The sequence below is a fragment of the Streptomyces sp. AK02-01A genome (assembly GCF_033795305.1).
Classification (GTDB): Bacteria; Actinomycetota; Actinomycetes; order Streptomycetales; family Streptomycetaceae; genus Streptomyces.
In genome coordinates this window covers 226,673-284,343 of sequence record NZ_JARBAE010000003.1, presented here as the reverse complement: position 1 = coordinate 284,343, position 57,671 = coordinate 226,673, and the positions used below count along the sequence as shown (strand labels likewise).

Genomic DNA, 57,671 nt, shown 5'->3' with positions numbered 1-57,671 from the left:
AGAAATCCGATGTGACGAAGGCGCGGCTGCTGGAGGCCGCGACCCAGGAGTTCGCGGCGTACGGCATCGCCGGGGCACGAGTGGACCGCATCGCCGCCTCCGCATCGGTCAACAAGAATCTGATCTACGTCTACTTCGGCAACAAGGAGCGGCTCTTCGACACGGTCTACGCGGCCGCCATCGAAGAGCTGCTGTCAGCGGCGCCGTTCGACGCGCAGGACCTGCCCGGTTACGCCGGCGCGCTCTTCGACTTCTATCGCGCGCATCCGCATCTGCTGCGTCTGGCGCGTTGGCACGGCCTGGAGCGGCCCGCCGCGGACGCGCTGCCCGTCGCCCAGGAGTCGACCTCGGCCAAGCTCCGCGAACTGGCCGCCGCGCAGGCCGACGGTCTGGTGGACGCCGGTATGCCGGCTCACGCGCTGCTGACCCTGGTGCTGGTCCTCTCCAGTGCCTGGAGCGACGGCTCCCCGGAGGGCCGTACGCCCGACGAGGACGCCGCGCTGGTCAGCCTCCGGCGGCATTCCGTCGTCGTGTCGGTCGGCCGCCTCACCCGGCCTCCCAGGCCGCAGGACGGCGCCCCGGCCCTGCCGGACGGCGACGCCGCCCGGCAGACCGTGAGGACAGCGCGGAATTGACGGCGTCGCGGAATTTCTGACTGACCGGTCAGTCCGCCGCGAGATCCGGACGGATGCCGGGCCGCGGTCCGACCGGCCGGCCATCTCCGCGAACGCTTCCGCCCGTACGCGACAAGTACCGGGTGAGGCCGCTGTTCACGCGGCTACGGATGGGAGGTCCGGTGGAAACGGACGACGAGCTTCTCACCCGCTCGGTGCGGGACACGGGCGCGTTCGAGCCGCTGGTGGCACGGCATTCGACGGCGCTGCACGGCTATCTCGCACGCCGGGCGCCGCAGGCGGCGGACGATCTTCTGGCCGAGGTGTGGCTGCGGGCGTACACGGCGCGCGGGACCTACGACTCCGGCCGGGGCGCCGCGCGGACATGGCTCTTCGGCGTGGCCAGGAACGTACTCGCCGCGCACTGGCGCAGGCACTCGCAGGACCAGCGCGCGTCCCAGGCCGACGAGGAGACCAATGACCCCTGGCAGGCGGTCGACCGGCGGCTGGACGCCGCTGCGGTCGCACCGCTGATCCGCCGCACGCTGGCCGAACTCCCGCATGTGGAGCGGGAGTTGCTGCTGCTCGTGGCCTGGGAACAGCTCACTCCGACGGAAGCCGCCGCCGTGGTCGGCATACCACCGGGCACCGCCCGCTCCCGGCTCCACCGGGCCCGTACGCGACTGCGCGCGGCACTCGGCACACCGCACACGACTCCCATGGCAGGAGACCTCGCATGACCGGCACTCGGCACGACAGGGCCGCCCTCCTCGACTTCGACGGCGCGGACCGGCTGCGGGCCGCGGCCGAGACCGCTCCGCCCAGCCCCGCCGCGGTCGGTGCCGCGCTGGCAGCGGTACGCGCCGCCGCCGCGCGGGAGGACGGCGTGGTGGTCGTCGCCCACCGGCCGGTCCATCGCACCCGGCGGTTCCTGGTCTCGGCCGCGACGGTCGCCGCCGTCGCCGTCGGCGCTGCCGTCTATCCCACCCTGGGCTTCGGAGGACGGGCCCCGACGACCGCGGACGCGGCGAGCTTTCTCCACGAGGTCGCGGACAGCGCCGCCGACAGGCCCGCTTCCCAGGCCCCGTACTGGAAAGTGACCGCTTCCTCCGCCATACCGTTCACCGGGAAGCGGACGGTGTCCCGCGTGTCGTGGCTGAGCAGGACCGGCATGGTCACCCGGACGGGCGACGGCCCGGCCTTTGACTTCCCCGCCGGAAAGGGCAAGGACGCGCTGATGTCGTGGGACGTGGTCGGCAAGGCGGTGACCTGGGACGATCTGAGGACTCTGCCCACCGATCCCGCGGCGCTCCAGGCGCGGCTCCTCGGCGGGGCCACCGGTCCCGTCGCCCAGGACGCGCTCTTCAACGGCATCGACGCGCTGCTGTCCCGGGCGCCGGCCGGCCCGCGACTGCGTGCCGCGCTGTACGAGGTCCTCGCCGGGATCCCCGGAGTGCGCCTGGCCGGAGAGGTCAAGGACAGCACCGGACGCGACGGCACGGCGGTCGAGCTGGACAACGGCGACCGGCGCAGCCGTCTGGTCATCTCTCCCGCGACCACCCAGCTCCTGGAGACCGAGGTGCTCGTCCGGGGCGGCGAGAAGGACGGCGACCTCGTCAGCCGCACCACATATCTCTCGGCGGAACCCGCCTGGGACGCTCCTCGTGGCCGCAGGCCCACGCCCGAGATCCCTGGCGGCTCCTCGGGCTTCCCCAGGCTCCCAAAGGGCATCGCGACCCCGAAGAGTCTCGCGCCACCGAGGTCCGAGGACTGAGGTCCCGTCCGGCTGCCGCCGCCCCGGCCCGTACCCGCGCGGGAACCGTCGGCGCGGGTACGGGCCGTGCCGTCGCTCTCGCCGCTTTTCCGGCGGCGGGGCGCGGTGGTGGTACCGGGGCCTGTCGCGAACGTCCCGCCTGGCCCGCGACCGGGCGGACGGCGCTACTTGCGCGACACGGCCTACTTCTGCGAGAAGGCGGCGTTCCAGCCGGTGAGTTCCGCCGGGCGGTTGGTGATGATGCCGTCGACGCCCATCGCCTCCAGCGCCTTCCAGCGCGCCGGGGTGTCGACCGTCCACACCATCAGTGCGACGCCGGCGGCGTGCAGATCGGCGACGGCACCGGGCCGCTTGCTCAGGGCTTCGTCCGACGGGTTGTACGAGGCGAGGTGCAGCTCTTTCGCCGTGGCCACCGGGTCGGCGTCCAGATCACTGCGGAGCAGTCCCAGAGGCAGTTCCGGAGCGAGCTCATAGGTGTACTTCAGGGCGTTCACTTCGAAGCTCTGCACGAATACGCGCCCAGTCATCTGGTGATCACGGATGGTCTTGACGATCGTCGCGACCTCGGCCCGGGTGTGCGCGCTCTTGATCTCCAGCAACAGGTCGCCGCCACGGGTGCGCAGATCGTCCAACTGCGCCGCCAGGGTCGGGACATGTGTCCCGGCGTAGGAGGGCGCGAACCAGGAACCGGCGTCGAGTGCGTTGAGCTGGGCGGAGGTGAGGCCGCGGACGGCGCCGGTGCCGTTGGTCGTCCGGTCCACCGTGCTGTCGTGCATGACATGAGGAACGCCGTCCTTGCTCGGCTGGACGTCGTTCTCGATGTACTCCGCCCCTCCTCTGCGGGCCACCTCGTCGGAGACCAGTGTGTTCTCCGGTGCCGCGGACGCGGCGCCGCGGTGTCCGATGACGGTGAGCGGGGAACCCGCGGGCCTGATCCAGTCCCGCGCCGGGAGTTCGGTGACCAACAGATCGTCGAACGACACGGTCGCACCGTTGACCAGGAGTGCCTCCACACCCGCGGCGGAGCGGGCGACACCGCTGGTACGCAGGGCCTCCCGGCCGTCGAAGAACCAGCGCGCCATCGAGCCGTGCACCTCCGCGGCGATCCGTATGTCCCGGCCGGTCCCGGCCGCCGAGGGCGCGGCGGCGGTGTCGGTGACATTCCAGGTGTTGGCCGTCGTCCGCTGCGCGAACTCAAGTCCGTTGGCGGCCGTGGTGCCGGTGCGCATGGTGGCGATCGACCAGGGCACGGCACCGCCCGCGGGTACGTCCAGACCCATGGCGGCCCAACGGGCCGCGTCGGCGGCGGACTCGAAGCGGGCGGTCACCTCGATGCGGTAGTCGGCGAGGTGTTCACCGAAGGTGATACGGCTCTGCTGAGAGGAGCTGGTTGACGCTCCGTACAGACGGCCGTTCTTCACCTGCCAATTCCCCTCCACCGCGCGGAAGCCCGCGGGCAGCGCGCTTCCGGAGAAGTCGGCGGAGAGGACGATCCGCTCGGCGGCGGCGGTGGCCGCGTCGGCGTCGGCGTCGGCCGGGGCGGTGGCGAACACGGAGAAGGAGACGATGACGGAGCTGGCGAGCAGCGCTGCACGCGCGCGAAACAGTGGTCGGCCCATGAGGAAAAGGTATGAGCGCGGCGACAACGCGCACGAACGCGGAAGGGAACGCCAACGGACGGTCAGAAGACCGTTGGCTCCGTTCCGGCGCGCGGCACGAAGACGGGCCGGCCGGACACAGGTCCTCCGAGCGTCAGAACCTGAGATACACGTTCTTGGTCTGGGTGTACTCCTGTAGTTCCTCGATGCCTTCCTCCCGGCCGATGCCCGAATCGCGCACGCCTCCGAATGGCGTGCCGGGCACATGGGCGGAGCTCCAGTTGACCCAGAGATAGCCGGTCCGCAGATCGCGTGCCGCTGCCATGGCGGTCCGCAGTTCCTTCGTCCAGACGCTGGCCGTCAGTCCGACGGGCAGCGCGTTCGCCTCCGCGATGGCCTCGTCGTAACTGTCGAACGGCGACGCGACGAGTACCGGGCCGAAGATCTCCTCCGTGAACAGCGGGCCGGTGGAGCCCGAGGGAGCGGAGAACAGCGTGGGCCGTACGTAATATCCCGGCCCGTCCGGGATCTCGCCGCCCGCGACGAGATCCAGCGCGGGATCGGACAGGCCCGCCGTGATGTAGCCGGTCACCTTGCGGTACTGATTCTCGGAGGCCAGCGGCCCCATGTCGGTGTCCGGCCGTGTCGGGTCGCCGACCCGCATCCGGTCCATCCGCCGGCCCACCTCCGTGACCACCTGGTCGTAGACGGAGCGGTGGATCAGCAGCCGTGAGGTCGATCCGCAGGACTGTCCCTGCCAGGTGAAGTTCATCCCGTTCATCGCGCCCTCGACCGCGTCGTCCAGGTCGGCGTCGGCGAAGACGATCAGCGGGTTCTTCCCGCCGAGTTCCAGGGTGATCGTCTTGACCGCGACGGCGGCGGCCTGGGCCTGGATCCTGCGGGCGACCGGTTCGGAGCCGGTCAGAGCGACGCGCGGCACGTCCGGATGCGTCACCAGGCGCTCTCCGACCACGCTGCCGAGGCCGCTGACGATGTTCAGCACGCCGGGGGGCACGACACCGGCGGCCAGCTCGCCGAGGCGCAGCGCCGACAGAGAGGTCGCCTCGGCCGGTTTCAGGACCACCGCGTTTCCGGCCAGCAAGGGCGCCGCGATACGCGCGGCGCGAACATCAGCGGATGGTTGAAGGCCACGATCCGACCGACCACACCGAACGGGTCGCGCAGGGTGAAGTCGGCGGAATTCGGTCCGGCCGTCGGAATGGTCTCGCCTCGCAGTTGCAGCGCGAGGCCGGCGAAGTACCGCAACTGCTGGACGGCGATGCGGAAGTCGTTGCGCATCACCGCGATCGGACTGCCGTTGTCGACCGTGTCGATCCAGGCCAGTTCCTCGCCGTGCGTCTCGATCGCGTCGGCGAGAGCTCTCAGTACCTGGGCACGGTCGGTGATCGATGTGGCCGCCCAGCCCGGCGCCGCCTCCCGCGCCGCGGTCACGGCGTCATCCACATCGGACGGACCGCCCAGTGGGATGCGGGTGACGACCGTCTCGTCGGCCGGGTTCACCACGTCGAGTGTCTCGGCCGAGGCCGCGTCCTTCAGTTTCCCGCCGATCAGCATCCGCCAGTGCCGGTCGACGATCTCGCGGACGTCCGGGACGGCGGCCGACCCGGGCGGTGTGTCCTGGCGGACGGACTCACTGAGTGATCCAGCGTTCATGGGTCCACGTCCTCTCCGGCCGGCGGGTCCTCTCCGGTGTGTCCGGCGCCGAAGCCCCTGTCCCGTACCGGGACGCCGGTGAGGATGGGGCCGGCTGAGGGCCGCCGCGTGTTCGGCGATGCCGTGGACGGTCGCGTCGGTGCCTGCGGCACGAGGGACGCGGACACGAGGACGGCGCCTTCGGGCGCGGCCGTCTTTCCGTGATCCGGCCGCTCGCACTCCAGGCTATGCCAACGCACCGGACAGCCGCGTTCCCGTGTGCCGCCACGGCGACGCTCCGGAGGCGTCACCGTGGCGGCACACGGGCGTCGGACCGGGCTCGCCGCGCCCTTGTGCCCGGTGTGTGATGGTGCCGGTCTCAGTGCGCGATGGTGTCGATCAGCTCGCGGGCGCCCTGGCGCAGCAGCGCGAGGGCGACGGAGGCACCGAGGTCGGCGGGGCTGAGCAGACCGGCCCACTCGTGGGCGTTGAGCACGGTCTTGCCGTCCGGTGTGAAGACGCAGGCGCGCAGCGAGAGATCGCCGTTGCGCCGGGCCTTGGCGTAGCCGGCGATGGGTGAGTTGCAGTGGCCCTGGAGGACATGGAGGAACATCCGTTCCGCGGTCGTCTCGCGGTAGGTGTCCGGGTCTCCGAGCTCGCTGACGACATCGATGAGCGTGGTGTCGTCCTCGCGGCACTGCAGGGCGAGGACTCCCGCGCCGATCGGCGGGCACATCGTCTCCGGCGAGAGGATCTCGGTGATGACGTCGGCGCGGCCGATGCGCTCAAGACCGGCGACGGCCAGAAGGATGGCGTCGGCCTCACCCGCGGCGAGTTTCTCCAGCCGGCGGTTGGCGTTGCCGCGGAACGGCACGCATTCGAGGTGCGGATGGGAGGCGGCGAGCTGTGCGACGCGGCGTACGGAGGAGGTGCCGATCCTGGTCCCGGCCGGGAGCTCGTCGAGCGTGCGGCCGCCGGGATGGACAAGGGCGTCACGGATGTCGTCACGTTTGAGGAACGCCGCGAACGTCGTGCCGGCGGGCAGCGGGCGGTCCGCCGGGACGTCCTTGACGCAGTGCACCGCGAGGTCCGCCTCGCCCGCCAGGAGCGCGGCGTCGACCTCCTTGGTGAAGGCTCCCTTGCCCTCGACCTGGGAGAGGTCGCCCATCCACTTGTCGCCGGTGGTCTTGACCGGGATGACCTCGGTCGCGGTGCCGGGATGGAGCGCGGCCAGTTCGGCGCGGACGCGCTCCACCTGGGCCAGGGCCATGGGCGAGTCGCGGGAGACGATACGAATGAGTTCAGGGGCGGGCATGCGGTCCACGATAGACCGTCGGATCCGCGCTCCGACGACCAGCCCGGAGGCCATCTCAGCGGTACGACGAGCACATTGGGACCTTCGGGCGCGTGTGCGAGAACGGGGCGCGCGAAGGTGATCGGACATGCCGACCGGTACGCGTGGCGCGCCGACCGGCGGAGACCTGGCGGTTCGGAGAAGATCATCACAAAAGGACGAGCGACGAGGCGATGTCATGCGCGCAGTTGTGCTGGAACAGTTCGGCGGCTCTCTGACCCTGAGTGAGATCAAGAAACCCGTCGCCGGTGCGGGCGAGGTGCTGGTGCGGGTGGCGGCCAGTGGAGTGAATCCGCTGGACACCAAGATCCGCGCCGGGCAGGCGGATCACGCGAGAACCCACCTTCCGGCCGTGCTCGGCATGGATCTGGCGGGTGTGGTCGAGGACACCGGCCCGGATGTCAGGGACTTCGCTCCGGGTGACGAGGTGTACGGACTGACCGGCGGCGTCGGGGACCTCCAGGGTTCCCTCGCCGAGTACGCGGCGGTGGACGCCCGGCTGCTGGCGCACAAGCCGTCGTCCCTGGACATGCGCGAGGCCGCCGCTCTGCCTCTTGTCGTCATCACCGCCTGGGAGGGCCTGGTCGACCGGGCGCGGGTGCAGGCCGGTCAGCAGGTGCTGGTACACGGCGGCGCCGGGGGCATCGGGCAGATGGCCGTACAGCTCGCCCGCGCACGAGGTGCGGACGTGTTCGCGACCGGGTCCGCCCGGAGCCTGGAGACCATCGAAGGCTTCGGCGCGACCGCGATCGACTACACCACCACGGCGGTCGACGACTATGTCTCCCGGTACACCGGAGGCGAGGGCTTCGACATCGTGTTCGACACCGTCGGCGGCTCGACCCTGGAGGCGTCCTTCACGGCGGCCCGTACCTACACCGGTCATGTGCTCAGCTCCCTTGGATGGGGCACGCACAGCCTCGCTCCGCTCTCCTTCCGAGGGGCCACGTACTCCGGAGTCTTCACACTGCTGCCCATGCTGACCGGCCGTGGACGGGATCACCACGGAGACATCCTGCGCGAAGCGGCCGGCCTCGCGGACGGTGGGGCACTCACACCAGTGGTCGATCCGCGGCGCTTCAGCCTCACCAATGTCGCCGACGCCCATGAGGTGGTGGCGAACCGGACCGCCAGGGGCAAGGTCGTCGTCGACATCAATCCCTGAGACGCGTCCGTGGACCGTCCCGCCACCTTGCGCGTGGCCGGTCCGGCCGGAGGTGGATCAGACCATGTTCTCGGGCCGCACCACGCGGTCGAAACGCTCGGCGTCGATATAGCCGCTGGCAAGAGCCGCCTCGCGCAGTGTGGTGCCCTCCCGGTCCGCCTTGTGCGCGATGGCGGAGGCCCGGTCGTAGCCGAGCACCGGAGAGAGCGCGGTGACGAGCATCAGGGAGCGGCCGACGTACTCGGCGATCCGGTCCCGGTCGAGCTCGACTCCCTCGACGCAGTATTCGCGCAGCTTCGTACAGGCGTCGCCGAGAATCCGCGCCGAGTGCAGGAAGTCACTGATGATGATCGGGCGCATCGCGTTGAGCTCGAAATTTCCCTGGGAGCCGGCGAAGGCAACCGCCGAGTCCTCCGAGAGCACCTGGATGCACACCATCACCATGGCCTCGCACTGTGTCGGGTTGACCTTGCCGGGCATGATCGAGCTGCCCGGTTCGTTCGCCGGGAGAGTCAGCTCACCGATCCCGCAACGAGGTCCCGAGGCGAGCCACCGGATGTCGTTGGCGATCTTCATCAGTGATACGGCCAGTCCGCGCAGCCCGGCCGAGGCGGCGACCATGGCGTCGAGGCCGCCCTGGGCGGCGAACTTGTTGGGCGCCGTACGGAACGGCTGCCCGGTCAGCTTCGCGATCTCCGCGGCCACGGCCGCGCCGAAGCCGTCCGGAGCGTTGATGCCCGTGCCGACGGCCGTGCCGCCCACGGCCAGTTCATGGAGTCCGGGCAGAGTGGCCCTGACCCGGTCGAGGGCGTCGCCGAGCTGCTGAGCGTACCCGGACCACTCCTGACCGACCGTCAGCGGTACGGCGTCCTCCAGGTGGGTGCGGCCGATCTTGACGACGTCGTGCCAGGACCGGGCCTTGGTGTCGATCGCGGCGCGGAGCCGCTCCACGTGCGGCACCAGCCGGCCGTCGAGCTCCTGGACCGCCGCGACATGCATCGCCGTGGGGAAGGTGTCGTTGGAGGACTGGCCCATGTTGACGTGGTCATTGGGATGGACCGGAGTCTTGGAGCCGAGCTCACCGCCGACCAGTTGGACGGCCCGGTTGCTGATCACCTCGTTGGTGTTCATGTTCGACTGTGTGCCGGAGCCGGTCTGCCACACGTAGAGCGGGAAGTGCTCGTCGAGTTGTCCCGAGGTGACCTCGTCGGCGACTCGGGCGATCAGACCGGCCTTCCACTCGGGCAGCCGTCCCGCCCGCCCGTTCACGAGCGCGGCGGCCTTCTTGACATAGCCGTACGCGTGATAGACAGCGGACGGCATCCGGTCGTCACCGATGGAGAAGTGGATGAGTGACCGCTGGGTCTGAGCCCCCCAGTAGCGGTCGGCGGGCACCTCGATCGCGCCCATGGAGTCGGTCTCACGGCGACGGCCGGTCGCCGTCAGTCCGACGGGCACATCGAGGATTCGCGGCGGAGTCTCCGGGCCGGCCGCGCCGCGCCCGGCGGCCATCACGTTCCTCCGTCCGGATAGACCGGCTGCCACATCGCGTCCAGCACGGCCTGTACGGGGTCGTCGACCGGCTTCGGGGCCACTCCGTCGGCCATGGCGGCCCGGACCACCGCGACCGCCACCGCGGCCGAGGAGGCCCGCAGGTCGGCGACGGGTGGCAGCAGCGAGGCCCCGGGCTCGCTGACATCGACCTGGCCCGCGACCGCTTCGGCCGCCGCCAGCAGCATGCCGTCGGTGACCTTGCTCGCGCGCGAGACGATGGTGCCCAGGCCCAGCCCCGGATAGAGCAGGGCGTTGTTGGCCTGGCCGATGATGTGCGTCACGCCCTCGTACTCGACAGGGCCGACGGGGATGCCGGTGGTCACCAGCGCCTTGCCGTGCGACCAGGCGATCACATCCGCCGGCATCGCCTCGATACGTGAGTCCGGATTGGACAGCGGGAAGATGACCGGGCGTTCGGCCGACGCGGACATCGCCTCGACGACCTCGCGGGTGAAGGCGCCGTGCACGGTGGACGTGCCGATCAGGATGGTCGGGCGGGCATGGGAGACGGTGTCCAGCAGCGTGATGTCCGAACGGCGGTCGGGAGCCCAGCCGGAGACCTCCGACGCCTCGCGGGCGTACGGCTGCTGGAAATCGCGCAGCCCGGTCATGTCGTCGGTGAGCAGGCCCTGTTTGTCGACGAGCCACACCTGGCCGGTGGCCTCCTCGCGGGTGGCGCCGTCGCGCACCATCGCGTCACGGAGCTGGTCGGCGATGCCCACTCCGGCGGTTCCGGCGCCGAAGATCACCACTCGCTGCTCCCGCATCGGTACGCCCGTGACGCGCAGCGCCGAGAAGACGCCCGCGATGCTGATCGCACCGGTGCCCTGGAGGTCGTCGTTGAAGACACGCAGACGTCCGCCGTACTGCTCCAGGATCCGGCGGGCATTGCCCGGTCCGAAGTCCTCGAAGTGCAGCAGCGCATGGGGAAACAGCCGGGAGGCCGTCTCCAAGTAGGTCTTGATGAAGGCGTCGTACTCGTCTCCGCGCCGGCGGGAATGCCGGTTGCCGAGATAGAGCGGGTCATTGAGCAGCGACTCGTTGTCGGTGCCGACATCGAGTGACACCGGGATCGTCCGGGAGGGATCCACTCCCGCGGCGGCGGTGTACACCGCGAGTTTGCCCACCGCGATCTCGATGCCGCCCACGCCCCAGTCACCGATCCCGAGGATCTCCTCGGCGTCCGTCACCACGATCAGATCGACGTCGTCCGCGCCCAGACCGAGCCCCGCGAACGACGCCTCCACGTCCTCGGGATGGTCGATGGAGAGATACACACCGCGCGGGCGGCGGTACTCATGGCTGTACTGCTCGATGGCCTCGCCGACCGTCGGGTCGTAGACCACCGGCAGCAACTCGCTGAGATGGTCGAGGAGAACCTTGTAATACAGGGTCTCGTTGTGATCGTGGAGCTGCTCCAGATAGACGTTCTTGGCCAGGTTGTCGGGCTGCTCCTCCAACTGGCGGTAAGCGCGCTCGGTCTGCTGGTCCAGATTCAGGACCGCCGAGGGCAGCCGCCCGGTGATCCCCAGCTCCCGGCGCTGCTCCCGGGTGAACGCCACTCCGTGATCAAGCGCGGGATTGTCCAGAACGTCCTGCTGGCGTGGGTTCTCGCCCATGGCATCTCCATTGGAGTAGGCGCGTCCGTCCCCCCGGTACTCGGGCGCCACACTGGATCACTCGGCCGTACCTCACCGGCAAGTCTAGGCAGCCGGAGGGGACATCGCATTCGCGAGACGCCGGCCCGCCGTGACACCGGCCGGTGGATGGACGGAGCAGCATGCACCAGGACACCGCCGTCGACGGTGGCGCGAAGTGTCATCGATCAGACACACAACGTGACTTCACCGCGTCCGCCGCGCGGCGCGGACGTACGGTGAAGCGGCCGGTCAGCCCTTGCGCCACTTCTGGTTCGACGACCCCTTGCACGTCCACAACTGCAACGCGGTTCCGCTGGCGGTGCCCTTGTCGAGGACGTCGACACACTTGTCGGCCGCGCGGTTCACCAGATCACCGGCGGCGGCCAGATAGAACTGCTGCCCGGGGCCGCCGTTGCAGGTGGCGAGCTGGATGGCGGCGCCGCTCTGAGTGGAGCCGCCCGCCACATTCATGCACATACCGAGGGACCGCACAGTGCCGTCGGAGCGGAAGGACCACTTCTGGTTGTCCTGCGGGGAACAGGTCCAGATCTGCAGCCTGGTGCCCGATCTGCCCACGCCGTTCTGGGAGTCGGTGACATCGATGCAGCGGCCGGACGCGGCGCCCACCAGCGGCACTCCGGGAGCGGAGACATTGAGGGACTGATCCCGCGTCTGGTCCACCGGCGCGTCCCGCGCGGGCTTGCCGCTCCCTGCGGTGCCGCCGGCGGCGGTGGACCCCGGGGACAGTGTCTGCTTCTGTCCCTGGTCCGTGGCGCCGGAGGCCGGTGCGGTGTCCGGGCTCTGTCCGGCCACCGCACCGGACCCGGGCGCCGGCGCCCGGCCGCCCGGGGCCACCGGGACGAACGGGCCGCCGGCCCATGGCGCGGGAGCGGAGTCCCGCTCCCGGCCCGGAGCGGCCGGGCCGTCCGGTTTCCCGGACGGTGCCGGCGAGACGGCGGTGTTGGCCCGGCCGTCCGGTGACGCGACGGCGACCGCGCTGCTCGGCTCCGCCGGATCCGAGGTCAGGTCGATGCTCGCGAGCAGAGGCAGTGTCATGACGCCGGCGCCGGTCAGGGCGGCGGCGGCGGCCGTCGTGGCCCAGACCCGCGTCCCCGGCAGCAGACCGCGCCGCGGGACCGTGGGCCGCCGCGCGAAGGTCTCGGCGAATGGCGCCGCTTCCGGGTCGCCGGACCGTCCGGAGTTCGGTGTGTGGGACAAGGACGGCACGTCGGCTCCAGAAGGATCTGATCGGTCGAAGCGGGTGGTGCCCCGAGGATCTCCGTCGCCACCGGTGCCACTCCACGCACATTGGGAAAACGGTTGGTTAACACGGTCTCCACATGCTTCCGGTTCGTCATGATCAGGCCATAGATGCACAGTTGGGAGCGGTGTCCGGCCGGAAACACAACACATGACCGGCGCCTATTCTCCTCTCGTCCGTACGTCACTTCTCGATGGAATCCGGGGGCTGAGGCCGTGAGCCGCATCGACCGCGACCGCGTTGACGAAGTCCCGCCGGCGGCCACCGCGCCGCCCTCCGCCGACCGCGCTCTCGCCCTTCTTCTCGCCGAGCGGGACGGCCTGCGGCGCTATGTCGCGGGGCTGATGGGCCGGGACGCCCACGGCGCCGAGGACATCGTCCAGGAGACCCTGCTGCGTGCGTGGCAGCTCACCGCACGGCTGGACTGGCATGAACGGCCCATCAGGATGTGGCTGTTCCGCGTGGCCCGCAATCTTGTGATCGACACGCGGCGCAAGGACCGGGCGGTGCCGGTGGGGATCTCGGCGGCGGACTTCGCCTCGGCGGCTCCCGCGCATGTGCCCGACCACGCCGAGCGGATCGGTGACCGGTGTCTGCTGGTCGCCGCGCTGCGCACCCTCGACCCGCCTCAGCGGGAGGCCGTCGCCCGCGTCCATCTGCTCGGACAGCCGGGCGAGGATGTCGCCCGGCTGCTCGGCGTGCCGAGAGGCACGGTCAAATCGCGTACGCACCACGGCGTACGGGCGCTCCGGACGAAGCTGGCGGAATTCTCCGGAAGCCCGGTCGGGGCCGAGGCCGGAGGCGGGATCGGATCCGGAAGCGAGGTCGCCGCATGAGCGCGCCGGGTGGAGGGCTGACCCAGTGGCTGGGACTCGCCGGGATCCTGATCCTGCTGATCGCGCTGACTCACTGGCTGGTCCGCCGGCAGGGCGGCTGGCGAGTCCTGCGGCGCCGCGTCGGGCGCCAAGTGCGGCTCACCGTCGAGGCGTTCACCGCGCCCGTGCGGGCGCAGCTCCGCTACCGGCGGCGGTTGCGGCTGCTCACCCGTCTGCTACGGGACCGGTCCGGCTGGCCGGACGCGGAGCGGGCCGTACGTCGTGCGGCCGGGCTGCGTCCCGGATTCCGGCCGTACGGAGCGCTGCTCGGGCCGGATCTGGTCGGCGTGCTGGTCGCGGGAGTCGCGGAGAGCGGCCGGGCCGAGCTGCCGGATCCATGGACGGCGGACGAGGCGGAGCCCCGTCTGTGGTGGATCGCCCGTGCCGACCTGGCGGGTCCCGCCCTGCCGTCTTCCGGGCCGGACGGGCCGGACGGTTTGACCGGGCCGGACGCCGGTCCTGAGCCGGACGCCGCGCCGGGAACCGTGGCGCCGCTGCTGTGCTGCGTCGGGACTGACGGACGGCACGCCGTATTTCTGGACCTGCTCGCGGGCCCCACCACGGTGTCCGTCTTCGGAGTCTCCAGGACGGCCCGCGCGGTACTGCAATCGCTGGCGGCGCAGCTCGACGCGCGCCTTCCGGCGGGCTCCGTCGAGGTCACGTCCGGTGTGCACCAGCACCACACCGGCCGTACGACCGCCGATGTGCTGGCCGCGCCCGGCGGAATGTTCGCCGTGTGCGCCGAGCCGCCTCGGACACGGCTGCCGGACGGACTGCGGCTGCTCTGCCTGGGCGCGGGCCGTGACCGGGCGCGGCTGCTGGAGGCCGGTCCGGACGGGCTGCTGGACATACACGGAGCCGCGCCTTCGCTGCGCGTCGACTCCCTTCCGCTGGCGCGGGCGGTGGTGCGGGCCCTGCGCGGCCTGCCGCCGTATCCGGTGGACGGCGACGGCGCGGCGCCCGGACAGGCCGGTCTTCCGGCGGCCGGTGCCGCTCCCGCCGTCCATGGCGCCGCGTCGGACGTGCCGGACGAACTCGGTGAAGGCGCCTCCTCGGCCGGTGCGGCAGGCGTCTCCGCCATGGCGGAGGCCACTGCCGTCGCGGGCCGGAGCTCCGCGCCGACCGGAGCGCCGTCGGACGACGACGATCTCGCCGAACCCGTGGAGTCCGGCACCGCCGGAGTCTCGGCCGCCGCCGCGCAGGCGCCTTAAGGCCCGCCCGCGCCTCAGGGACTGTCCGGCGGGCCGGTGTGCCGGCAGGACCGCGAGCGGCACGGCTCGAATCACCGCTCCGTCCGCCGCCACGGGGCATGCGGCGGCAACGATCAGCGCACCAAGGGGAGACGTGAACCTCACCATCACCACCGTCGACAGCGCGGACGGCGTTCGACGCGATCATCTGCTGCGGCTGCCGCCACAGGCCACGATCGGCGACATCGCCGACGCCGTGGCGGGTCCGGGCCGGGCGCTCTACCAGGGCGCCGACCGCCTCGACCCGGCGACCGCCGCGGCCGGTGCCGGTCTGCGGAGCGGAGCCCTGCTCGGGATCGGCGGCCCGGCCGCCGGGACGGATCTGGTACGGCTGCCGGCCGGCGGAGCGGAACCGGTCCTGGCCGAGCTGCATGTGGTGTCGGGACCGGGTGCGGGACGGACCTGGCGGCTCGGACAGGGCAGCTACGAGATCGGTTCCGATCCGCTGTGCGCGATCCGGCCGTCCGGCGCCACCGTGCCGGACGGGGCCGCGGACGGCGTGCCGGAGCGCGGCCTGTGGGTGACGGTCCGCGCGGACGGTTCCGCGTACTGGCACCGTACGGCCGAGGAGCCCGGTGACGCGGTGCGCGGCAGGACCGTCCAGCCTCCGCCGGACGACGCCGTCACCGCGGCCGGCCGGGTCCCGCGTCCCGAGCCGGTCCCCACCGCCTCGGCCGCGGTGGCGGTGAGCCCGGGTGGCACCCCGTGGCCCGCCGGGGAGGACCTGACCGTCGGTCCCGCGCTGCTGCGGCTCACCGGCCCGGTCGAGCCGGACGCGGCGGTCACGGTGTCGGCCGACGGATTCGGTCTCGACTACAACCGGCCGCCGCGTATCGCACCGCACCTCGACGGTGACCGGGTACGGCTGCCGCAGCCGCCGTCCGCGTCCGCCAAGCGTCCGTTCCCTGCGCTGATGATGGTGCTGCCGATCGTGCTCGGCCTCGTCATGGTGTGGGTCTTCAATTCGTACTACTTCCTGGTCTTCATCCTGTTCAGCCCGCTGATGCTGGTGTCCAACTGGGTGACCGGCCGCCGCTCGGGCCGGAAACTGCACGAGGAGGCCGAACGCCGCTACACCCAGCGGCGCACCGCGCTGGAGAAGGAGATCCGGGAGGCGGTCGCGCGGGAACGGCGGATCAGGGATATCACCGGCCCCGACCCGGCCGCCGCCGCGCTGACCGCCACCGGTCCGGGCGGCCGGCTCTGGGAGCGGCGCAGACATGACCCGGACCATCTGGTCCTGCGGCTGGGCACCGCCGATCAGCCGTCGCTGAAGGAACTGGAGGATCCGGCCAGGGAGGAGAACCACCGTACGGTCAGGTGGAACATCCCCGATGTCCCGGTCGGCGTGGACATACCGGCACACGGCGTGGTCGGCGTGGCCGGCGCGGGCCCGGACGTACGGGCGCTGGCACGCTGGCTGGTGATCCAGTCGGCCGTCCTGCACAGTCCGCGCGACCTGAGGATCGTCGTGCTGACCGAGCAGGACCGGGCGGCCGGCTGGGACTGGGTCCGCTGGCTGCCGCATCTGCGTCCGGCCGGGACGGGCGGTTCCGCCGCCGCGCCCGCGGTCCTGCTCGGGAACGACAACACATCCACCAACGCCCGGGTCTCCGAACTGGTCTCAGGGATCCAGTCCCGCCGCCGCGCGATGGGCAACACGAGCCGGCCGGAGATACCCGGTCCCGACATCCTGGTGATCGCCGACGGCGCGCGGCGGCTGCGGGACGTGCCGGGCATGGTCCAGATCCTCACCGAGGGACCCGGCGTTCGCGTCTTCAGTGTGTGTCTGGACGACCAGGAGCGGCTGCTGCCCGAGGAGTGCACCGGTGTGGTGCTCGCCGACGGCGGACGGCTCACCGTGAAGCGTCCCGGTATGCCCGACATTCCGGCGGTCCGCGCGGACCAGGTGCGGGCCGACTGGTGCGAACAGCTCGCCCGCGCGCTGGCGCCCGTACGCGACGTCAGCCCGGAGCACGACGCCGGACTGCCGCAGCGGGTGCGGCTGCTGGAACTGCTGGACCAGGAACCGCCGGACGCCGGTGCCCTGTTGGAGAACTGGCGGCGGCGGCCCGCCGCCACGTCCTTCGTGCTCGGCACCGGCTTCGACGGGCCGCTCGTACTGGACCTGGTGCAGGACGGCCCGCACGGGCTGGTCGCCGGCACCACCGGATCCGGCAAGTCGGAGCTGCTCCAGACGTTCGTCATCTCGCTCGCCGCCGTGAACCGGCCCGACGAGCTGACCTTCGTCCTGATCGACTACAAGGGCGGCAGCGCCTTCAAGGAGTGTGCCGAACTCCCGCACACCCTGGGCATGGTGACCGATCTGGACGCCCATCTGGTGGAGCGGGCGCTGGCGTCCCTGAGCGCCGAACTGCGCCGGCGTGAGCGCGTGCTGGCCTCGGCCGACGCCAAGGACCATGTCGAATACCGCGCCAAGCGCGCGGCCGACCCCGCGCTCGCACCGCTGCCCCGGCTGCTGCTGGTGATCGACGAGTTCGCCACGCTGGTGCGCGAGGTGCCCGACTTCGTGCCCGGTCTGATCAGCATCGCGCAGCGCGGCCGCTCGCTGGGCATCCATCTGATCCTCGCCACCCAGCGTCCGGCCGGCGTCGTGACCGGCGACATCCGCGCCAACACCAATCTGCGGATCGCGCTGCGGGTCACCGACCAGACGGAGAGCCACGATGTCGTCGACACCAAGGAGGCCGTCGACATCTCACCGCGCACTCCGGGACGGGCCGTGGTGAAACGGGGGCCGCGCCTGGCCGAACCCTTCCAGACCGCCTGGGTCGGCGCCGAGCGTCCGGCGCGTACGCCGGAGGAGGAGACCGCCGCCGTGTCCGGTGCCCGCGCCGAGGTGCGGTCCGCCGAACTCTCCTGGGAGGCTCTCGGACGGCCCGCCGAGCTGCCCGAGACGGCCGCCGTCACCGTAGGGGCCCCGGTCGCGCCCGCTCCCACCGATCTCCAGGCCCTGGTCATGGCCGTCCGGGAGGCGGCGGACGGTCTGGAGGACTTCGCCGAGCAGAGCAGCCCCTGGCTGCCGCCGCTGGATCAGGAAGTGCTGCTCGACGACCTGGAGCCGCTCTCGGCGAACCGTCCGCTGCTGATTCCGTACGCCCTGGAGGACGTACCGGAACTGCAGCAGCGCCGGCTGGCCGTCGCCGATCTCTCTTCGTTCGGTCATCTCTATGTGATCGGCGCGCCGCGGTCCGGCCGCACGCAGTTGCTCCGTACCCTCGCCGGCTCCGCCGCGCGTGTCGCGAGCTGCGCGGATGTGCATATGTACGGGATCGACGCGGGCGGTGGCGGACTGGCGGCGCTGACCGCGCTGCCGCACTGCGGCAGTGTGGTCTCCCGGCACGACATCGAGCGGCTCGGCCGGCTGCTGCGCCGGCTCACCTTGGAGTTGACACACCGTCAGGATCTGGCCGGTGAGCGGAGCGCGACCGGGATCACGGAGCTGCGCCGACTGCTGCCCAAGGCCGAACGCCCGCCGCACATCATGCTGTTCATCGACGGCTGGGACGCGCTCTCGGCGGTGCTCGACGACCACGACCACGGACAACTCGTGCAGGAGGTGACCCGGCTGATCCGCGAGGGCGCGGCGGCCGGCATCCATGTGGTCGCCACCTCGGAGCGCGCGCTGCTCGGCGGGCGGCTGGCGGCGCACAACGATCACAAGCTGCTGCTGAGACAGGGCGACCGCAGCGACTACCAGGCGGCGGGCCTGAAGCTGGGCAGAATCCCGGCGGCGATACCGGCCGGGCGCGGCTGGCACGTGCTCACCGGCACCGAGACCCAGGTGGCGCTGCTCGCTCCGGGCGGAGGCACCGAACAGGTCGAGGCCCTGCGGACGATCGGCCGCGAGGCCCGGAAGCGGGACAGCCGGGTGGCCGAGGAGCTGCGGCCGTTCCGGGTGGAGTCGCTGCCCCGGTCGGTGGAGTTCGCGGAGGCCTACGACAAGGTGCCCGAGGAGTCCCGGCGCCCGATGTGGGGGCTGCTGGGTCTCGGCGGCGACGACGCCGGTCCCGTGGGCGTCGATCTCGCCGCCTCCTCCTCGGTCTTCGCCGTCCTCGGCCCCGCCGGGTCCGGGCGGAGCAACGCTCTGGCCGCGCTCGCGGTCTCGCTGCTGGCGGGCGACACCTCGCTGGTGGTGCTGACGCCACGGGAGTCACCGCTGCGGGCGCTGGCGCGGCACGCGCGGGCGCGGGTGCTGACCGAGTCGGATCCGTCGGCGGAGGCGGTACGCGAGGCGCTCGACGCGCTGCCGGGCCCGCGGGTCGTCCTGATCGACGACGCCGACCTGCTGATGACGCCCGCCGCCGACAAGGTGTTGCGGGAGATCGCGCTGTCCGGCCGGGACCAGGGTCTGGGCATGGTGTTCGCGGCGTCGGCGGACGGTCTCCAGTCGGGGCTGAGCGGCTGGACGACGGCCGCCCGGCGGGCACGCCGAGGACTGCTGCTGGCGCCGAAGAACATGGCCGAGGGCGATCTGACGGGGCTGCGGCTGTCGCCCAGCGTCGTACGGTCGATGACCCAGCCGGGCCGGGCCTGGACGGCGGGTCCCGGCGGCACGGCGATGGCCGTACAGGTGCCGCTGACGGTGCTGCGCGCCGCGCCGTGACGCGCTGACACGGCGCTGACACGGCGGAGGAGGGTGCGGGACCTGACGGTCCCGCACCCTCTCTCCGTGATCGGCGCGATCAGCCCTGGTTCAGGCTGTTCTTGATGCCCTCGTCGAAGTCGATCGCGTTCTTCATGATGCCGTTGAACATCTCGGAGAAGTCGTTGATGCCTTTGACGGCGGCGGTGAGGCTGGTGTCGAAGTTGTTGTACGTGGTCCTGATGACCTCGCTGGACTGCTGGAAGACCATGCCGTCGTCGACCAGGAGGTTGACCCTGTTGTGGAGGTTGACCAGCATCGGCACGATCTGCTCGTGAGCGGCCAGCAGCAGGCCGGCGACGTCCTCGATCTTGTCGTACTGGAGATTGATTCCGTTGTAGGCCATGTCGTCCTTCGCTTCGGTTGTGAGGTTCGGTTGTCAGGCTTCGCTTCGGTTGTCGGGCTTGGCGTCACTCCGGGTCGGGATCGCCGCCCACCACCGACCATTCCGGCGGGTTCTGCCCGTCGGCGGGGCGCGGGCCGCGGGTGTACTCGGTGTGTTCACCGTCGCTGTTGGTGACCGTCATGGTGCCGCTGCCGTCGGCGTTGAGATGAGTCTCCGAGCGGACCGTGCTGCCGTCCGGGTACGCGGTGTCGGTGACATAGCTGTCGCCGTTGTCGCTGTAGGTCGTGGTGGAGGTGTACGTCTTGCCGTCGTAGGTGACGGTCGACTCCTCCTTGACCACATGGTTGTTCTCGTCGAGCGTCAGATGCGTGTGCACGCTGCCGCGTTCGGTGGTGATGGTCTGGTCGAGCGGCGGAGTCGGTCCCGGATCCGTCGCGGAGCAGAAGTCCGGCATCGAGCCGTCGGGGCCGGGCACGCACTGGTCGAGGTGGGCCTGCCGGTAGTCCCACTGTTCCTTCTGCCGGAAGTAGTTCCCGAGACCCAGGTTGCTGCCGGTGATGCCCATGCCCTGGGCCAGTTCGGAGTCGAAGGAGAGAAACGCCTCACCGACGGAGCCGAAGGCGTTCGACAGCTCCATGAGTCCGTCGTAGGCCCTGCTGAGCGTGTTCTTGGCCTCGGCGCGCAGTCCCGAGACGGCGTCGGCGACCTCCACGCTGCCCAGGATCAGGGCCGCGTCGCCGCCCACGGCCAGTTCGGTGAAGAGGCTGCTGTCGAGGATCGGGCCGATGTCCCCGGCCAGTCGCTGCATATCGCGCTTCGCGTCGTTGAGGACGTCGTAGTCGATCTTGAGCCTGTCCGGCACGGTATGCCTCCCTGGCGCCATCACTACCCCGGTCGGCAGGACCACGTGCGGGGCGGGGTTCCGGTTCACGGCGGTTCCTGGCACCGGCCGCCGGGCTTCTGCCGCCGTGGCCGGGCTGCCGGCGCGAGGTGCGCGATCCGCGGAGGAAACCCGGTCGCGCCGTGAACCGCGGCCCGCGCTGCCACGTGGTCTCTCGGGAGCACTCGGGGTACGGAGGGGAAGGCCGTCATGCCACGTCCGACCGACTGGAACGCGATCGGCCTCTCGGGAGACCCCACACCGGGCGAGCCCGACCAGATCACCCGGCTGGCCGACCTGTTCACCGAACTCGGCGGAACGGCCCGGCGGATCTGGACCGCCATCGAGGCGGTGATGAGCAACGCCAACGACAGCGTGTTCGTCGGCGAGGCGGCGGACGCGCTGCGAGGCAAGGTCGACAACCGGCTGCGCGGCCATGTCGAGGACGTGGCCTGGGCGTTCGAGACCTCGGCGGCGGCGCTCCGCGAATGGGCCACGACGGTCACCGAGCACCAGCAGCGGGCCGATTCCGCTCTCGCGTCCGGACGCGGACTCGCGGAGGACGACCCCACGCGGGAGCAGTTCGCGACGACCGCGCGGGAAGCCGGCGAGAGCCAGGCGGAACAAGGCAGGAGCGTGGCCGGGCGGATCTCCGCCGTCTCCCACATCTCGCTGCCCATCTCCGCGTGCAAGGTCTTCTGGGAGGCCTTCCAGTGGCTCGCGATCATTCTGATCATCCCGGCGCTCATCCTCGGCGGACCGATCGCGCTGCTGGCCCTCGGTGTCAATCTGACGCTGTTCATCAAGACCGTCGTGGACTTCGCGCGCGGTGACGCGACATTCCTGGACCTGTTCCTGGCCGGGCTCGGTCTGATCGCGCCGACCACGAAGGGCCTGCCGATCTTCCAGATCATCAAGGCGGGCACCAAGGCGTTCACGCAGGGCCTGGCGAACTTCGGACGCGGCGCTCTGGTGCTGCTCCGTAATCTCTTCACCGGTGGCGGCTTCCGCTTCGCCCAGATCCTGCCGGGCATGCGGGACCTTCTGGTCCTGGGCACCGGCTGGGTCAGGCAGGGCGGCCTGTGGGTGATGAAGGGCGTTCAGCACATGCCCCAGCTCGCCGGGATGGTCGTCCAGCGCGGCGGGCTCATCGCCATCCAGGGCGTCAAGGCCATCCCCGGGCTCGTCCGCGCCCTGCCGCCGGCCCTCGGCAGGGGCGCGATGATCGCGTGGCAGGGCGGCCGGGCCGGGCTCGGCGCGACCTGGAACTTCGCCAGGGCCGAACTCGGCGACGGCAAATGGCTGCGCCTGCTGCTTCCGGTGGACGCCCGGGAGATCGGCCGGTTCGGCCTGGCGAAGGCCCTGAAGATCGGCTTCTTCGAGCGCGGGGTCCTGGGCCAGTACAGGTACGGAGCGGCGCTGACGGGCGCGACCGGCCGCGCCATCGGCGCCGCTCCGATCCCGACCGGCGCGGTGGACGGCCTGGTCGACCTCCCGCGCTTCGAGCTGGCGCAGGTACGGCTCGGCGACTGGGCCGGGCAGTGGGCGGGACTGCGGCCCTTCGAGGCCGCGAACGGGCCGCTCCATACGACGCTTCAGCCTCCGGCCCTCCATCTTGGGCCGGTGGGCCGGCTCGGCGCCGGAGTCGGCGACCGCGCCGGACTGGGCTTCCACGCGTCGCGCCAGTTGGACGCCCTGGTGGACATGCCCGCCGCCCAGCTCGGCGCGGTGCGGACCGGCGGCTGGGCGAACCCGGCGGGCCGGATGGACGCCGTGCTCGGGGTCAGCGGGAGCGGCGCGCCTCAGGTCGTGCACGCGTCCGGTCTCTATCTTCCCGCCTCGGCGGGCGCACCGTCCGCCGTCGGCCACGCCGCCGTGGGTACGCCACCGCCGGGCGCCGCGCACGCCGGAGCGGCGGGAGTCCAGGCCCCGTCGGCCGGAACGGTCACGGTCGACCTCCTCGGCCTGACGCGGTCCGGGACGGCCCCGGTCCCCGTGCACACCGCTCTCACCACCACCGCGCTCACGCCGCCCGGCGTCTCCGCGACACCGCAGCTCCTGACGCCCCCGGCGCCGGGCGGAGCCACCGGCGTCGGGCACACCGCGCTGACCGCCGTGCAGGCACCGCCGGCCGGCGCGCATCCGGCTCTCACCGGCGCGGGAGCGCCGCCGGCCGGCACGGTGGGCACCGCCGACCTGCTGGCCCCGCCGCCCGGCGGCACGGTGCCGGGAACCGCTCACCCGGCGGTCCAGGCACCGCACGTCCAGACGTCCGCGGGCGGGAGTTTCTCGGCGCTCGATCTTGTCGCGGGCGGCCGGGCACGTCCGGATGTCACGGTGACCGGCGGCGGCGCACTGGCCGACCGCACCACCAGCGCTCTGACGGCCCGTCAGATACGGCTGCACCTGGACGAGTTCGTACGCTCGCCGGGACCCGCACTGCCCAGCACTCCTTCTCCCGCCGTCTCTTCCGTCCAGACCACTCCCCCGCGTCCGGGCGCGGCCGGAGGCGTCCCTGCCACCGGAGCCGCCACCGACCGTCTCGGTTCCGCCTTCGACCTGGTGGACTCGGGCCGGGCCGGCCGGCCTCCCGGCGGCGGAGACCACGCCCTGGCCGGCGCGCCGGGCGGTCACGGCACGGTGGTGACGCCCGGCGACGGTCTCTCCGCACTCGACAAGGGCAAGGGCAGGGCCCATGCCGGAGTGCCCGCCAGGACCGGTGCCCCGCTCGTGCCGGACACGCCGCCCGGCACCATCGGTGTCCCTGGCGAGACCGGCGTTCCCGGAATCCCCGGCATCCCCGGCGGGACCGGACCGTCCGGTGCGCCCGGACAGCCCCATCGCCTCACGCCCGCCCAGATCGAGCAGCTCTGGGCCAGGGACTCCGACCGGGTCGACGCGCTGTTCGGCGCGGCCGACGACCCGCTCCGCGACATCCGGCGCGACGCGTGGCGGGACTTCGCCCAGGCCCGCCACGACCTCGGCCGCGCTCAGGACATGGTGCGCGGTGTGGTCGGCGAGACCTCGCACGGACCGGGAATCCGCGAGATCCGGCTCCAGAACGCCGTGGAGAGCGCCGGGCAGCGCTACTCCGACACGTACCGGGAACTCACCGGCCTCGGCGTCGAACCCCGCCGTATCGACCAGGGCCTGAACGCCGTCTACACCCAGAGCCTGCTGGAACACCCGCGTCTCGTCGCCGGAATGCAGGCCGCGAACGACCTCCCGGAGCCGCTGCGTCCGTACGGGCACCACAACGCCCTGGTACCGGAACCCATGGCCCCACGGCTCGACGACCCGCACGGGACCGGCGGCCGTGGCCCGGACGGCGTCACGGACACGCTGGACGACACGCCGCTCCTGCCCGTCCGCGATCCGGCTCTCCGCGATCCCGGCGCCATCGAGACGGGTGACCCGGTCGCGCGGCGGGCGGACGCCTCCCGCGTCGGCGGTGACGCTCCGGCACCTCCCGCCGGCAGGACCGTCCCGCTCACCGGATTCGACGGACGGCCGACCGGAGAGGTACTGCACCTGGGCGCCGAAGGGCCGGGCTCCGCCGCGCCTCCCAGGATCGAGGGCCCCGGCGCGGGCGCCGCGGCCGAGGTGCGCGACGGCAGGATCCGGCTCGCGGGACCGGGCGGCGCGTACCGCGACTTCGACCCGGCCGACGGCCGGCTGCTCGGACAGCGCACGCCTCTGTACGGGCGGGACGGCGCCCCGTACCACGGCATGGCCGTCGACAGCCTCCCCGGCGCGCACAGCCTCCACCAGGGCGGCGGCCGGCACTTCGAGGTGCTGGACGGCGGCGGCTTCCGCGTCAGCGAGCCGGGAACCGGCCGTACGGTCGCCTTCGACGCGGGAGGCGCGTACACCGGTGACGGCCTCCGGCTGCGCGGGCCTGGCGGCGGCTTCGCGGCGGCCGACCGGATCGTCACGGCGGGCGGCGGCGGGCGCGTCGTGACCGACCTCCGGGGCACTCCGCTGCCGGGCAGTCGGCTGGATCTCCTCGGCGACGGTGGAATGCGGGTCACCGACCCCGCCACCGGCGTGTCCGTCCGCTTCGACGCCCACGGGATCGAAGTGGAGCGGGGTGTCGCGCTCGCGGAGCCGGGTGGCCGCGCCTCGTATGTCGTGGCGGGCGGTCCCGGGACCGGCGGACACCGCCTCACCGATACCGCCGGCGGGCCGCTGCCGGGCCAGGTCGGTGCCGTCGCGGACAATGGCGGATTCCGCGTCGCCGACGGCCCCGGCTATCAGTTGTACGGTCCCGACGGCGCACACACCGGCCGCGGGATGCCTCTCACCGGACGGGACGGAAACCCCGCCGGATATCTGGACGTCCGGACGGACGGCGGCCTGCGCTGGGTCGACGACGCCTTCAATCCGACGGCCGGCCGGCCGGCCGCGCCGGCGGACGGCGGACGCTTCGAGGTCGTACTGCCCGGCGGTGGCCGGCAGGTCTTCGACCCGGCCTCCGGCGCGCTGCTGCGCGAGATCACACCACTGCCCGGCGGCGCCGGCACCCGGACCGAGTGGGCCGGTCACGGCAGCCTCCGCCAGGGCGAGTTCGTGGAGGTCCGCGCGGACGGCAGCCGGATACGCCAGGGCCTCAATGTGATCCAGGACGGCCGGCGGACCGACTTCCAGTACGTCGTGGACTTCCCGCAGGGCGGCGGGAACGCCACCTGGCACCGGACCCGGTCCGGCCGGCGCGCGGTCGACGGCACCTTCCACCACGGCAAGGCCACGTCCTACGGACCCGAGGGAAGCTGGCTGCGGCTGGACAGCTCCACCGGCAAGGGCGTCGAGGTCTTCCAGCGGCGGGTGCTGCCGGACGGCGATGTGCTGGACGCCTTCCGCCGTACGGACACCGTGGGCTTCGGCCACTTCAACCGCCGTACGGTGTGGGCGCGGTGGAGCGACGACGGGCTGCTGAGGGACTGGGGACACCGGCACTACGACACCGCGGGCACCGGCTGGTGGGACACTCCTCACACCAGTGCCGGCGAGGGCCGGTCCGGTCTGAGCGCGATCCGTGAGTACCGCGACGGTCTCCAGAAGTACGGCGACGGCGCGGGACATGTGATCGGAGTCAGGGACAACGCCGGCGGCTGGACCTGGCACCGCTACGACGGCGCGGGCAACGAGCTGGGCAACGGCCGCCGCACTCACGAACACGGTGGCGGCTGGACCGACACCGACGCGGACGGCGCGGTCGTACAGCGTCAGTGGGGCTCCGGTCATCTCCCCCGGAACGCGGGCCACTTCGAGGAGCACCTGCTGGTGGCCCAGGACGGCGGCTGGCAGCGCTCCGGCCTGTGGGAGCGCCAGTCGCCGCACGGCAAGGAGAGCGGCAGGAACGAGACCCTGACAGCGGGCGTCCAGCTCAGGACCGAGCGCCTGGGCGAGCAGCGCCCGCCCACGCTGTTCCGCAACCACTTCACGCGGGACGTGGGACACGCGCCTGCGAGCCATGCCCATCTCGCGGGCGACAGCAGGTTCCAGATGTTCCTGTGGTCCAGGGAGGCACCGGGCGCGAACATCACCGGAGGCGCCCGCTATGTCGGTATGGACGGCGGCGCCGTCGACATCGGCGCGCGAGGAGACTTCGTACGGTCCACGAACAAACTGCACAACGGCAACACGCTCAAGGTGGGCGACCACGCGCCCCGGCCCGGCCACGATCCCGACGCGGCGGCGATGGCGTGGCACGAGTCCGGCGGCCGTCCCGGCGGCTACCGGGTGGACACTCCGGGCAACGGCAGGACGCTCTGGGAGGACCGGATCGCCGTGCAGGGCTCGCCGCCCGGCCAGTGGCCGGTCGCCCGCGAAGGGCTGCTCGACGGCTCGGTACGCGAATACCGCGACCCGCCGCTCGCCCACCAGCCGCGCGAGCGCGGCGAGTGGGTGACCCGTGACGCGCACGGCAATCTGACGGGCATTCAGCAGCCGTCCCGGTCAGCGGTTCCGGCGGGCCAGGGAGACCGTTTCGTCCGGGGCTCCGGGCATCCCGATTCCGCCAGGTGGACCTGGAAACTGGTGGACGGCGACGGCGCGGACATCACCGCCGGTCCGGGTGCCTTCGCCGGACGGCGCGAATTCTTCCGCGGCTCCAACAACCCGGCACTCTCCTGGGACGACTCCTTCCGCGACTTCGACGCGGCCGGGAATCTGGTCCGCGAGCGGCGGATGCTCGACGGCGGCTCCTATGTCGACGCCTGGGCGGACGGCGATCGCTGGCTGAGCGCGAAATACCGACGCGGCGGCGACGCCGTCGACTTCGGCGGCGGACAGCAGGTGCGCCAGTGGTGGCGGGACGGTGCCTGGCGCGACGACTGGACTCCCGGCGCCCGGCACTGGCAGGACGTCCTGCGGCCGGACGGCGCTCCGGCCGGCGGTACGGTGCTCCGCTCCGTACCGACCCACGGGAACGGTCCGCTGCGGGTGCGCGAGTTCCGGGCCGACGCCAACGCGCGGGCGGCGGACGGCGTCTGGAAGGAGTTCGACCACGGATCGGTCGTCCGTGAGCGCAAGGCCCTGGCCGACGGGACCTTCCTGGAGACCGACGCCTGGCGCGGCCAGTGGCGCACCTACGACGCGAACGGTTCGCTCGTCGCGCAGCGCACCGACAGCGGACTGGTCTTCGAAACGCGCGACGGACGCCTCCAGCTCACCGGGAACGAGTACGACTTCCGCGGGCAGCTCACCGAGATCCGCGGCTGGGGCCGCCGGGTCCGCGAGGCCCAGCGCATGCCGTGGAGCGGCACGCCCCACTTGGGCGAGTCGCTGTACGTGCCGTACTGGAAGACGGTCGCGGGCAAGGCGGCGCTGGAGTTCGGCCAGGAGTTCATCCTGGAGTTCGGAGCCAACCTGGCGGTGAACGGCATCGTGGCGGCGGCCCAGAACAAGCCGTTCACCGGCAAGGACGCCTTGAAGTCGTTCGCCAACGCGGCCGTGTCGGCTGGTATCAAGACCGGTGTCGGCACGCTCGTGCACGAGAACAGCCTGCCGCTCTTCCGCGATCTCGGCTCCGGCCGGGCCGGCCTGGCCAATGTGGACGGCGGCAAGCACTGGAACCGCAGGCCCATGAACCACGACAAGACCTGGGCCAACGAGTGGGCCGGCAACGAGACCGCGACGCGCTGGCGCGGCGGCACCTACGACTTCGGCTTCGGTGTCGGCACCAGCGTGCTCGCCGGCTGGGTCAACGGATCCATGAACGCCGCGGTGTGGGGTGTCAGCGACGCGAACGGCAATACGGTCAAGCTCACCGGCTGGGACGCGGTCGGCGACGGCGGTATCAATGCCCTGGCCTCCCTCACCACATCGGTGACCACCGGTCTCGCGAAGAACATCGCGCTGCTCAGCGGCGGCGGCCGGCTCTTCCACCGCCAGGGCTTCGCGGACTTCTGGCTCCAACTGCCCTTCAAGATCTTCGAGAAGAGCATCCAGTCGGTCTTCCTGACCTCCGCGTACCGCGCGAGCATCAACCCGTCCTGGTACCAGGTGCCGCCGCCCGCGCCGTCACCCGGTCCCGGGACCACTCCGTAAGCATCCGTGCCGTACTCCGCAGAACCCGCGAGGAACCGAACATGACCCGTCTTACGGTGGCGCCCAGGGGACACGGCGGCCGGGGCACCTTCCGCCGCATCGGCGACGCCGTCCGCGCGGCGGCGCCCGGTGATCTGGTGGCGGTCGCACCCGGCACCTACGCCGAGACCGTCCTGCTGGACCGCGCCGTCGTCCTCGCGGCGGAGGCCGGCCCCGGCAGCGTGACACTCACCGCTCCACCCGGTGGCGGTCTGGCCCTGACCGCCACCGGACCGGACTGCGCGGTACGGGGCATCACCGTACGAGGCGCCGATCCGGGAGACCCGGTGGTCACCGTCTCGGCGGGTGCGGGACTGGTCCTGGAGGACTGCGCCGTGGTGAGCGGCCGGGTGCAGGCGCGCGGTACCGACGGCGAACCGGCCGAAGGCGACGAGGAACCGGCCGACGGCACGGTCACCGCCGTTCTGCTGCGCCGCTGCCGTCTGGAAGGCGCTCGCGGAGCCGGACTGTATCTGGCGGGCGAGGTCAGGGCACGGCTTGAGGACACCGTGGTCCGCGCCGTCGAGGGAACCGGTGTCGTCCTGTCCGGCACGGCCCGGCTGGAGGCAGTACGGATGCGGCTGGAGGGCTCGACGGGTTCCGGTGTCCGGCTGCGCGGCCGGTCGCGGCTGCGCCTCGCCGACTCCGTGCTCCAGGACGCGGGACGGGCCGGTCTCCTGCTGGAGGACGCGTGCCGGGCGACAGCGGACGAGCTGCGCATCGAGTCACCGGGATCGGCCGGTGTCCATCTGACCGGTACGGCGCGGGCCGAGCTGGCCGACTGCCGGATCCGGCTCGCGGCGGCCAGTGGTCTGGTGGTCCAGGAGGACGCCGTCCTCACCGCACGGGGATGTTCCGTGGCCGACGCCGGTGCCAACGGGCTGCTCCTCACCGGCGCGGCCCGCGCGACGCTGACGGACTGCCGCATCGACCGCAGCGCCTTCAGCGCCGTCCATCTGTCCGGCACGGCCACCGGACGGCTGACGGACTGTCTGGTGCGCGACGGCGCGGAGCACGGCGTCCACGCCACGGACGCGGCCCGGGCGGAACTCGCCGACTGCGCCATCGGCGCAGTCGGCATGACCGGTGTGGCCGTACTCGACCGGGCCGCCGCCACGGTGACGGGCTGTCGGATCACCGGCGCCGCCACGGGCATCGTCGTGGGCTCGGCCGCGGGCACCACGGTCGAGCACTCCACCGTGAGCGGGACGACGGACATCGGCGTCCAGCTCACCGAGGGCGCGGCCGTCGTGCTCACCGGCGTCCGGATCACCGGCGCGGGCGCCGCCGGAGTCGTGGTCGACGCGGGAGCGGACGCCACGGTGGACGGTGGCTCGGTGGAGGACTGCGCCGGTTCCGGCGTCGTCGTGTGGACGGGCGCCCGGCCGGCGTTCAGTCACGTACGGATCGAGCGGCCGGCCAAGAACGGCGTCTTTCTGGCCGAGGGCGCGGGCGGCGCCTTCACCTCGCTGGACGTGGTCGGTTCCGGCTTCCCGGCGCTGCACATCGGCGCCAAGGCCGACCCGGAGTTCCGCCGGTGCCGGATCAGGGACTGCGCCGAGGCGCTCGGCGAGGACGAGGGCGCGGCCGCGGTGCTGGACGACTGCACGGCGGACGGCGTCCCGCTGGCCCTCGTGCCCGCCGTCGCACCGGCGGCCGGAGCCGCCGCCCGTACGGCCACAAGAGTGCCCGGCGCCGCGGAGGAGCCCGACGCGCCCGAGGAGCACCTTGACGACCTGCTGGTCGAACTGCATGAACTGGTCGGTCTCGATCGCGTCAAACACGATGTGGGCTCACTGGTCAAACTGATGCAGACGGTCCGCCGCCGGGAGGAGGCGGGCCTGCCGGCTCCGCCGCTCAGCCGCCATCTCGTCTTCGCCGGCAACCCCGGTACCGGAAAGACGACGGTCGCCCGGCTGTACGGCAGGCTGCTCAAGGCTCTCGGCCTGCTGCGCCGCGGGCATCTGGTGGAGGTCGACAGAACCGCTCTGGTCGGCGAGTACGTGGGTCATACCGGCCCCAAGACGGCCGCCGCGTTCAACCGGGCTCTCGGCGGCGTGCTCTTCATCGACGAGGCGTACTCCCTGGCGCCGCTCGGCGGAGGCAATGACTTCGGGCTGGAGGCCGTGACCACGCTGGTCAAACTGATGGAGGACCACCGGGACGACGTCGTGGTCATCGCCGCCGGCTATCCCGGCGAGATGACTCGTTTCGTCAACTCCAACCCGGGGCTCTCCTCCCGCTTCGGGCGCACTCTCGTGTTCGAGGACTATGACGCCTCGGAGCTGGTCTCGATCTTCGAGTACGAGGCGAAGGAGCACCGGTACGAGCTGACCACGGCCGCGCGGGAGGGACTGACGGGCCTCTTCGAGGGGCTGCCGCGAGGTGAGGGCTTCGGCAATGGACGCTCGGCGCGGCAGATGTTCCAGGAGATGACCGAGCGCCAGGCGCAACGGGTGGCGATGCTGGGCGCGCCGACGCCGGACGAGCTGATGAGCCTGGAGGCGCAGGATCTGCCGGCGGCGGCACACGGGACCTGAGACCCGTGTGTGCTGTTCGCTCCGCGCCGTCTTCGCCGGTCCGGATCAGCGAGGCGGCGCGGCTCCGGGGCCCGGGCCGGTGGCCGGTCCGTCAGTGACACCGGCTCCCGGCCGCGCGTGCGGATGACTCGCGTGTCATCCGTCCGCCGGGCACCGGACGGGAGCCACGCGGGCCTCTTCGCCGTGCGCGAAGGGCCCGTACTCACCGTTCTATGCCGTCGGCACGTTGTACGAGATCAGTGACGCCCGCCCGGCCGACATCCGCAGCTCGGTGACCGCGCAGTTGCGGAGGCCCGGGAACACACGCCGGTACTCGCTCTCCGGAATGCCCAGCAGCCGGCACAGGACCAGCCGGAACAAGGTGTTGTGCGCGACGGCCAGGACGCGGCGGCCCGAGTGGATGTCCGCGAGGCGGAGCAGGGCCGCGGCGCCCCGCGCGGCGGCGGCCCTCGGGTCCTCTCCGGCCGGCAGCGGATGGCCGGCCGGGTCGCGGCGGAACGCCGCCACCTCGCGCGGATGCGACGCTTCGAGTTCGACGAGGGTCCGGCCCTCGGCGATCCCGAAGTCGGTTTCGAGCAGATCCGGTTCGACCACGGCGGCCAGACCGGTCGACCGGGCCGCGGGCGCGGCGGTGCGGCGGGCGCGGGACAGCGGTGAGGTCACGATCGCGTCGAGCGCGGCGCCGGCGGCCCAGACGCCGAGCGCGCCTGCCTGCTCGATCCCTCGCCGGGTCAGATCGATGTCGCTGACTCCCGCGTAGCGGTTCTCGGCATGCCAGACGGTCTCGCCGTGTCGCGCGAGGAACAAGGTGGTGGGTGCGGATGTCATCCGTGCTCCCGTGCGTGGGCGGCCGTCCTGGAGGGCAGCCAGCCGCGTCGTTCGAGTTCGTCGACCAGAGTGCCGAAGGGTTCGGCGAAACGCCGGGCGGCTCCGGGCCGCGGCTCCAGGACCGTACGGACGCGCACCATACCGCGAAGGGCGGACAGCGGCGTGGGACCGGTCGGACCGGCGGATCCGCCGGCGCCCTGGGCGGTGCTCGCGCCGCCGCGCGTCACACCGTGAGCGGCGAGGACCGCCATACCGAGGGCGGAGTCGGTGTGCTCCGGGACGATGGCGGTCCGTCCCAGTACGTCGGCGCGGAGCTGGTTCCAGTAGGGACTGCGGGTGGCGCCGCCGGTGAAGGTGACCGGCCCGTCGACCTCGGCGCCGAGCCGCTGGACATAGGCGAGGCAGAGGCGTTCGACGAGTGCGACGCCCTGGAGCAGCGCGGCGTGGTGGTCGGCGTCGTCGGCCGGCCGGCCGAGCATGAACGCCTCGGCGTCGCCGGCCAGGAACGGAAAGCGTTCGCCGCGCGAGACCAACGGGTACGCGACGACGCTCGACGGTTCCCGGGCCGCGGCGAGGCGATCGAGCCGGGCGAGGTCCGCCTCGGGAAACGCACGGTTCAGGGCGCCGGCGCCGACACTGGAAGCACCGCCGGGAAGCCAGTGGCCGTCCGGAGAGCGATGGCTGTAGAGGATGCCGTCCGGGTCGTGGAGCGGTGCGGCGGTGACGCCCTTGAGGACGAGCGTGGTGCCGAGGACGGTGTTCCACCGCCCGACCTCCCAGGCTCCGGAGCCGAGTTGGGCGGCGCATCCGTCGGTCATGCCCGCGACGACCGGAGTGCCTTCGGCGAGTCCTGTGGCGTCCGCCGCCTCGCGGCACACCGTACCGAGCAGCGCGCCGGGAGGCAGCACGGCGGGGAAGTCCAGGCCGGACAGGCCGAGTTCCTCGTGGACGGCGGTGGGCCAGGCGCCGGTCCGCTGGTCGTAGCCGGTCTTGAGGGCATGGCTGGAGTCGGTCGGCACGGGCCGCCCGACGAGCCGCGTGGTGATGAAGTCCGCCTGGTGGCACACGCGGGCGCCGCGAAAATCGGATGTGCCGCCGTCCCGGCCCGGCCGGGTGAGCCAGACGAGTTTGGCGAGGGCCCAGCTCGGCTGGATGCGGTGGCCGAGCGACCGCCACACCGCGGCGCCGGCTTCCTGCGCGAACCGGGCCTCGGCGACGGCCCGGCCGTCGTCGTACATGAGCGCCGGTGTCAGCGGTGTCCCGCGTGAGTCGGTCAGCAGCACGGTGCCGGATGTGCCGCACACCGCGAGCCCCCGCACACGCGCGGCGGCGAGCGGACGCAGGGTCCGCCGGATCGCGGCGCGGACACCGTCCCACCAGTCGGAGGGACGCTGCTCGTGGCGGTTCCCGTCGCGGTGTCCGGTGAGCGGGGCGGAGCCGCGTCCGAGCACCCGGCCGTCGTCGGTGACCGCCAGCGCGCGTACTCCCTGGGTCCCCAGGTCGACTCCCATCCAGACGTCCTGGTGGCGTGTGTCCGTCACAAGTTCCCGCCTTCTGATCGTCCGGTCGTCGCGGCCGTCCGGTGCTTCAGGCTGTCACGTGATCACGGCCGTCAGGTGATCTCACCACGCTTTTCACACCGTGACCACGGCTTCAGCCGGAGTGCGCCGGTACGGTCCCGGCGCGATGGACCTCCGTTGTATGCCCTGATGGGAGGGGTCCCGAAGCAACGGTCCACGTCAGCCGACGGGTTGACCCGGTAGGCACCGGTGGTGAACACTGCCGACGGTACCTCAAGAAGGTATGTTATATCCTCAGAGATTGATGTTACTGGTGGGATGTCTCGGGCGGAGGAGCGCGTATGTCCTTACCTGTCCCGTGGACGACGGACGGGAACGGGACCGCGGAATGTCACAGAGCAAGAACCAGCGGGGCCCCGCACAGCGCCGCCGGGAAATCTCCGATCTCGTGCTCACGGCCGGGCCCGCGTCGGCGTCGGATCTGGCGGAGCGGTTCGGCGTGAGTCCGATGACGATCTACCGCGACATCGACGAACTCGAACGCGAGGGTGTCCTGCGGAAGTTCCGCGGCGGTGTGACCGCTCAGCCCTCAGGTGTGTTCGAGAGCAATGTCGCCTACCGCAAGAAATCCATGCGGCCGGAGAAGGAGGCTGTCGCCGCGCGGGCCGCGGCCATGATCGAACCCGGTATGTCGGTGATGATCGACGATTCGACCACCGCGCTGGAACTGGCCAGGCTTCTGCCGCGTATCGAGCCGCTGACCGTCGTCACCAACTTCCTTGAGGCGCTGAATCTGCTCGCGGACGAACACGGGATCCATCTCATGGCCCTGGGCGGCGACTACGACCCGCTGCACGGATCCTTCCTGGGAGTGCCCTGTGTGGAAGCCGTCGAGGCTCTGCGCGTCGATCTGTGCTTCGTGTCCACGTCCTCCGTCCACGGCGACTTCGCCTTTCACCAGGAACAGCGCATCGTCGCCGTCAAGCGCGCCATGCTGAAGGCCGCCGGCCGCAGCGTGCTCATGATCGACCACTCCAAGCTCGGCCGTACGGCGCTGCACCGGCTGGCTCCTCTCAGCACATTCGACGTCGTACTGATCGACGACCGCATATCGCCGGACGCGCTGCGCTCCCTCGACGAGAGCGGGATCCGCTACGAGATCGCCCCGACCTGAGCCCGACCCGCGTCGCCGGACAGCGGCCCGGGTCAGGTGCCCGAACCACCGCCAAGGAGACCTCGCCGATGAGAATCCTCGCCGCGGGCGACCACTTCGTCGCTCCCGAACTCCTCACCCGGGAACTGACGGCCGCGATCGGGACCGGTCACACCATCGATGAGCTGCTTCTTCCCTGGCCGCTGACGCCCTTCGGACCGGTCCGCGAGGTCGACGAGGCGTCCGGTGACGAGGAGACAGTCATCACGGCACTTCACGGTGTGCGGATCTGTGTCACACAGATGGCCCCGGTGACACGGAAGGTCCTCGACAGCGCGCCCGATCTGCGTCTGGTGGTGGTCGGCCGGGGCGGCCCGGTCAATGTCAATCTCGACGCGGCGAAGGAGCGCGGCGTCCAGGTGTGCAACACGCCGGGCCGTAACGCGGCCGCCACCGCCGAATACACGGTGGGACTGATGCTGACGGCGATGCGCCGTATCCCGGAGACATCGGCCGCGCTCACCGCGGGCCGCTGGGCCGGCGAGTTCTACACGTACGACAACTGCGGCCCCGGTCTGGACGGAGCGCGCGTCGGACTGATCGGCTGCGGCGCGGTCGGCAGCCGGGTGGCCAGGGCCCTCACCGCTCTCGGCGCCGAAGTCGGCCTGTATGACCCCTATGCCGATCCCGACACGCTGAGCCGGTCCGGCACACCGGTCGCCGACCTCGACGACCTGCTGCGACGGTCCGACGTGGTGTCGCTGCACGCGCGGCTGACCGCCGAGACCCGCGGCCTGCTCGGCGCCCGTGAGCTCGCCCTCCTTCCCGACGGCGCCGTCGTGGTCAACTGCGCGCGCGGCGCGCTCCTGGACGAGGACGCGCTGTGCGACGCGCTGGAATCGGGCCGGCTGGCCGCGGCCGGGCTCGACGTGTTCGCCGTGGAGCCACCGCCGCCCGGCTCACGTCTGCGTACCGCTCCACGGCTTGTCATGACACCCCATCTGGCGGGAGCGAACACCTCGGTCGCGCACAACGCGGCGCGGATGGCGGCCGCCGAGGTGAGCAGATTCCTGCGCGGTGAGGCGCTCGCGCACCGCGTCGTCTGACCGTTCACATCGAAGCCACGAAGCCACCAAGTGACGCCGCGCCGGCCCGGTCCCGCGAGTCGGGACGGCACCGGCGGCGGCCAGGGAAGGGAGACACGGTGCTGGTCGGACTGGACATGGGAACCTCGGTCGCCAAGGCGGCGGCCTTCGCCGAGGATGGCACGGCGCTGCGGGTGGAGTCCAGGCCCGTCTCGCTCGGCGGGCGCGGCGAGGAGGTCGAGCAGGATGTCGAAGAGGTCGTCCGCGCCGCCACCGACGTCCTCGCCGCGGTGACCGACGGCCGCGCACCGGACCTGGTGGCCATCACCGGCCAGGGCGACGGCCTGTGGCTGCTCGACGCGCGAGGACGGGCCGTACGTCCCGCGCTGTCCTGGATGGACGGCCGGGCGGGCGGCCTGGTCGCGGGATGGATGGCGGACGGCACCGCGGCCCATCTGTACCGGCGCACCGGAAATGTGCTGTTCCCCGGTTCCGCCGGGCCTCTCATGGCCTGGCTGGACCGTCATGAGCCGGAGTCACTGGACGCGGCCACCACCGCCTCGTGCTGCAAGGACATGCTGCATCTGCGGCTCACCGGCGAGCGCGGCACCGACCTCTCCGACGCCTCCGTCCCCTTCCTCGACCCGCGCACGCGCGCGTACTCCCAGGACGCGCTCACGGCCCTCGGGCTCGGCCACCGCGCGGATCTGCTGCCGCCCATCGCCGCGAGCCTGCCGTACGGGGAGGCGCGCGGGCACACTTCGTGTCTGCCGCAGGGCACGCCGGTCACCTCCGGGCCGTACGACCTTCCCGCCTGCGCGACGGGCGCGGGCGTGACCGAGCCCGGCGACGGACTGCTCATCGTCGGTACGACACTGGCGTGTCAGGTCGTCGTCGAGCGGGTCGCGTTCGACGACGATCCCGTCGGCTTCCATCTCGCCACGGCCAGGCCGGACCGCCACCTGCGGGCGCTGCCGGCGATGACCGGCACGGTCGCGCTCGACTGGGTGCTCACCCTCACCGGCAGCTCCCACGACCAGGTCTCCGGAATGCTGGACGAGAGCCCGCGCGGCGCCCGGGGCGTGGCCGCGCTGCCTTATCTCTCGCCGTCGGGCGAACGGGCGCCGTTCGTCGACCACACCGCGCGGGCCGAGTTCACCGGCCTGGATCTGCGGGCCTCACGCGCCGATCTGGTCCGCGCCATGTGCGAGGCGATCGCCTTCGCGGCCAGGCACTGTCTGGACGCCGCGGGTCTCACCGGTGAGCTGGCCATCTGCGGCGGCGGCACCCGCAGCCTCGCGTGGCTGCGGCTGTTCGCCGATGTGCTCGGGCGGCCTCTGCGTGTCGCGCGGGGACCGGAGCCGGGCGCGCGCGGAGCCGTGCTGGCGGCGGTGGCGGCCCGGGGCCAGGAGCTCGGACGCGGCCTGGATGTCACCGCGTGGACGGCGCCCGAGGTCGTGGTGGATCCGGATCCGGCGGGCGTCGCCTTCTACGACCGGGCGTACATCGACTATCTGTTCCGGGTCGCGAGTGCCCGGACACGCTGGCGGGGCCCCGCCGACACGCGCTGATCGCCGCGCCCGGGCGTCAGGGATCGCTGTACAGCCGGACGGGTCCCATCAGCCCGGTGGCACGCTGTCCCGGGAAGACGAAGTGGGTCGGACTGATCGAGTCCAGATACGGCGCGAGCGTCCCGAACACGGTGACCTCGACCCTATTGGCTCCGGGTCCCACCAGTCCCGTCACATCGAACACATACGGAGAACACACGCGCACACCGGCGAGGGCGCCGCCGATCCGCACCTCCGCCGTGCCGCGCACGCGCCCGAGATCGAGACGCACCCGTCCGGCGGCGGCCTCGGCCGGCAGGGTCACGACACGGCCGTACCGCACACCGCCGCTGTACTCCGCGAGGCCGCGTGTCTCCCAGTCACCGAGCCGGATCAGTCCGGGGCCGACCTCGCAGCGCAGCGGGCCGGCCAGAGCGGCGCCGCCCTGGCGGCCGGGCCGGGTTTCCAGCCGCAGCGCGGCGGTTCGCGAACCGGACGGTGCCCCGGCCGGCAGCTCGACGGTCAGGCTACGGGCGCCACCGGCGGCGGCGGTCGTCGCGGTGCGCTCGCGGCCGTCGACGAACACGGTCGCGTCGCCGTACACGTCCACCGTCAAGCGGACCGTTCCCGGAGGAAGTTCGCACCAGAACCACTCCACGGCCGATCGTGCTCCCGGGACCGCGAACCGGGCCGGCACCACCGTGCCGTCGTCGGCGTCCGGATCCAGCCAGGCGGCGCCGGGCAGCGGATGCGGCCTGCGGCGCAAATACAGTGCGGCCGGATCGCCGACCGGCTCGCGGCGCACCACGACCGGCACCCGCACTCCGGCCCGCTCGGCCCACCAGGTGGCGTCACTGTGCGGGGTCACCGCGCTGTCGGTGGAGAACGTCGCGTCCACCAGGACGGCGCGATCGCCGCCGTCGTCGGTCTCCACGGTGATCTCGTTGTCTCCCGCGCGCAGAGCGGCCGCGACCTCGTGCCGTCGTACGCGCGGCACCGCGTGGTCGGTGTACGGATCGAACCCGCCCTGCGCGCCCGCCACCTGCCCGTTGACCCGCAGGACGCACGATCCGCGTGCGGCGACCTGGACGACCGCGCGGGCCGGGGCCTCGGTCAGCGTCAGGGTCGTGCCCACGACCGACCGGCCGCCGTCCTCGCGTGGGCCCGCCGCGAGAATCCACTCCGGGCGCCGATAGCGCACGGGGTCGCGGACCAGCGCCATATGCGCCCGCAGATCGATGTCCTGATCGGGCGTCAGGTCCAGTTCGAAGAGGTACCGGCCGGCGCTCCGGCGCAACGGTCCCATGGCGAGATGTCCCCGGTCGTCCAGAGCGACGGACACGCCACCGAGCCGAGCCGTCTTCGCCGCCGCCGCCCCGACCGCGAGGTATCCGTCGAATGCCTCGTCGAGCAACAGCTCCACGCGTACCCGCGCGACCGTCCCGGCACTCGTCGGACCGACCCGTACGAACTCTTCCGGCACATGTCCCTTCGGCCCCAGCACGGCTCGGTGGACCGGGTCCTTGTGGATGCCGCGGCTGTCGGACCATTCGAGCACCGAGCGGACACCGCCGTCCGGGCCGAGCACGACCGCGCGCGGTCCGAACGTCGCGTGGACCGATGGCCCGGAGTCGCCCGCGAGCTCCGCCGCGGCCCATCCCAGGCGGATGCCGTCCTCGCCCGGTGCTTCCGTCCGGTGCCGGAAGCGGCGGCACTCGGTTACGGCGGGGCCGCCGGGCGGGCCGGTGGCGGGCCGGGCGAAGTCGCCCCAGGTGTTGTCGAGAGTCGGGACAAGGGTCATGTCCCAGTGCGCGCCTGAGGGAATCCCGACCGTGCCGCCGACGGGCCTCGCCGCGCTTCCCGGCGGCTCCGCCGAAGGTGCCTCCGTCCCGGGCGTCCCGGTCGCGCGGTCTTCGGCCGCCGTGTGTTCCGTCGCGAGGTCGCCGATCCCGGAATCCTCCGCTGTACGCGCCGGAAAGACCAGTACGGCGGCGGGTCCGGTGTCGAAGGTGACGTCGACGTCCACGGCCCGGGGATCGTCCTCGGCCGGCCGGACAGGCACCGTGCGGGGCTCACCGCCGAACGGATCGAGCAGCACCGCCGGGCCACCGACATCGCGGACCCGCACTCGGGCGGCGCGCGCGTACCGGTCCGGGTCGAAGTCGTAGCGCGCGTCGAGCCAGCCCAGTGCGGCCCCGCGCTCGTCGGGCGCCGCCACGGCCGCTCGGGTCGCGCGCGGAGCGGCCGCGGTCAGAAACACCACGGTGGCGTCGTCCACGCGCCGCGCGAGCGCGGGAACGGATGCCCGGACGGCGGGTGGCGGCGCTCCGGCTAGCGCAGCGGCCAGAGCGTCCGTCGACGGGACGAACGCGGCCCGGCCGTCGGCGAAACACGCGCGCATCTCGTCCAGAGCGGCGGGCCCTGCCGCGCCGATGACGTGTTCGGGCAGCGCGCCGAGCGCGATCACGCCGCCGCCGGCCGAGGCGAACTCGACAAGCCGCCGCGCCGTGTCCTGTTCGAGGACCGTGCACGCGGGCAGCACGATCGTCGCGTACGCCTCGTCCGCGACACACAGCCGTGCGCCGTCACCGGTGTGCCGTACCCGGGCGCGGGAGACAGACGCGTCGTCGATCACATCCGCGTCGAGACCGAGCCGGTCGACGACGCCGGGCCGGGTCCTGAACCAGGTCATGTCACCGACGAGTTCGAGGTAGACCTCCTGGGCGTTCGCCGCCGCCGCGGAGACGCCGTCGAGCGCGGCGCCGGCCTGCGCCGTACTGGTGGGCAGCAGGATCGCGAGGTCGCACAGGTGGTGGCCGAGGCTGAGGATCGCGCACAGCCGGCTCACGGCGTCGGCGAAGACCCGGTGGTGGATCCAGTAGGGCTGGCGCCAGTCGGTGGCGGGCGGCGCCCACTCCCACCAGCCGCCTTTGGTCGTGTAGTAGACGGCGTGCGGGTTGTAGAGGGTCGCGCCGGCGCGCAGCCACGGCAGAAGCCAGTCGAAGGTCTCCTCCAGCGTGCCGCCCCAGCCGGTGGAGTGGAAGGCCTCGATCCAGGTACGGGGCCGGCCGTAGAGATGGGCGAGCGAGGAGTGGATCCGGGCATCGCCGTGATGGTCGGAGCCGGGCGCGGAGAACCAGCGGTGGGTGCGGGCGTAGTCGGCGTACAACTCCACACCGGCGACGGGATGTCCGGCGCGGGCGGGGTCCTGCTGGTCGCAGCCGGCGATCAGTCCGTGCCGGTCGTGCCACGCGGCGAGCGGCCGGAAGAACGCCTCCTCGGCGAGTTCGGCGCGGGTCCGCTGGTAGTCGTGCCGTACGCGATGGGTTTCCGGGTGGGCGCTGTCGTCGTACAGGGCGTCGAGGCAGCGGGTCAGGTCGTAGCCGCGGAGCCGCAGGAAGGCGTCGGCGAAACCCTCCGACCAGGTCGGCAGGGCCGGCAGCTCGTCCTGGAAGGAGCCGACGACAACGGTCCCGAGCCGGTCGCCGAGACGCCGCTCGAACGCCCCGTGCACCCGGTCGAGCAGCGCCGCGCAGGCGTCGGTGCCGAGGTAGTCGAATCCGACGGCCACCTGGTGATGAAGCGTCAGGCGCCAGCGTCCGGGACCGGGCGCCCGCAGGACCGGGCCGTCCATGGCGACCGGGACCGCGGGACCGGTGGGCCTGCCGTCCCGGTCGACCGGCTCGGCGTGGCCCGCGACGGACCGTCCGTGGGCGGGACAGCGGAGCTGTCCCGTGCCGTCGACCACGGCCCGTACGCGTTCGAGCCCGCGGCCGGCGTAGGCGGGCCGCTCGTCGACGAGACGGGCCTGGAGGTCCGCGCCGGAGAAGCCGAGCTGATCGTAGAACCAGAGGCTGACGCCGAGTTCACACGCGTCGTCGCAGACGCCTTCCAGCAGGGCCCACCACTCGTCGGACAGGAACGGCGGGTCGTCGGCGTCGGCACCGAACAGCGGCCCCGAAGGCGCGAGATTGAGCAGGACGAGGTTGTACACACCTCCTGCCGCGAAGCGTTCGAGCTGGGCCCGCAATCGCGTACGGTCGAGCCGCTCGCCGCTCCACCACCAGATGGCGGTGGGCGAGAAGGCACGAGGCGGTCCGGCCAGCGCGGCCGCGATGCTCGCGGGCAGCGGGCCCGCGCCGACGGCGGAGGAGGAGGGTCGTGTCATGAGTCGGCTGTCTCCGTCGGTCGGGGCGGAGCCGCGCGTTCAGCCCTTGAGGCCACCCGCGAAGCCCTTGATCACATAGCGCTGGAGAAGCAGGAAGACCACCAGGACGGGCAGCGCGGCGAGGACGAGGCCGGCGAAGACAAGACCGTAGTCGGAGACGTACTGGCCCACGAACGAGAACACGCCCACGGGGACGGTCTCCTTGCCGGACCCGCCGAGGTACAGCAGCGGCGTGAAGAAGTCGTTCCAGATGAAGACGGCGTTCAGGATGATCACCGTGCCGGTGATCGGCCGCAGCAGTGGGAAGACGATCCTGGTGAACGCCTGGCGGTGGTCGCAGCCGTCGATGAGCGCGGCCTGCGCGTAGTCCGGCGGCAGGGCGCGGATGAACCCGGTGTAGAGGAACACGGTGAACGGCAGTTGGATGCCTGTGTAGAACAGGACCATGCCGTGGTACGTACCGAGCCAGCCGAGGTCGTCGACCAGCTTGTACAGCGGGATCATCCCGAGCTGGAACGGCAGCACGATGCCCAGCAGGAACAGGATGTACAGCCCGTAGCCGAGTCCGCCGGCCCGGCGCGCGAGGTAATAGGCGCCCGTGGAGCCGAGGACGACGAGCAGGAGCAGGCTGACGGCCGTGATGATCGTGCTGTTGACGAGTGCGGGACCGAGGGACGCCGAGGACCAGGCATCGCGGAAGTTGTCCAGCGTGGGCGGAGACGGTGGCGACAGAGGCGATTCGGCGATCTGCCGAGGGTCCTTCAGCGCGAGGGTGACCAGGGCGTAGACGGGAAACAGGAAGATCACCGCGACGGCGATCATGACCAGTTCGAGGCCGTAGCGTCCGTATCCGGCTCTCGGCCTGCGGCGGTCCTGCCGCGGTGTGCCTGTCGACGGCGGCGCGGTGGCGGTGCTCACGCGGTTACCTCCCGGGCGCGCAGAAAACGCAGTTGGACCAGTGAGACCGCGGCGACGAACAGCGCCAGGACCAGGGCGACGGCGGTGCTGTAGCCGAACTTGCCGTAGACGAAGGCTTCCTTGTAGAGCACGGTCGACAGCGTCTCGCTGGAGGAGCCGGGTCCGCCGTTGGTGGCGGCGTAGACCTGGTCGAAGAGTTTCAGGCCGCCGATGGTCGACAGCATGAGATTGATGGTCAGCGCGGGTGCCAGGAGCGGCCAGGTGACATGGCGGAAGCGCTGCCAGGTGCCGGCGCCGTCGATTCTGGCGGCCTCGTGGAGTTCGGCGGGGACGCCTTCCAGACCGGCGAGGAAGATGACCATCGAGTAGCCGGCGTACTGCCATACGACCATGGCGGCCACGGACCACAGGGCGAGCGAGGGGTCGCCGAGCCAGTCCTGGCGCAGGCCGCCGAGTCCGACGGCGCCGAGGACGCCGTTGAGGCCGGCGCCGTCGTCGGGGTTGTAGACGTACTTCCAGAGGAACGCGACCATGACGGGACTGACGACGGCGGGCGCGAAGAAGACAACGCGCAGCAGCGAACGGGACGTGATGTTCGTGTGGACGCCGAGCGCGAGCAGCAGGCCGATGCCGTTCTGGACGACAACCACCGCGACGGTGAGCAGGAACGTGTTGCCCACCGACTCCAGGGCGCGGTCGTCGTCCAGCAGAGCGCGGAAGTTGTCCAGGCCCACGAACGAGAAGGCGCCGACACCGGACCAGTCGGTGAAGCCGTAGACCACACCCGCCAGACTCGGATAGAGGACGACGACGGCGTACACGGCGAGCGCCGGTGCGACAAAGATCCAGGACGGTACGGCCCGGTCACGGCGCCACCGGGTCCGGCGGGGTCCGGCCGGGTTCCGGGCCTTGTCGCCGGTGCCCGGAGTGTTCGCGCGGGCGGCGACGGTACCGGCCTCGGTGAACGGACCGGGACCGGGCCCTGGGCTCATGACCTCTTCCCGTAGGCCTCGTCCATCCGTCCCAGTGCGCCGTCGACATCCGTCGTACCGGCGAGCAGATCCTGTACGGCCGCGAAGTGGGCGGGCTGCACCTCGGCGTTGGGCCAGCGCTGGTCCATGAAGGGGACGGCCCGGCCGCCGTCGATGATGGGCAGGAAGCCGGCCAGGACGGGATCGATCCTGGTGGACGCGTCGCGTGTGAAGGGGATGGCCGAGACGGCCGTCGCCCAGCGGTTGATGTTCTCCTGCCGTCCGAGGAACTCGACGAACGCCTTGGCCCGCGCCGCGTTCCTGGCGCGGGCGGAGACGCCGAGGCCGACGACGATGCCCGCCGGAATCCACTGCCGCTCCGCGTCGTCACCGCCGGGAAAGGGAAACATGCCCAGGTCGTCGGGGCTCTGCGCGGCCTGGCGGTAGTTGGTGAGCACGGCGGAGACCTGGACGGCCATGGCCGCCTTTCCGGTGGCGACGAGCGAGGTCTGCTGCTCGAAGGTGGTGCCGTTGGGGTTGGCGTTGAAGAAGCCCCGGCGCTGCAACTCCTGGTACTTCCTCATGGCGTCGGCCCAGCCGGAGCCGCGGAAGTTCGCGCGTCCGGCGGCCATCTCGTCGTCGAAGCGCGGGTCCTTGGCGTAGACGGCGTCGGGAACCAGCGCGTAGGTGATCAGTTGGGTGACCCAGGGAGTCCCGGCGCCGAGCGCGATGGGCACGATGCCCCTGGCCTTGAGCCTGGCGCAGACGTCGAGCAGTTGGCTCCAGGTCCTGGGCGGGCGGACGCCGGCCTCGGCGAAGGTCTTCTTGTTGTAGACGGCTCCGATGACGCTGCTGCCCGCCGAGTACAGATAGGTCTTGCCCTCGCGGCGGTAGGCGGCGTCGAAGTTCGCCGGGATGTCCCGGGTCCATGCCTGCCCGCCGAGGTCGGCGAGGAGTCCGGCCTTGGCCAGCTCGACCATGGACATGGCGCTGCCGCTGCCGGGAAACAGCACATGCACGTCGGGAGCGTTCCCGCCGGCGAGCTGGGTGCGTACGACGGTCTGTACCTGGTCTGTTGGCGCGAAGGAGGTGCTGAAGTCGTCGTCGGGGCGGCCGCGCCGGTACAGGGCCAGGAGTTCCTCGATCGGCTTCTGCTGGTCGGCGACGCCGACTATGCGCACCGTGCCGGAACGGTCCGAACCGGAGCACGCGGTGAGGAGCGGCGCGAGCGCGGCGGCGGCCGCGACCCCGCCGCCGGCACGGAGGAATCCGCGGCGGCCGACCGTGCCCGGGCCGGGCAGGCTTCGGGAAACCGTGCTCATGGTGTGTCCTCCTCGTGGGGGCCTGCGGACGATGGCGCGGTCGCGCTCGGTGCGAGCCGGGACGCTTCGGCGGGCGCGCTCGCCGGGCGGAAGGCGGCGGTGAAGTGATAGACGCCCGAGGCCACGCGGTACACGACATGGCCGGAGGCGGTGGCGAGACGCGTGATGTGGTCACCGTCCGCCGCGGCCACGCCCGATTCCCGGACCGAGCGGGGATCCGTGGTGGGCACGGCCACCTCGGCGGTGGCGCCCGGTGGTACCCGTACCCGCAGCGAGAACGTGTCGTCCCGCCGCTGCCAGCCGACCGCGACGGTGCCGCGTACCGATTCGTACCGGGCGCTCGCGTGGCTGAGGCCGCCGAGGCTGGGCCGGACACTCAACTGCCGGTATCCGGTGGAGTCCGCGCTCTGGTCGAGGCCCGCGACACCGCGGTAGAGCCATTCACCGATCGAGCCGAGCGCGTAGTGGTTGAACGAGTTCATCGACGGTGCGCGGAACCCGGTCTCGGGCGTCCAGCCGTCCCAGCGTTCCCAGATCGTGGTGGCGCCGTGGCGCAGCGGAAAGAGCCATGAGGGCACCTCGGTGCGGCGCAGCAGGGCGTGCGCGAGGTCGGCCCTGCCGTACGCGTCCAGCACGGGCGCGGCGAGCGCGACTCCGAGGAAGCCGGTCTGGAGTGCGGGACCGGCCGTCTCGATCAGTTCCGCGAGCCGGCGGGCGGCGGCGTCGGTGTGCTTCTCGGGCAGCAGGCCGAACGCGAGGGCGACGAGGTAACCGGTTTGGGTGTCGCCCGCGACGCGCAGAGCGGGCTGGTCAGTGATGGTGTTGTCGTTGACGGTGACAAATCGCTCGGCGAACGCGGTGCGGATGCCGGCGGCGAGTCGGTGGTAGGCGCGTGCGGCGTCCCGGTGTCCCAGGACGTCGGCGGCCCTGGCGGTGAGGTGGGTGCTGTGAGCGAAGTAGGCGGTGGCGATGACATCGCGCGGCGTCGGTGTGCCCGGGGCGAGCCAGTCGGAGAAGTGCGGGCCGACCCGCCGGCGCCAGATCAGATCAGGGTTGTGGCGGTGGATCAGGTCGACCCAGTCGCGCATGGAGTCCAGCGCGCGGGCGAGGAAGCGCGGGTCGTCGTAGGTGCGGTAGAGGTGCCACGGGACGATCACGCCCGCGTCGCCCCAGCCGGGGGCTCCCTCGTCCGCGACACCGGTGAGCCGGGGCGCGACATTGGTGAAACCGCCGTCCGGGGTGCGTGCGTCGTCGACGTCGCGCAGCCACTTGGTGAAGAACGCCGCCACGTCGGCGTTGAGCGCGGCCGTGGGCAAAAACACCTGCGCGTCGGCGAGCCAGCCGAGCCGTTCGTCGCGCTGCGGACAGTCCGTGGGAACGCTGACGAAGTTGGAGCGCTGTCCCCACGTGACACACTCGTGGAGCAGTCGGATCTCCGGATCCGAGCAGTCGAACGTACCGGTCCACGGCGTGTCGCTGTGCAGTGCCACGGCGACGACGTCCGAGCCGGACAGCTCGCGGACTCCGCTGATCTCCGCATACCGGAAGCCGTGATAGGTGAAGCGTGGCTCGAACACGACATGGTCGCGTCCGTCGCCGATCAGCACATCGGTCGCCGCCGCCGTACGCAGATTGGCCGTGTACAGGCGGTGGGTCTCGTCCAGCACTTCGGCGTGGCGGACGACCACCCGCGCGCCGGAGGCGAGTCCGTCGACGCGGAGCCGCACACGGCCGGCGATGTTCTGGCCGAAGTCGACGACATGGACGTCGTGCGAGACGCGTGTGACCGAGCGAGGGCGCAGCTCGGCCATGGCCCGTACGGGTTCGTCGACGGAGGCCACGAGCAGCCGGTGGTCGGCGTCCGTCACCCGGGCCGGCGCCCAGCCGGTGTCGTCGAAGCCGGGCAGGTCCCAGCCGTCCACCGCGTGCCGCAGGTCGTGGCACTCCCCCATGAGCAGGTCCGCGTGGCGGATCGCGCCGGTGTGTGTGCGCCACGCGTCGTCGGTGACGACCGTGGTCGCGCGGCCGTCCGCGGTGGCGAGGTGGAGTTCGGCCAGGAACTGCGGGAAGGACCCGTAATGAGCTCCGGCCCTGCGTGGTTCGAAGCCGACGAATCCGCTCCACCAGCCGTCGGCGACGGTCGCCGCGAGGACGTTCTCGCCGTCGCGGATCAGCTCGGAGACGTCGTACGTCTGGTACTGGACGCGGTGCGTGTAGTCGGTCCAGCCGGGCGCGAGTTCCGCGTCGCCGACGCGTGTGCCGTTGAGCCGGACCTCGTACAGGCCGCGCGCGCTCACCTGAAGCCGGGCCCGGCCGTCGGCGGAGCCGGTGAAGGTGCGGCGCAGAAGCGGACAGGGAGTGAGTCCGTGGTTGTCGAGGGCGTGTGCGCCCTCGGTGGGCGCGTCCACCACGTCGATCGGGTGTGGATCGTGGGTGATCCACGAGGCGCGCCAGGCGCCGGTGTCATACACCGCGGTCTCGAACCAGGACATGGCCTCGGCGGGGGCCGCCGCGCCGGACGACCATACGGCGACCCGCCAGTGGTAGCGCGTACGGGCCGTCAGCGCGGGACCGGCGAAGACGACTCCGATCGCGCCGGGATCCTCGACCCGGCCGGTGTCCCAGAGCGGACGGCCGCCGTGGTCCAGGTCCTCCGGCCGCTCCGCGACCCTGACCCGGTAGGCGGTGGGATCGTCGGCGCGGACGCCGGACGCCAGGCGCCACGAGAGCAGCGGCGCGGGCTCGTCGATGCCCAGCGGGGTGGTGCGGTGGTCGCATCGCAGGGCGTAGGGCCGCAGGCCCGGGGCTGCGTGACGGCCGGCCGCTGGTCCTTCGGCGGGACGGGGAGCGGGCATGTCCGCTGCCGGGGAACCGGACACGAGCACGTCCTTCCTTCGCGCCGGGAAGGGCGCGTCACCGCGGGCCGCTCGTCGTCACTCGCCCGGCGTGAAGACGGCCGTCTTTGGATGTTAAATCCAACGTCAATTCTGTGGCGTGGAGACTATGAGCCCCTCGCGAGAGGTGTCAAGGGTGTTACCGGTGCGTGGATTCGCCAACTCGCGACAGGGTCCGCACACCCGAACAGGCGCCTGGTACAGGCGTTCCCACCCGGTGGAAGGCACTCTTGTGACGCGTGATTCTCCCGTGATATTCACGCTGTGATTACCACACCAAGGAACGTTAAATCACGCGCGGATCCCGTCGTGAGCCTGGCGGTTCCCGCGGTTCCTCGCACGACGAACGGACCAGCTTTCATGCGAATGAGCAGTCGGACCAGCGGCGGAGCCAAAGGGGCCAGAGGATTGGGACGGCGCTCGCTGCTCGGCGCCTCCGGGGCCGTCGCGTTGGCACTCGCCGCGGGTGGCCTGTCGGCGGGCAGGGCCGGGGCCGAGGAACTCCGCTTCCGCCAGGATCCCTTCACGCTGGGAGTCGCGTCCGGCGATCCGTGGCCCGACGGATTCGTGCTGTGGACCCGCCTCGCGCCGCATCCCCTCGCGCCGGACGGCGCCGGCGGTATGCCGCCGCATCCGGTCGGGGTCTTCTGGGAGGTCGCCGCCGACGAACGGTTCCGCTTCGTCGTACGCCGGGGCTGGACCCGGGCCATACCGGAGCTGGCCCACTCGGTCCATGTCGAGGTGTCGGGACTACTGGCCGGCCGGCAGTACTACTACCGTTTCCGCGCGGGCGGCGTGGTCAGCCCGGTGGGCCGCACCCGCACCGCGCCTCCTCCGTACAGCCGTCCCACGGTGCTGAATTTCGCCTTCGCGTCCTGTCAGGCCTGGTTCGAGGGCTTCTACACGGCCCACCGGCATCTCGCCGAGGAAGATGTGGATCTTGTCCTGCATCTCGGCGACTACATCTATGAGAACGCCATCGACGCGATGGGCGGTGTACGCGGCGTCCCGGTGGACGCCGAGCTGCGCCCCGAACCGATGAACCTCGCCCAATACCGGAACCGGCACGCCCTCCACCGCTTCGACGCCGACCTCATCGCCGCCCACCAGGCCCACCCGTGGGCCGTCGTCTGGGACGACCACGAGGTCGAGGACAACTGGGCAGGCGACATCTCCACGGTCGACGGCGAACCGGACCAGGACCCCGCGGTCTTCCGTGAACGCGCCGCCGCGGCCTTTCAGGCCTATTACGAGCACCTTCCGCTGCGTCTGCCCAACAAACCGCGGGGCTTCGACACCCGTATGTACCGCCGTCTGCGGTACGGCCGGATGGCCAGCTTCCATATCCTCGACACCCGCCGGTTCCGTGACGACCAGCCCTGCGGCGACGGCATCAAGAGCGGCTGTGACGAACGGCTGTCACCCGGCCGCAGCATCCTCGGCGCGGAGCAGGAGAGCTGGCTCTACAACAGCCTCGGGCGTTCGGGCGCGACCTGGAACCTCATCCCTCAGCAGATTCCGGTGACGCAGGTCGACACCGACACCGGACCCGGGCAGTCCTTCGTCATGGACTTCTGGGACGGCTACGCGCACTCGCGTCAGCGGCTGTTCGAGGAGATCGCCGCCCGGGGCGTGAACAATCCGGTCGTGCTGACCGGCGACATGCACCGGCACCTCGCCGCCGACCTCAAGCGGGACTTCGACGATCCGGACTCGCCCACGATCGGCGTCGAGTTCGTCGGCACCTCCATCTCCACCAAGTCCGACGGCATGGACCTGGACCCTTCCGGGGCGGATCTGCTCGCCGCCAACCCGCACATCAAATTCACCAACTACCAGCGCGGTTACGTGCGTTGCTCGCTCACTCCGGAGACCTGCCGGGCCGACTTCCGGGTGCTCCCGTATGTCACCAGACCCGGCGCCCCGGTCAGCACCCGTACCTCATTCGTGACCGAGGCGGGCCGGCCCGGCCTGCGGCCCGCCTGACGGCGCTGCCGCGGGCGCCGGTTCGCGCGGAGAGATGCCGGGCAGCGGTCGCCCGGCACCTCTCCGGCGCCACATGGCCTATTCCCACTCCACCGTGAGGGTCGCGCCGGAGCCGGACCGCAAGAAGGCGTACGCCGTGCCGGCCGGTTCGGAGGCGAGGCGCAACCGCACCTGCGTCGTGCCGGTGCGGTTGACCGCGGTGAAGTCGCCCGACGCCTTCGTCCCCGACGTAAAGCTGCCGATCTCGGCCGCGGCCGCCACCGAGGCCGGGGCCGCCCAGTCGTCGGCGCCGGTCGCGCAGGCCGCGCCGAAGCAGCCCGTTCTGATGTCCAGAACGATCCTGTTCCCGGCCGCCCAGAGGTCACCACTGCCGCTGGCGCGCGTCACCGTCAGGAACGCCCTCTTCACGGTCGCGCCGTCCGGGACGGAGGAGGTGTCGAACGAGAGCAGGGTCCGGTTGTGCAGCCCGTCGATGCCCCGGCCGACCGCCACGCCGAGACTGCCTTCGAGCGTGCCGACGGCCGAACCGGCTCCGGTCGCCGACGCCTTCACATATCCGTCTTCCGCGGCCACGCTCGAAAACACCGTGGTCTGCGTCCCGTTCCCGGGATCGCCCGGGTCTCCGGGATCGCCCGGGTCTCCGGGTGTGCCGCCTCCGCCGCTCAGGCCCCAGAACTGTCCGATCCGGTACGAGGCGCACAGGTTGACGTCGAGGATGTACGCCCCCGCCGTACCGCACTGCTCCGCTCCCGTGCCCGGATCGACCGGCTGGCCGTGTCCCATGCCGGTGATCGAGTACGTCTCCACCACGGCGCGCCCGGCGCCGTCGCGGTACACCGCGTGCGGATAGCCGGCGACCGTGTCGGTGGCGTCGGCCGTGGTGTCCGTGCCGTGCACCGCCGTCCACTGCTCCACGGTCTCGGTCATATTGGCGGGAGCGACGGTCGTGTCACCGCTGCCCTGCCAGACGGAGACCGCCGGCCATGGCCCGCCGTAACCGGGATAGGCGGCACTGACCTTGGCGGCCCAGGCGGCCGGCGACATGTTCGTCCCTGGGCTCATGCAGCCGAAGGCGGCGACCACGCTGGTCGCGCAGCCGTACGGCAGACCGGCCACCGGCGCTCCGGCGCTGAAGACGTCCGGATAGGCGGCGAGCATGACATTGGTCATCGCCGCGCCCGCGGAGAGCCCGGTCGCGTAGACACGGGCGGGATCACTGCCCAGGTCGGCCTTCATCCGGTCCGTCATCTGTTTGACCGACAGCGCCTCGCCCGAGCCCCGTCCGATGTCCGCCGATTCGAACCAGTTGAAACAGGAGTTGAGATTGTTGCCGGACTGCTGCTGCGGCAGCAGAAGCGCGAAGCCCCACCGGTCGGCCCAGGTGGTCCAGCCGGTCTCCGAGTCGTACGCGGCGGCCGACTGGGTGCAGCCGTGCATCGCCACGACCAGAGGACGGCCTGCGGGCAGCCCGTCCGGCACATAGCGGAACATGCGCAAATTGCCGGGGTTCGTACCGAAACCGGTGACCTCGGTGAGTGTCGCGGCCTGCGCCGCGGGCACGAACCCGGGTCCGCCCGCACCGATCAACGCGATCAACAGCGCGAGTAACAGTCCCGCGGTGGAGAGTCTTCTCGGCGTACGGCTTCTCTGCATGGCGGCTCCTTCTCAGGGCTGTCCCCCCTCTTGCGAGATAGGGACACTAGGGCCGCTCGCAGGCGCCGGAGCACGGGCCGGACCCCTATCAATCGCGCGCAGCGGTGGGGCCCGGCCATATGGACGCCCGATGCCGGTCAGGACGTGTCGCGACCGTTCCGCCCGGCTCGCGACACGCCCTGCCGTGCGGCGCCACCTGGTGCGACACGCCCGGGCCATGACCACCGGGGTTCCTGGACCGCCGACGCGGCGGCCCTTCGGATACCGCCGGTCAGGGCCTTACGGGCTGTTCGGCCCAGATGGTCTTGCCATTGGGCGTCTGACGGCTGCCCCAGCGCTGGCTGAGCTGGGCGACAAGGAAGAGCCCTCGTCCACCCTCGTCGAAGGCACGGGCCCGGCGCAGATGCGGGGAGGTGCTGGTGGCGTCGGAGACCTCGGAGATGAGGACACGGTCCCGGATGAGGCGTAGCTGGATGGGAGCGTCGGCGTACCGGATGGCGTTGGTGACCAGCTCGCTGACCACCAGTTCGGTGGTGAATCCGATGTCTTCGAGTCCCCAGGCGATCAGTTGGCTGGACACCTGTTCGCGCGCGCGGGCGACGACGGCGGGATCGGGCGGCAGATCCCAGCAGGCCACCTGGTCGGCGTGCAGGATGCGCGTGCGGGCTATCAGCAGGGCGATGTCGTCGTTGCGGCGGTGCGGGCGCATGGCCTTCAGCACGCTGTCGCTGAGGTCGTCCAGCGACATGACCGGGTTGGCCAGCGAACGGCGCAGGTCCGCGAGCCCGTCGCCGGCGCCGGTGCCGGGTCCCCGAGGCTCGACCAGCCCGTCCGTGTACAGGGCGAGGAGGCTGCCTTCCGGCAGTTCGATCTCCACCGACTCGAAGGGCAGGCCGCCCACGCCCAGCGGAGGCCCCTGCGGCAGATCGAGGAACTCGACCTCGCCGTCGGGCCTGACAAGGGCCGGGGCCGGGTGCCCGGCGCGGGCGACGGTGCAGCTCTGGGAGACGGGGTCGTAGACCGCGTACAGACATGTGGCACCCAGCTCGCTGCCGCCTCCGGCGTCGCTCTCCACGGAGTCCGAGAGCCGGAGGACCAGATCGTCGAGGTGGGTGAGCAGCTCGTCGGGCGGCAGATCGATGTCGGCGAGCGTACGGACGGCGGTGCGCAGCCGTCCCATGGTCGCGGAGGCCTGCACACCATGGCCGACCACGTCGCCGACGACCAGCGCGACGCGGGCGCCGGAGAGAGGGATCACGTCGAACCAGTCGCCGCCCACGCCCGCCCGGGACGCGCCGGGCAGATAGCGGGAGGTCACTTCCACCGCCGCCTGCTCGGGCAGATGCTTGGGGAGGAGGCTGCGCTGAAGGGTCAGCGCGATGGCGCGCTCGCGGGTGTAGCGGCGGGCGTTGTCGATGCACATGGCGGCGCGGGCGCAGAGCTCCTCCGCGAGGCGCACATCGTCCTCGTCGAAGGCCGCCGGACGCCGGTGGCGCACGAAGACAGCCACTCCCAGGACGGTTCCACGGGCACAGAGCGGCACGGTGATCACGGAATGGACCCCGTAACCGCGATCCTGTTCGACGCGGCTGGGGTCGTGCACCAGCCAGTGCGCTATTTCGGGGTCGTCCGCCACCTGGGAGAGCACGGGGCGGCCGGTGACCAGGCTGCGGGCGGGCGCGGAGTGCTCCGGATACCTCTCGATCCCGCCGAGTGCGAGCACCGCGTCGGGGGTTTCGTCGAGGACGGACACATGGGCGGCCCGGCGCATCAGAACCGGGCCCGTGACCGGCCCGGGAGGCGGCTCCCGGCCGGACAGCACCCAGTCGAGCAGGTCGACGGAGGCGAAATCGCTCAGCCTCGGCACGGCCACCGCGGCCAGTTCATGAGCGGTACGCGTCATGTCCAGTTTGCTGCTGAGCCGATTGCCCGCGTCATTGAGCAGTGCGAGTCGCGCCCTGGCGACCGTCAGCCGCCTGACGTGCTCCTCCCGCTCCAGCCGGACCCGGCAGACGACCAGGCTGACCACGACCGCCAGCGCCACCGCGGTGAGCACCACGACACGGCCGCCCACGGAGGTCTCGTAGTCCGCGAACCCATAGGTGGCGACGACCGCCAGCAGAGTGATGACGCCCACGCTCAGAGTGCGCCAGAAGGGAAACAGCGCGCCGGCCACCAGTGGAGCGAGCACCGAGTAGCCGGCCCAGCGGACATGTCCCTGCCCTTCGAAGAACTGCACGACGGTGATCACCCCGATGGAAATCAGGAGCAGGACGAAGATGCCCCATTCTCCGTACCGATTGCGCACCACCTGAGGCACCTCCCGGGCTCGGGCACAACCTCAGGCTCGCACACAGAGGGCAACCGAACCATCCCAAGAAGCATCAAATCGTTCGACAATCAAATAAATACGGCTCAACCGGGCCATTCCGCTGGTTACGACGCGGATGAAGCCGCCTCTCCGAGGTTCTGTCCGGGCAGCGTGAAGCCGAGCTCGCGGGCGGCCACGGCGGGGGTGGGATGCGACCAGCGCCCGATCACATCGTCCGTGGTGGAGAAGGAGCGGGTCTCGGCGCGGTCGAGATAGAGCGTGCCGCCGAGATGGTCCGTCTCGTGCTGGACGATGCGCGCCGGCCATCCCGAGAAGAGCTCGTCGATCTCCCGCCCGGTCTCGTCCTGTCCGCGCAGTCTGATGCCGCTGTGGCGGGCGACGACCGCCTGCCAGCCGGGAATGCTGAGGCAGCCCTCGAAGAAGGCGGCCCGCTCCTCGCCGTCGGGCTCGTAGGAGGGATTGACCAGTACCCGGAACGGCTGGGGAACGCGGGCCCTCGCCTCACTCACCTCCGGCGGCAGCTCGGCCGGATCCTCGATCACGGCGAGACACAGCGGGATTCCCACCTGGGGCGCCGCGAGGCCGACGCCGGGCGCGGCGTGCATGGTCTCGCGCATCGCTCGCACGAGCCGGTCCAGCCGGTCGTCGCCGAGCTGTCCTTCGTACGGTGCCGCCGGACGGCGCAGCACCGGGTCACCGGCGGAGACGATGGTCAGCGGACGGGGGCCGTCGAGGAGTTCGTCGACGAGTTCGGTCAATGTGGTGGCCTGCATGGATCCACCCTCCCAGAAGCGGACCCGTGGTGAGGGCCGGGGCCCGGGCGGATCATCCACCGGCGACGCGGCCCGCCGGATGATCCGGCGGGCCGCGTACGGATACGGCCGGCGTCACTCGCGGAGAGGTACGTCAGTCCACGAGGAGGCGTAACCCGGTGGATCCGCCGGTCATGGCTGCTGGGTGAGCTGGAACGACTGGGCCGCCGAGCCGTCGCAGGACCGCTGGACGAGCTGGCTGCCGGAAGCCCCGCCGTTCGGGGCGCTGAGGCACTTTCCGGTGTGCCGGGCCGTGAAGTGGTACCGGCCGTTGGCCTCCGCGACGGCCTGCCACTGCTGGTTGGATCCGCCGGAGTAGGTCCAGAGCTGAAGAGGAGCGTTGTCAGCCGTCGACACATTGGTCACATCGATGACCTGCTGGCTGTTGCCACGGATCCCGATGCGGGAGAAGCCACCATCCGTGGAACGGAACTGGAACTGCTGGGCCGTGGTGCCGTTGCAGGTGTACTGCTGGATCGCCGTTCCGTTGGCGGTGGCCGCCGCACGAGCGTCGACACACAGGCTGTTACCGCTGTTGACGAGGGAGTACCACGCGGTCTCGGATATCGGGCCGCTCGGCGTCTCGCCTCCCCCTTCACCCGTGCCCAGCCACTTCAGGCTGTCGATGACGAAGCGGTTCTGGGTCTCGCTGCCGAAGGTGGACGACAGGGTCTGGCCCGTGCTGTAGTTCATGGCGTTGTGCCCGAAGTTGGCGTAGACCATTTTGTAGCTGGTGTTGGTCCACATGATCGGGTAGTCGCCGCTGTACCAGGACTGGTTGGGATCCGTACCCAGCGGGAAGCTCACGGGGTCGACCGAGGCCAGCGTGTTGATGTCGGCCCTGTTCCTGAGGTTGTTGCTCCAGCTGTACCACTCGCTGACCGAGGAGGTGAAGGTGGCGGGCAGGCCCGTGGTCGAGGGATGGGTCCTGTCCTCGACACGCAGCGTCGCGGTGGTGGGGCCCCAGGTGTTCGACCGGAAGTTCCCGCTGCCGAGGAATTCGTTGTAGTACCAGGGCCAGCTCTGGGCCTCGGTGGTGAACGCCGAGACATGGAAACCCATCCAGCCCCCGCCGGCGCGCATATAACGCTCGAATCCGGACCGCTGGGCGGCCGACTTGGGCGCGTCGTCCAGGAACAGCACCACCTGGTACTGCTGCGGAGTGATGTTGTTGAGCTGGTCCCAGTTGGTGGTCGCCGTGTACGAGAAGTTGTTGCTCGCGCCGGTCCTGGGGAACCACTCATTGGCCTCGCGGACGAAGCTGATGTGCGCGTCGTCCCAGGTGCCGTTGTAGAACGCCAGCACCTTGAACGGCGCCGCGCTCGGCTGCCGCACCGCCGCGTGGGCCGGAGCGGCGGTCAGGCCGAGCAGCACGGCCAGCAGCGCGAGCAACCGTAGGCCGGCTTGCCCCGCACGAACTCTGTTCCTGGTCATCCGAGGACGGTCCTTTCCGCTACCTGCTGAGGGGGTGCGCGCCGTTCTGTCATGTATATGACAGAACCACACGTCGCAATCGCCCGGAACACGCCGTCCGGGCACGCGAAACAGGGCTCACTTCGTGATTTAAGAAGTGAACCCATCCTCTGTCAAGGCTTTGGTATGGACCAATGTCCCGGAGGTCCGCCCTTCCAACCCTCCCCATGGCGGGGCGAGTTGCGGAGCGGACCTCCGGGGCAGGGACGGGGCCGGCCCGCCGGAACGGACCGGCCCGGGATTCAGGTCGTCCTTCGGCCGCTCTTCGCCGCCGCGCCCGCGCACACCACGCCGAGCAGGATCGTCAGACCGCCGATGACCGCGTTGTTCGCGATGATGCCGGCGTCGGGGCCGCTGCCGACAATCCAGGGAGCCACGATCAGCCACACACCCATGGCGCACATCGCCCAGCTCAGGCCGTACATCCTGGCCGGCCTGGCGGTGAAGCCGAGCGCCAGCACGCCTATCGCGATACCCAGGATGAGGTTGTGCACCGCCAGCGCGGGCTGAGCGCTGGAGAAATGGATGATCCACGGCGACACAGCGCAGTACAGGCCGACGAGAAACACCGGTCCGTCCACGAGCGCAACGTCGTGTCCGCCGAGCATGCGGGCGTATCGGGCCCTCATCTCGGGGGCATCGGGATGACCAGCGAGGTCTGCCCTCGTATGAGAGACGTCGGCCATACGACTCGCCTCCTTCGTTTGCCACAAGTCCGGCCGTGCTGCGCGGCATCGAGCCGCGACAAATCCATTTTGCGCCCATTTCACGCTTTTGTGTAGCGGAGCCCTGGCATTCGGCCTCACCGCCCCGGCTCGCGACCGGCACATCCCGTCCCCCACCGGCCTCGCCGGCCGCCATTCCCGGCAGGATTCACGGCGCCCGGCGACTACGGCTCGCGGCTACAGCTCGACGGACAGATCGACGGGCGCCAGGGACCGCGCCTCAAGAGCCACCGTCACCTTCTCGCAGAGTTCAGCGAACATGGCACGCTCACCGGCGGACAGGGCCGCCGTGGCGATCCTGGCGTTCTCGCGGCGGCTGTGTGCCACCCGGGTGAGGAAGGCGAGCCCTGTCGTGGTGAGCGAGGTGATCAGTTCACGCCGGTCCTCGCCGGTCGTCTCCTGGCCGACCAGATCGAGGTCCTTGAGCACTCTGAGCGCCTTGGAGGTGGTCTGCCGCGACACACCCAGGGCCGTACTCATGAAGGACGGCGTCATCGGCCCGCGGATACGGAGGAGTTCCAGCAGGTCGTACTGCTGCCAGGTCACTCCCTCGGGGTTCGAGCGGGTGCGCTGCGCGACCAGGATGCACTGGAGATGAGAGAGGGCGTTCTCCAGCTCGCCGGGCTCGCCGGGCGGCATGTCGAGTGAGCCGTTCGATCTCGTCATGAGGGACTCTCCACGCTCGGGACACTCGGGGACAGGGACACTCCGGGAACGCGGTGCGACTGGGACGTGTCGCGCTGGGCGATATGTGGTTGCCTCACAGTAACAAGCCCGCCTGACGGGCCAGTTGCCCGGGCCACGGCGGGCACGCCGCGCACCCAGCACATCGAGACACCCGCCGCGAGCATCGAGCGATTTCCACCCGGAAACCATATGCCACATCACGCTTGATCGACAATCATTTTCCGCAGCGAAACCAGTCGCGTGACACGCAGGAGCCGGCCAGGCCCGCGACGCCGCGCTGCACCGTGACACTGCGGTACGGCCGCGCCGTGGCGGCCACGGTGACCGGCCGGATGCGCGTACCCAGCACACCGGCGGCGGTCGTCTCCGCCCGTGCGACGGCCTGATCCAGCGAGAGCCAAGATCGCGCTCGTGCGGCGCCGGACCGATGGGCCTGCGTCTCCCGGCGACACTCCCGGCCACGGAGGGCGACCGGACGTGGCGTTCCGTACACTCACGGTCACATCGAGTGACACGGGAGTGCGGATGAAAGCGAACAAGGGCGACCGTCTGGTGATGCACGGCAGGGTGGTCGGCAAGCATGACCGCGTCGTGGAAATCGTGGAAGTGCTGGGACCGGACGGCACACCGCCGTTCAAGGTGCGCGCCGAGGACGGTCATGAATCGATCGTTTCGCCAGGTCCCGACTCGGCTGTGGAGTCGCGCCGGGCGTCCGAGTAACCACCGCTGCCCGGTCCGCCACGGCGACCGGGCAGCGGCCGTCTCTTCGAAGTGGTCCCGCCCGTGCGGGCGCGACGCTCATCACGCACGACACGGACTCCGCGCGGGAGACCG

At 71.4% G+C, this 57,671-nt stretch carries 35 protein-coding genes and 1 pseudogene (1 of these 36 cut by a window edge); 15 read left to right on the top strand and 21 right to left on the bottom strand.

Features of this window, described 5'->3' with window-relative positions; genetic code table 11:
• The 3 genes from PV679_RS06055 to PV679_RS06045 form a co-directional block, all read left to right on the top strand.
• Window positions 1-635 carry the 3' portion of a TetR/AcrR family transcriptional regulator gene (locus PV679_RS06055; protein WP_319678984.1) on the top strand. The gene continues 7 nt to the left of window position 1, outside the view, so 635 of the gene's 642 nt are visible here — the last part of the coding sequence; its start codon lies beyond the left edge, outside the window; it ends in the stop codon at window positions 633-635.
• 161 nt (window positions 636-796) lie between these two features.
• Complete coding sequence (locus tag PV679_RS06050) at window positions 797-1,354, top strand: RNA polymerase sigma factor (RefSeq protein ID WP_319678983.1); 558 nt, start codon at window positions 797-799, stop codon at window positions 1,352-1,354.
• A complete protein-coding gene (locus PV679_RS06045) occupies window positions 1,351-2,388 on the top strand; it encodes a hypothetical protein (protein WP_319678982.1) in 1,038 nt (345 codons plus the stop codon). The genes PV679_RS06050 and PV679_RS06045 overlap by 4 nt, the downstream gene beginning before the upstream one ends.
• A 182-nt stretch (window positions 2,389-2,570) precedes the next feature.
• On the opposite strand, the gene PV679_RS06040 is transcribed toward PV679_RS06045, so the two are convergent.
• From PV679_RS06040 to hemC, 3 genes and pseudogenes are all read right to left on the bottom strand, one after another.
• The gene (locus PV679_RS06040) at window positions 2,571-4,007 is read right to left on the bottom strand and encodes a glycerophosphodiester phosphodiesterase (RefSeq protein ID WP_319678981.1); all 1,437 of its coding nucleotides are present in this window, start codon (window positions 4,005-4,007) and stop codon (window positions 2,571-2,573) included.
• Window positions 4,008-4,140: 133 nt separating this feature from the next.
• Window positions 4,141-5,561, bottom strand: a pseudogene (locus PV679_RS06035) (aldehyde dehydrogenase family protein).
• Between the two features lie 457 nt (window positions 5,562-6,018).
• A complete protein-coding gene (gene hemC, locus PV679_RS06025; protein WP_319678978.1) occupies window positions 6,019-6,954 on the bottom strand; it encodes a hydroxymethylbilane synthase in 936 nt (311 codons plus the stop codon).
• Window positions 6,955-7,171: 217 nt separating this feature from the next.
• Between hemC and PV679_RS06020 the strand changes: the two genes are divergently transcribed.
• Window positions 7,172-8,158, top strand: coding sequence for a zinc-dependent alcohol dehydrogenase family protein (locus tag PV679_RS06020; RefSeq protein WP_319678977.1), 987 nt, complete (start codon window positions 7,172-7,174; stop codon window positions 8,156-8,158).
• A gap of 57 nt (window positions 8,159-8,215) precedes the next feature.
• On the opposite strand, the gene fumC is transcribed toward PV679_RS06020, so the two are convergent.
• The 3 genes from fumC to PV679_RS06005 form a co-directional block, all read right to left on the bottom strand.
• Window positions 8,216-9,670, bottom strand: a complete 1,455-nt coding sequence (gene fumC, locus PV679_RS06015) for a class II fumarate hydratase (RefSeq protein ID WP_319678976.1) — start codon at window positions 9,668-9,670, stop codon at window positions 8,216-8,218.
• A complete protein-coding gene (locus PV679_RS06010; protein WP_319678975.1) occupies window positions 9,670-11,331 on the bottom strand; it encodes an NAD-dependent malic enzyme in 1,662 nt (553 codons plus the stop codon). Before PV679_RS06010 ends, fumC begins: the two co-directional genes overlap by 1 nt.
• Window positions 11,332-11,601: 270 nt before the next feature.
• Complete coding sequence (locus PV679_RS06005) at window positions 11,602-12,579, bottom strand: ricin-type beta-trefoil lectin domain protein (protein WP_319678974.1); 978 nt, start codon at window positions 12,577-12,579, stop codon at window positions 11,602-11,604.
• Between the two features lie 249 nt (window positions 12,580-12,828).
• Between PV679_RS06005 and PV679_RS06000 the strand changes: the two genes are divergently transcribed.
• The 3 genes from PV679_RS06000 to PV679_RS05990 all read left to right on the top strand — a co-directional run bounded on the left by PV679_RS06000 (window position 12,829) and on the right by PV679_RS05990 (window position 19,365).
• A complete protein-coding gene (locus tag PV679_RS06000) occupies window positions 12,829-13,449 on the top strand; it encodes a sigma-70 family RNA polymerase sigma factor (protein WP_319678973.1) in 621 nt (206 codons plus the stop codon).
• Complete coding sequence (locus PV679_RS05995; RefSeq protein WP_319678972.1) at window positions 13,446-14,699, top strand: hypothetical protein; 1,254 nt, start codon at window positions 13,446-13,448, stop codon at window positions 14,697-14,699. The genes PV679_RS06000 and PV679_RS05995 overlap by 4 nt, the downstream gene beginning before the upstream one ends.
• Before the next feature lie 133 nt (window positions 14,700-14,832).
• Window positions 14,833-19,365 carry an FtsK/SpoIIIE domain-containing protein gene (locus PV679_RS05990; RefSeq protein WP_319678971.1) on the top strand — a complete coding sequence of 1,511 codons (4,533 nt, stop codon included), beginning with the start codon at window positions 14,833-14,835 and terminating at the stop codon, window positions 19,363-19,365.
• A gap of 79 nt (window positions 19,366-19,444) precedes the next feature.
• Here the strand turns inward: PV679_RS05990 and PV679_RS05985 are convergent, their stop codons facing one another.
• Window positions 19,445-19,750 carry a hypothetical protein gene (locus PV679_RS05985; protein ID WP_319678970.1) on the bottom strand — a complete coding sequence of 102 codons (306 nt, stop codon included), beginning with the start codon at window positions 19,748-19,750 and terminating at the stop codon, window positions 19,445-19,447.
• 64 nt (window positions 19,751-19,814) lie between these two features.
• A complete protein-coding gene (locus tag PV679_RS05980; RefSeq protein WP_319678969.1) occupies window positions 19,815-20,612 on the bottom strand; it encodes a hypothetical protein in 798 nt (265 codons plus the stop codon).
• 228 nt (window positions 20,613-20,840) lie between these two features.
• On the opposite strand from PV679_RS05980, the gene PV679_RS05975 reads away from it, so the two are divergent.
• Window positions 20,841-28,181, top strand: coding sequence for a hypothetical protein (locus tag PV679_RS05975; RefSeq protein ID WP_319678968.1), 7,341 nt, complete (start codon window positions 20,841-20,843; stop codon window positions 28,179-28,181).
• Between the two features lie 41 nt (window positions 28,182-28,222).
• Window positions 28,223-30,760: a right-handed parallel beta-helix repeat-containing protein gene (locus PV679_RS05970; protein ID WP_319678967.1), complete on the top strand. Its 2,538-nt coding sequence runs from the start codon at window positions 28,223-28,225 to the stop codon at window positions 30,758-30,760.
• 210 nt (window positions 30,761-30,970) lie between these two features.
• Here the strand turns inward: PV679_RS05970 and PV679_RS05965 are convergent, their stop codons facing one another.
• Both PV679_RS05965 and PV679_RS05960 read right to left on the bottom strand, forming a co-directional pair.
• A complete protein-coding gene (locus tag PV679_RS05965) occupies window positions 30,971-31,588 on the bottom strand; it encodes a histidine phosphatase family protein (protein WP_319678966.1) in 618 nt (205 codons plus the stop codon).
• Entirely contained in the window at window positions 31,585-33,099 is a 1,515-nt protein-coding gene (locus PV679_RS05960) for an FGGY-family carbohydrate kinase (protein ID WP_319679023.1), read from the bottom strand. Before PV679_RS05960 ends, PV679_RS05965 begins: the two co-directional genes overlap by 4 nt.
• Before the next feature lie 397 nt (window positions 33,100-33,496).
• Here PV679_RS05960 and PV679_RS05955 point away from each other — a divergent pair, with 397 nt between their 5' ends.
• From PV679_RS05955 to PV679_RS05945, 3 genes are all read left to right on the top strand, one after another.
• Complete coding sequence (locus PV679_RS05955) at window positions 33,497-34,282, top strand: DeoR/GlpR family DNA-binding transcription regulator (protein ID WP_319678965.1); 786 nt, start codon at window positions 33,497-33,499, stop codon at window positions 34,280-34,282.
• A 68-nt stretch (window positions 34,283-34,350) separates the two neighbouring features.
• Complete coding sequence (locus PV679_RS05950) at window positions 34,351-35,367, top strand: 2-hydroxyacid dehydrogenase (RefSeq protein ID WP_319678964.1); 1,017 nt, start codon at window positions 34,351-34,353, stop codon at window positions 35,365-35,367.
• A gap of 98 nt (window positions 35,368-35,465) precedes the next feature.
• Complete coding sequence (locus PV679_RS05945; RefSeq protein WP_319678963.1) at window positions 35,466-36,917, top strand: FGGY family carbohydrate kinase; 1,452 nt, start codon at window positions 35,466-35,468, stop codon at window positions 36,915-36,917.
• 16 nt (window positions 36,918-36,933) lie between these two features.
• Here the strand turns inward: PV679_RS05945 and PV679_RS05940 are convergent, their stop codons facing one another.
• The 5 genes from PV679_RS05940 to PV679_RS05920 are packed head-to-tail and all read right to left on the bottom strand — an operon-like array spanning window position 36,934 to window position 47,154.
• The gene (locus PV679_RS05940; RefSeq protein ID WP_319678962.1) at window positions 36,934-41,064 is read right to left on the bottom strand and encodes a glycosyl hydrolase; all 4,131 of its coding nucleotides are present in this window, start codon (window positions 41,062-41,064) and stop codon (window positions 36,934-36,936) included.
• A 39-nt stretch (window positions 41,065-41,103) separates the two neighbouring features.
• Entirely contained in the window at window positions 41,104-41,982 is an 879-nt protein-coding gene (locus tag PV679_RS05935; protein ID WP_319678961.1) for a carbohydrate ABC transporter permease, read from the bottom strand.
• The gene (locus tag PV679_RS05930; RefSeq protein WP_319678960.1) at window positions 41,979-42,974 is read right to left on the bottom strand and encodes a sugar ABC transporter permease; all 996 of its coding nucleotides are present in this window, start codon (window positions 42,972-42,974) and stop codon (window positions 41,979-41,981) included. Before PV679_RS05930 ends, PV679_RS05935 begins: the two co-directional genes overlap by 4 nt.
• A complete protein-coding gene (locus PV679_RS05925; protein WP_319678959.1) occupies window positions 42,971-44,275 on the bottom strand; it encodes an extracellular solute-binding protein in 1,305 nt (434 codons plus the stop codon). Before PV679_RS05925 ends, PV679_RS05930 begins: the two co-directional genes overlap by 4 nt.
• The gene (locus tag PV679_RS05920; protein WP_319678958.1) at window positions 44,272-47,154 is read right to left on the bottom strand and encodes an alpha-L-rhamnosidase; all 2,883 of its coding nucleotides are present in this window, start codon (window positions 47,152-47,154) and stop codon (window positions 44,272-44,274) included. The genes PV679_RS05925 and PV679_RS05920 overlap by 4 nt, the downstream gene beginning before the upstream one ends.
• A 375-nt stretch (window positions 47,155-47,529) precedes the next feature.
• Here PV679_RS05920 and PV679_RS05915 point away from each other — a divergent pair, with 375 nt between their 5' ends.
• Complete coding sequence (locus PV679_RS05915) at window positions 47,530-49,155, top strand: alkaline phosphatase D family protein (protein ID WP_319678957.1); 1,626 nt, start codon at window positions 47,530-47,532, stop codon at window positions 49,153-49,155.
• A gap of 78 nt (window positions 49,156-49,233) precedes the next feature.
• On the opposite strand, the gene PV679_RS05910 is transcribed toward PV679_RS05915, so the two are convergent.
• From PV679_RS05910 to PV679_RS05885, 6 genes are all read right to left on the bottom strand, one after another.
• Complete coding sequence (locus PV679_RS05910; protein ID WP_319678956.1) at window positions 49,234-50,808, bottom strand: PHB depolymerase family esterase; 1,575 nt, start codon at window positions 50,806-50,808, stop codon at window positions 49,234-49,236.
• A gap of 271 nt (window positions 50,809-51,079) precedes the next feature.
• Window positions 51,080-53,119 (bottom strand): SpoIIE family protein phosphatase, encoded by a 2,040-nt coding sequence (locus PV679_RS05905; protein WP_319678955.1) that lies wholly within the window; start codon window positions 53,117-53,119, stop codon window positions 51,080-51,082.
• Between the two features lie 125 nt (window positions 53,120-53,244).
• Window positions 53,245-53,913, bottom strand: a complete 669-nt coding sequence (gene def, locus PV679_RS05900) for a peptide deformylase (protein ID WP_319678954.1) — start codon at window positions 53,911-53,913, stop codon at window positions 53,245-53,247.
• Window positions 53,914-54,084: 171 nt separating this feature from the next.
• Entirely contained in the window at window positions 54,085-55,386 is a 1,302-nt protein-coding gene (locus PV679_RS05895; RefSeq protein WP_319678953.1) for a ThuA domain-containing protein, read from the bottom strand.
• Window positions 55,387-55,667: 281 nt separating this feature from the next.
• Window positions 55,668-56,111 (bottom strand): SPW repeat protein, encoded by a 444-nt coding sequence (locus tag PV679_RS05890; protein WP_319678952.1) that lies wholly within the window; start codon window positions 56,109-56,111, stop codon window positions 55,668-55,670.
• A gap of 216 nt (window positions 56,112-56,327) precedes the next feature.
• Window positions 56,328-56,816, bottom strand: a complete 489-nt coding sequence (locus PV679_RS05885) for a MarR family winged helix-turn-helix transcriptional regulator (protein ID WP_319678951.1) — start codon at window positions 56,814-56,816, stop codon at window positions 56,328-56,330.
• A gap of 224 nt (window positions 56,817-57,040) precedes the next feature.
• Here PV679_RS05885 and PV679_RS05880 point away from each other — a divergent pair, with 224 nt between their 5' ends.
• Both PV679_RS05880 and PV679_RS05875 read left to right on the top strand, forming a co-directional pair.
• A complete protein-coding gene (locus tag PV679_RS05880; protein WP_319678950.1) occupies window positions 57,041-57,223 on the top strand; it encodes a hypothetical protein in 183 nt (60 codons plus the stop codon).
• A 139-nt stretch (window positions 57,224-57,362) separates the two neighbouring features.
• Entirely contained in the window at window positions 57,363-57,557 is a 195-nt protein-coding gene (locus PV679_RS05875) for a DUF1918 domain-containing protein (RefSeq protein ID WP_319678949.1), read from the top strand.
• Window positions 57,558-57,671 lie beyond the last annotated feature (114 nt).

Bases quoted from the DNA above. Each gene is read 5' to 3' on its own strand.
- PV679_RS06045 (WP_319678982.1), top strand. From the start codon at position 1,351: ATGACCGGCACTCGGCACGACAGGGCCGCCCTCCTCGACTTCGACGGC.
- PV679_RS06040 (WP_319678981.1), bottom strand. From the start codon at position 4,007: ATGGGCCGACCACTGTTTCGCGCGCGTGCAGCGCTGCTCGCCAGCTCC.
- hemC (WP_319678978.1), bottom strand. From the start codon at position 6,954: ATGCCCGCCCCTGAACTCATTCGTATCGTCTCCCGCGACTCGCCCATG.
- PV679_RS06020 (WP_319678977.1), top strand. From the start codon at position 7,172: ATGCGCGCAGTTGTGCTGGAACAGTTCGGCGGCTCTCTGACCCTGAGT.
- fumC (WP_319678976.1), bottom strand. From the start codon at position 9,670: ATGGCCGCCGGGCGCGGCGCGGCCGGCCCGGAGACTCCGCCGCGAATC.
- PV679_RS06010 (WP_319678975.1), bottom strand. From the start codon at position 11,331: ATGGGCGAGAACCCACGCCAGCAGGACGTTCTGGACAATCCCGCGCTT.
- PV679_RS05995 (WP_319678972.1), top strand. From the start codon at position 13,446: ATGAGCGCGCCGGGTGGAGGGCTGACCCAGTGGCTGGGACTCGCCGGG.
- PV679_RS05985 (WP_319678970.1), bottom strand. From the start codon at position 19,750: ATGGCCTACAACGGAATCAATCTCCAGTACGACAAGATCGAGGACGTC.
- PV679_RS05975 (WP_319678968.1), top strand. From the start codon at position 20,841: ATGCCACGTCCGACCGACTGGAACGCGATCGGCCTCTCGGGAGACCCC.
- PV679_RS05970 (WP_319678967.1), top strand. From the start codon at position 28,223: ATGACCCGTCTTACGGTGGCGCCCAGGGGACACGGCGGCCGGGGCACC.
- PV679_RS05965 (WP_319678966.1), bottom strand. From the start codon at position 31,588: ATGACATCCGCACCCACCACCTTGTTCCTCGCGCGACACGGCGAGACC.
- PV679_RS05960 (WP_319679023.1), bottom strand. From the start codon at position 33,099: ATGGGAGTCGACCTGGGGACCCAGGGAGTACGCGCGCTGGCGGTCACC.
- PV679_RS05955 (WP_319678965.1), top strand. From the start codon at position 33,497: ATGTCACAGAGCAAGAACCAGCGGGGCCCCGCACAGCGCCGCCGGGAA.
- PV679_RS05950 (WP_319678964.1), top strand. From the start codon at position 34,351: ATGAGAATCCTCGCCGCGGGCGACCACTTCGTCGCTCCCGAACTCCTC.
- PV679_RS05940 (WP_319678962.1), bottom strand. From the start codon at position 41,064: ATGACACGACCCTCCTCCTCCGCCGTCGGCGCGGGCCCGCTGCCCGCG.
- PV679_RS05930 (WP_319678960.1), bottom strand. From the start codon at position 42,974: ATGAGCCCAGGGCCCGGTCCCGGTCCGTTCACCGAGGCCGGTACCGTC.
- PV679_RS05925 (WP_319678959.1), bottom strand. From the start codon at position 44,275: ATGAGCACGGTTTCCCGAAGCCTGCCCGGCCCGGGCACGGTCGGCCGC.
- PV679_RS05915 (WP_319678957.1), top strand. From the start codon at position 47,530: ATGCGAATGAGCAGTCGGACCAGCGGCGGAGCCAAAGGGGCCAGAGGA.
- PV679_RS05910 (WP_319678956.1), bottom strand. From the start codon at position 50,808: ATGCAGAGAAGCCGTACGCCGAGAAGACTCTCCACCGCGGGACTGTTA.
- def (WP_319678954.1), bottom strand. From the start codon at position 53,913: ATGCAGGCCACCACATTGACCGAACTCGTCGACGAACTCCTCGACGGC.
- PV679_RS05895 (WP_319678953.1), bottom strand. From the start codon at position 55,386: ATGACCAGGAACAGAGTTCGTGCGGGGCAAGCCGGCCTACGGTTGCTC.
- PV679_RS05890 (WP_319678952.1), bottom strand. From the start codon at position 56,111: ATGGCCGACGTCTCTCATACGAGGGCAGACCTCGCTGGTCATCCCGAT.
- PV679_RS05885 (WP_319678951.1), bottom strand. From the start codon at position 56,816: ATGACGAGATCGAACGGCTCACTCGACATGCCGCCCGGCGAGCCCGGC.
- PV679_RS05875 (WP_319678949.1), top strand. From the start codon at position 57,363: ATGAAAGCGAACAAGGGCGACCGTCTGGTGATGCACGGCAGGGTGGTC.